46 protein-coding genes and 12 pseudogenes are annotated in these 47,791 nt (G+C 55.8%); 30 read left to right on the forward strand and 28 right to left on the reverse strand.

Annotated elements, in window-relative coordinates:
• Positions 1-24: 24 nt before the first annotated feature.
• Complete coding sequence (locus M5G17_RS23735) at positions 25-186, reverse strand: hypothetical protein (RefSeq protein WP_273895320.1); 162 nt, start codon at positions 184-186, stop codon at positions 25-27.
• Positions 187-941: 755 nt separating this feature from the next.
• Between M5G17_RS23735 and M5G17_RS23740 the strand changes: the two genes are divergently transcribed.
• The 3 genes and pseudogenes from M5G17_RS23740 to M5G17_RS23750 all read left to right on the forward strand — a co-directional run.
• Positions 942-2,102 carry a DUF3800 domain-containing protein gene (locus tag M5G17_RS23740; protein WP_273895321.1) on the forward strand — a complete coding sequence of 387 codons (1,161 nt, stop codon included), beginning with the start codon at positions 942-944 and terminating at the stop codon, positions 2,100-2,102.
• A gap of 243 nt (positions 2,103-2,345) precedes the next feature.
• Entirely contained in the window at positions 2,346-2,537 is a 192-nt protein-coding gene (locus tag M5G17_RS23745; protein WP_273895322.1) for an MbcA/ParS/Xre antitoxin family protein, read from the forward strand.
• Between the two features lie 392 nt (positions 2,538-2,929).
• Positions 2,930-3,178: pseudogene (locus M5G17_RS23750) on the forward strand (hypothetical protein); the annotation flags it as partial.
• Between the two features lie 89 nt (positions 3,179-3,267).
• Here the strand turns inward: M5G17_RS23750 and M5G17_RS23755 are convergent.
• Entirely contained in the window at positions 3,268-4,380 is a 1,113-nt protein-coding gene (locus M5G17_RS23755) for a site-specific integrase (RefSeq protein WP_273895323.1), read from the reverse strand.
• 87 nt (positions 4,381-4,467) lie between these two features.
• Between M5G17_RS23755 and M5G17_RS23760 the strand changes: the two are divergent.
• Positions 4,468-4,710, forward strand: a pseudogene (locus tag M5G17_RS23760) (DNA-binding protein); the annotation flags it as partial.
• Between the two features lie 2 nt (positions 4,711-4,712).
• Positions 4,713-5,795: pseudogene (locus M5G17_RS23765) on the forward strand (Fic family protein); the annotation flags it as partial.
• 1,740 nt (positions 5,796-7,535) lie between these two features.
• Here the strand turns inward: M5G17_RS23765 and M5G17_RS23770 are convergent.
• The 4 genes and pseudogenes from M5G17_RS23770 to M5G17_RS23780 all read right to left on the reverse strand — a co-directional run.
• A complete protein-coding gene (locus M5G17_RS23770) occupies positions 7,536-8,705 on the reverse strand; it encodes a Fic family protein (RefSeq protein WP_273895325.1) in 1,170 nt (389 codons plus the stop codon).
• Between the two features lie 798 nt (positions 8,706-9,503).
• Positions 9,504-9,785 (reverse strand): antitoxin Xre/MbcA/ParS toxin-binding domain-containing protein, encoded by a 282-nt coding sequence (locus M5G17_RS27745; protein ID WP_420793616.1) that lies wholly within the window; start codon positions 9,783-9,785, stop codon positions 9,504-9,506.
• Between the two features lie 399 nt (positions 9,786-10,184).
• Positions 10,185-10,460: a helix-turn-helix domain-containing protein gene (locus M5G17_RS23775; RefSeq protein ID WP_273895327.1), complete on the reverse strand. Its 276-nt coding sequence runs from the start codon at positions 10,458-10,460 to the stop codon at positions 10,185-10,187.
• A gap of 796 nt (positions 10,461-11,256) precedes the next feature.
• Positions 11,257-11,402, reverse strand: a pseudogene (locus tag M5G17_RS23780) (tyrosine-type recombinase/integrase); the annotation flags it as partial.
• Between M5G17_RS23780 and M5G17_RS23785 the strand changes: the two are divergent.
• The 3 genes and pseudogenes from M5G17_RS23785 to M5G17_RS23795 all read left to right on the forward strand — a co-directional run.
• A pseudogene (locus M5G17_RS23785) lies at positions 11,398-11,706 on the forward strand (HoxN/HupN/NixA family nickel/cobalt transporter); the annotation flags it as partial. The pseudogenes M5G17_RS23780 and M5G17_RS23785 sit on opposite strands and share 5 nt — an antisense overlap.
• A 12-nt stretch (positions 11,707-11,718) precedes the next feature.
• Positions 11,719-11,914, forward strand: a pseudogene (locus M5G17_RS23790) (YqaA family protein); the annotation flags it as partial.
• 174 nt (positions 11,915-12,088) lie between these two features.
• A complete protein-coding gene (locus tag M5G17_RS23795; protein ID WP_273895328.1) occupies positions 12,089-12,220 on the forward strand; it encodes a YHYH domain-containing protein in 132 nt (43 codons plus the stop codon).
• Positions 12,221-12,260: 40 nt separating this feature from the next.
• Here the strand turns inward: M5G17_RS23795 and M5G17_RS23800 are convergent.
• Positions 12,261-13,289 (reverse strand): annotated as a pseudogene (locus tag M5G17_RS23800) (chromate transporter); the annotation flags it as partial.
• A gap of 116 nt (positions 13,290-13,405) precedes the next feature.
• Positions 13,406-13,741, reverse strand: a complete 336-nt coding sequence (locus tag M5G17_RS23805; RefSeq protein ID WP_273895329.1) for a hypothetical protein — start codon at positions 13,739-13,741, stop codon at positions 13,406-13,408.
• 576 nt (positions 13,742-14,317) lie between these two features.
• On the opposite strand from M5G17_RS23805, the gene M5G17_RS23810 reads away from it, so the two are divergent.
• The 8 genes from M5G17_RS23810 (at position 14,318) to M5G17_RS23845 (ending at position 21,379) form a co-directional block, all read left to right on the forward strand.
• Positions 14,318-14,995, forward strand: a complete 678-nt coding sequence (locus tag M5G17_RS23810) for a thermostable hemolysin (RefSeq protein WP_115086625.1) — start codon at positions 14,318-14,320, stop codon at positions 14,993-14,995.
• Complete coding sequence (locus tag M5G17_RS23815) at positions 14,985-16,466, forward strand: AMP-binding protein (protein WP_273895330.1); 1,482 nt, start codon at positions 14,985-14,987, stop codon at positions 16,464-16,466. The genes M5G17_RS23810 and M5G17_RS23815 overlap by 11 nt, the downstream gene beginning before the upstream one ends.
• Entirely contained in the window at positions 16,463-17,137 is a 675-nt protein-coding gene (locus tag M5G17_RS23820) for an iron-containing redox enzyme family protein (protein WP_273895331.1), read from the forward strand. The genes M5G17_RS23815 and M5G17_RS23820 overlap by 4 nt, the downstream gene beginning before the upstream one ends.
• Positions 17,124-17,933 carry an SDR family oxidoreductase gene (locus M5G17_RS23825; RefSeq protein ID WP_273895332.1) on the forward strand — a complete coding sequence of 270 codons (810 nt, stop codon included), beginning with the start codon at positions 17,124-17,126 and terminating at the stop codon, positions 17,931-17,933. The genes M5G17_RS23820 and M5G17_RS23825 overlap by 14 nt, the downstream gene beginning before the upstream one ends.
• Positions 17,930-18,574: a tetratricopeptide repeat protein gene (locus M5G17_RS23830; protein WP_273895333.1), complete on the forward strand. Its 645-nt coding sequence runs from the start codon at positions 17,930-17,932 to the stop codon at positions 18,572-18,574. The genes M5G17_RS23825 and M5G17_RS23830 overlap by 4 nt, the downstream gene beginning before the upstream one ends.
• A gap of 11 nt (positions 18,575-18,585) precedes the next feature.
• Positions 18,586-19,248: a response regulator gene (locus M5G17_RS23835; RefSeq protein WP_273895334.1), complete on the forward strand. Its 663-nt coding sequence runs from the start codon at positions 18,586-18,588 to the stop codon at positions 19,246-19,248.
• Complete coding sequence (locus M5G17_RS23840; RefSeq protein WP_273895335.1) at positions 19,245-20,612, forward strand: sensor histidine kinase; 1,368 nt, start codon at positions 19,245-19,247, stop codon at positions 20,610-20,612. The genes M5G17_RS23835 and M5G17_RS23840 overlap by 4 nt, the downstream gene beginning before the upstream one ends.
• Positions 20,613-20,806: 194 nt before the next feature.
• Complete coding sequence (locus tag M5G17_RS23845) at positions 20,807-21,379, forward strand: GNAT family N-acetyltransferase (RefSeq protein ID WP_273895336.1); 573 nt, start codon at positions 20,807-20,809, stop codon at positions 21,377-21,379.
• Here the strand turns inward: M5G17_RS23845 and M5G17_RS23850 are convergent.
• From M5G17_RS23850 to M5G17_RS23860, 3 genes and pseudogenes are all read right to left on the reverse strand, one after another.
• Positions 21,368-22,021, reverse strand: coding sequence for a hypothetical protein (locus tag M5G17_RS23850; protein WP_273895337.1), 654 nt, complete (start codon positions 22,019-22,021; stop codon positions 21,368-21,370). The genes M5G17_RS23845 and M5G17_RS23850 overlap by 12 nt on opposite strands.
• A 54-nt stretch (positions 22,022-22,075) precedes the next feature.
• Positions 22,076-22,957: pseudogene (locus M5G17_RS23855) on the reverse strand (MBL fold metallo-hydrolase RNA specificity domain-containing protein); the annotation flags it as partial.
• 33 nt (positions 22,958-22,990) lie between these two features.
• Positions 22,991-23,878, reverse strand: a complete 888-nt coding sequence (locus tag M5G17_RS23860) for a universal stress protein (protein WP_273895338.1) — start codon at positions 23,876-23,878, stop codon at positions 22,991-22,993.
• 204 nt (positions 23,879-24,082) lie between these two features.
• Here M5G17_RS23860 and M5G17_RS23865 point away from each other — a divergent pair, with 204 nt between their 5' ends.
• Positions 24,083-24,631 carry a GNAT family N-acetyltransferase gene (locus M5G17_RS23865; protein ID WP_273895339.1) on the forward strand — a complete coding sequence of 183 codons (549 nt, stop codon included), beginning with the start codon at positions 24,083-24,085 and terminating at the stop codon, positions 24,629-24,631.
• A 59-nt stretch (positions 24,632-24,690) separates the two neighbouring features.
• On the opposite strand, the gene M5G17_RS23870 is transcribed toward M5G17_RS23865, so the two are convergent.
• Positions 24,691-25,617, reverse strand: a complete 927-nt coding sequence (locus M5G17_RS23870) for a universal stress protein (protein ID WP_273895340.1) — start codon at positions 25,615-25,617, stop codon at positions 24,691-24,693.
• Between the two features lie 268 nt (positions 25,618-25,885).
• On the opposite strand from M5G17_RS23870, the gene M5G17_RS23875 reads away from it, so the two are divergent.
• From M5G17_RS23875 to M5G17_RS23890, 4 genes are all read left to right on the forward strand, one after another.
• On the forward strand, positions 25,886-26,959 hold the full coding sequence (locus M5G17_RS23875; RefSeq protein WP_258610665.1) for an NAD(P)-dependent alcohol dehydrogenase: 1,074 nt from the start codon (positions 25,886-25,888) through the stop codon (positions 26,957-26,959).
• A gap of 79 nt (positions 26,960-27,038) precedes the next feature.
• Entirely contained in the window at positions 27,039-27,524 is a 486-nt protein-coding gene (locus tag M5G17_RS23880) for a hypothetical protein (protein ID WP_273895341.1), read from the forward strand.
• A 255-nt stretch (positions 27,525-27,779) separates the two neighbouring features.
• The gene (locus tag M5G17_RS23885; protein WP_273895342.1) at positions 27,780-28,580 is read left to right on the forward strand and encodes a helix-turn-helix domain-containing protein; all 801 of its coding nucleotides are present in this window, start codon (positions 27,780-27,782) and stop codon (positions 28,578-28,580) included.
• A 71-nt stretch (positions 28,581-28,651) separates the two neighbouring features.
• Complete coding sequence (locus M5G17_RS23890; protein ID WP_273895343.1) at positions 28,652-29,893, forward strand: MgtC/SapB family protein; 1,242 nt, start codon at positions 28,652-28,654, stop codon at positions 29,891-29,893.
• Positions 29,894-29,944: 51 nt separating this feature from the next.
• Here the strand turns inward: M5G17_RS23890 and M5G17_RS23895 are convergent, their stop codons facing one another.
• The 3 genes from M5G17_RS23895 to M5G17_RS23905 are packed head-to-tail and all read right to left on the reverse strand — an operon-like array spanning position 29,945 to position 31,103.
• On the reverse strand, positions 29,945-30,364 hold the full coding sequence (locus M5G17_RS23895; protein WP_115086608.1) for a DUF6691 family protein: 420 nt from the start codon (positions 30,362-30,364) through the stop codon (positions 29,945-29,947).
• A gap of 2 nt (positions 30,365-30,366) precedes the next feature.
• Positions 30,367-30,801, reverse strand: coding sequence for a YeeE/YedE family protein (locus tag M5G17_RS23900; RefSeq protein WP_115086607.1), 435 nt, complete (start codon positions 30,799-30,801; stop codon positions 30,367-30,369).
• A complete protein-coding gene (locus M5G17_RS23905) occupies positions 30,798-31,103 on the reverse strand; it encodes an ArsR/SmtB family transcription factor (protein ID WP_115086606.1) in 306 nt (101 codons plus the stop codon). The genes M5G17_RS23900 and M5G17_RS23905 overlap by 4 nt, the downstream gene beginning before the upstream one ends.
• A 211-nt stretch (positions 31,104-31,314) precedes the next feature.
• Between M5G17_RS23905 and M5G17_RS23910 the strand changes: the two are divergent.
• Positions 31,315-31,422: pseudogene (locus M5G17_RS23910) on the forward strand (chromate resistance protein ChrB domain-containing protein); the annotation flags it as partial.
• Here M5G17_RS23910 and M5G17_RS23915 read toward each other — a convergent pair.
• Together M5G17_RS23915 and M5G17_RS23920 are read right to left on the reverse strand one after the other, a co-directional pair.
• Positions 31,419-32,569 (reverse strand): IS3 family transposase gene (locus M5G17_RS23915; RefSeq protein ID WP_273895344.1). Its coding sequence is split into 2 segments (ribosomal slippage): positions 31,419-32,332 and positions 32,332-32,569, totalling 1,152 coding nucleotides; the frame shifts between segments, so codons are not numbered across the junction. The pseudogene M5G17_RS23910 and the gene M5G17_RS23915 overlap by 4 nt on opposite strands.
• 739 nt (positions 32,570-33,308) lie before the next feature.
• Positions 33,309-34,208, reverse strand: a complete 900-nt coding sequence (locus tag M5G17_RS23920) for a MerR family transcriptional regulator (RefSeq protein WP_203583947.1) — start codon at positions 34,206-34,208, stop codon at positions 33,309-33,311.
• A 156-nt stretch (positions 34,209-34,364) separates the two neighbouring features.
• On the opposite strand from M5G17_RS23920, the gene M5G17_RS23925 reads away from it, so the two are divergent.
• The 7 genes from M5G17_RS23925 (at position 34,365) to M5G17_RS23955 (ending at position 39,875) form a co-directional block, all read left to right on the forward strand.
• The gene (locus M5G17_RS23925) at positions 34,365-34,811 is read left to right on the forward strand and encodes a PAS domain-containing protein (RefSeq protein ID WP_115089621.1); all 447 of its coding nucleotides are present in this window, start codon (positions 34,365-34,367) and stop codon (positions 34,809-34,811) included.
• Between the two features lie 108 nt (positions 34,812-34,919).
• A complete protein-coding gene (locus M5G17_RS23930) occupies positions 34,920-35,342 on the forward strand; it encodes a nuclear transport factor 2 family protein (RefSeq protein WP_195884044.1) in 423 nt (140 codons plus the stop codon).
• Positions 35,339-36,091 (forward strand): SDR family NAD(P)-dependent oxidoreductase, encoded by a 753-nt coding sequence (locus M5G17_RS23935; RefSeq protein ID WP_195884043.1) that lies wholly within the window; start codon positions 35,339-35,341, stop codon positions 36,089-36,091. The genes M5G17_RS23930 and M5G17_RS23935 overlap by 4 nt, the downstream gene beginning before the upstream one ends.
• Before the next feature lie 5 nt (positions 36,092-36,096).
• On the forward strand, positions 36,097-37,344 hold the full coding sequence (locus M5G17_RS23940) for an NAD(P)/FAD-dependent oxidoreductase (RefSeq protein WP_203583945.1): 1,248 nt from the start codon (positions 36,097-36,099) through the stop codon (positions 37,342-37,344).
• The gene (locus tag M5G17_RS23945; protein ID WP_115089617.1) at positions 37,341-38,150 is read left to right on the forward strand and encodes a DUF1365 domain-containing protein; all 810 of its coding nucleotides are present in this window, start codon (positions 37,341-37,343) and stop codon (positions 38,148-38,150) included. Before M5G17_RS23940 ends, M5G17_RS23945 begins: the two co-directional genes overlap by 4 nt.
• Complete coding sequence (locus tag M5G17_RS23950; RefSeq protein WP_203583944.1) at positions 38,125-39,384, forward strand: SAM-dependent methyltransferase; 1,260 nt, start codon at positions 38,125-38,127, stop codon at positions 39,382-39,384. Before M5G17_RS23945 ends, M5G17_RS23950 begins: the two co-directional genes overlap by 26 nt.
• A gap of 17 nt (positions 39,385-39,401) precedes the next feature.
• Positions 39,402-39,875: a DUF2878 domain-containing protein gene (locus tag M5G17_RS23955; RefSeq protein ID WP_401293958.1), complete on the forward strand. Its 474-nt coding sequence runs from the start codon at positions 39,402-39,404 to the stop codon at positions 39,873-39,875.
• Here M5G17_RS23955 and M5G17_RS23960 read toward each other — a convergent pair.
• From M5G17_RS23960 to M5G17_RS23980, 5 genes are read right to left on the reverse strand one after another with little or no spacing between them, the layout of a single operon-like run.
• Positions 39,816-39,995, reverse strand: a complete 180-nt coding sequence (locus M5G17_RS23960) for a DUF2256 domain-containing protein (protein ID WP_115089615.1) — start codon at positions 39,993-39,995, stop codon at positions 39,816-39,818. The two genes, M5G17_RS23955 and M5G17_RS23960, sit on opposite strands and share 60 nt — an antisense overlap.
• Positions 39,992-41,506 carry a cryptochrome/photolyase family protein gene (locus M5G17_RS23965; protein WP_236042856.1) on the reverse strand — a complete coding sequence of 505 codons (1,515 nt, stop codon included), beginning with the start codon at positions 41,504-41,506 and terminating at the stop codon, positions 39,992-39,994. The genes M5G17_RS23960 and M5G17_RS23965 overlap by 4 nt, the downstream gene beginning before the upstream one ends.
• Before the next feature lie 20 nt (positions 41,507-41,526).
• Positions 41,527-41,832: a DUF6482 family protein gene (locus M5G17_RS23970; RefSeq protein WP_195884039.1), complete on the reverse strand. Its 306-nt coding sequence runs from the start codon at positions 41,830-41,832 to the stop codon at positions 41,527-41,529.
• Positions 41,829-42,365, reverse strand: a complete 537-nt coding sequence (locus M5G17_RS23975) for a DUF3833 domain-containing protein (protein WP_203583942.1) — start codon at positions 42,363-42,365, stop codon at positions 41,829-41,831. The genes M5G17_RS23970 and M5G17_RS23975 overlap by 4 nt, the downstream gene beginning before the upstream one ends.
• Positions 42,366-42,368: 3 nt before the next feature.
• The gene (locus tag M5G17_RS23980; RefSeq protein WP_115089612.1) at positions 42,369-42,917 is read right to left on the reverse strand and encodes a chalcone isomerase family protein; all 549 of its coding nucleotides are present in this window, start codon (positions 42,915-42,917) and stop codon (positions 42,369-42,371) included.
• 137 nt (positions 42,918-43,054) lie between these two features.
• Here M5G17_RS23980 and M5G17_RS23985 point away from each other — a divergent pair.
• Positions 43,055-43,824: pseudogene (locus M5G17_RS23985) on the forward strand (SDR family NAD(P)-dependent oxidoreductase).
• 184 nt (positions 43,825-44,008) lie between these two features.
• Here the strand turns inward: M5G17_RS23985 and M5G17_RS23990 are convergent.
• The 6 genes and pseudogenes from M5G17_RS23990 to M5G17_RS27455 form a co-directional block, all read right to left on the reverse strand.
• The gene (locus tag M5G17_RS23990; protein ID WP_203583941.1) at positions 44,009-44,740 is read right to left on the reverse strand and encodes an anti-sigma factor; all 732 of its coding nucleotides are present in this window, start codon (positions 44,738-44,740) and stop codon (positions 44,009-44,011) included.
• Positions 44,737-45,297 carry a sigma-70 family RNA polymerase sigma factor gene (locus tag M5G17_RS23995; protein ID WP_195885995.1) on the reverse strand — a complete coding sequence of 187 codons (561 nt, stop codon included), beginning with the start codon at positions 45,295-45,297 and terminating at the stop codon, positions 44,737-44,739. Before M5G17_RS23995 ends, M5G17_RS23990 begins: the two co-directional genes overlap by 4 nt.
• Before the next feature lie 110 nt (positions 45,298-45,407).
• Positions 45,408-45,950, reverse strand: coding sequence for a DUF3455 domain-containing protein (locus M5G17_RS24000; protein WP_203583940.1), 543 nt, complete (start codon positions 45,948-45,950; stop codon positions 45,408-45,410).
• A gap of 203 nt (positions 45,951-46,153) precedes the next feature.
• A pseudogene (locus M5G17_RS27750) lies at positions 46,154-46,291 on the reverse strand (hypothetical protein); the annotation flags it as partial.
• Positions 46,292-46,420: 129 nt separating this feature from the next.
• Positions 46,421-47,512 (reverse strand): flavin-containing monooxygenase, encoded by a 1,092-nt coding sequence (locus tag M5G17_RS24005; protein ID WP_273895345.1) that lies wholly within the window; start codon positions 47,510-47,512, stop codon positions 46,421-46,423.
• 41 nt (positions 47,513-47,553) lie between these two features.
• Positions 47,554-47,769 (reverse strand): annotated as a pseudogene (locus tag M5G17_RS27455) (ArsR/SmtB family transcription factor); the annotation flags it as partial.
• Positions 47,770-47,791: the final 22 nt, after the last annotated feature.

Consider the following 47,791-nt stretch of genomic DNA (forward strand, 5'->3'; position numbering starts at 1 on the left):
GAATGAGTTGACCACTACACTGTTTCAACGGGAGGTGTTGGCTTCCTGCAGCGCTTCCTCTAAAGCCTGCAGTGCATCCGACAAGCGCTGGTTTTCACGAGCATCATCGCTATCAGGCTCATACGCTTTGCAGTGGCGAAGCAAGGCCTCTAAATCGTTTTGATTAAGATCGAGCTGGATGTGCATGGGCATGTCCGTTTGGGGGAGTGGGGCGATTGTGTCGAGTTTCGCTTTGGGACACGATGCGGTTGCTGTGAGGGTACCGTTGGGCGACGAACTAGAAAAGCTTGTGCGGGCTCAGCCCTGGCTGATGCATTGAGATTCGCTGTACGCGATCATCAGAGAATCATTGACCACCCACCACCCACCACCCACCACCCACCGTCGATGATCTGACGATCGAATGTAGCCACTCCCTATATCATTCTTCGGAGCTGCCATGAAGCAAGACGCCGTCGCCAACGCCCTCACTGACCAAGAGTACGAGACCATGATGAGCCAACTCGACTCTGCGCAAGACTGGATGGTTGAGCAGTTGGCTTCGAAGCCCCTAACCTCAATCTGTGTTGGGCAGGGGCTGGCTAGCCTGGATACTTCGTCATCCGAGCAGTGACTGGAAGAAAATCGCAAGGCTGCGGCTCTATGTAAACGAACCTGTCAATCCGCACGGGGGGGGGTAGCGGTGGCACCAGGTGTTTCTGTAGCAAATGACACCCAGTGAAGTCTCAAGCCAGGCGGACAGCGGTGACCGGCTCCGAGTAGGGTTCTGAGCGGAAAATGGCTGGGACTGCAGTCCAGCAGTTCTCGCGCCATCCCCGATGATGTGGCATAAAGCTATCTCATAAAAGAGGACAGGGTTGAGGGCGCCGCCTTCAGATGCTGGCCCAGAATCAACAATCGGCTATGGCGTCGCCATACGCTCAGGCTGTGGGAGTGAGTGCGTGGGAAGGACATTCGCATTTGTAGACGAGTCGGGTAATCACGATCTCGATACCTCGAAGTCGGGTAGCTCCGACTTCTTTGTGATCTGCTCCGTCATCGTCACTGAAACGGATTTGCCGAAAGCTTACGAGCTTGCTGGCCTAGCCAGGGCGAGGCATTTCCAGTCAGGGGAGATCAAGTCCAGCAAACTCAGAGCCAAGGACGCGGATCGGCGCCGGCGGATTCTCGTTGATCTCGCAGAGCTACCGCTCAAACTCTTTTTCACAGTGGTAGACAAGCGTCGGGTCTACCAGGACGGGGGGCTTCAGTTCAAGCAGTCTTTCATCAAGCACGTGAACAACCTTCTGTATTCGCGGCTCTTTGATCACTGTCCCGACCTGCACATGACCGTGGACGAGCATGGCGGCCCCGAGTTTCAGGCCAGCCTGAGGGACTACGTATCGGAACGCTATTCGGGAGATCTCTTCGGTGACACCGCGTTTCAGACCAAGAGCAGTAAAGACGACGTTCTGATCCAGGTAGCGGACTTCTTCGCAGGCAGTGTCGCGCACATCTACGAAGGTAAGGCTAGCGCCGAAGTTGTCGAGGCTTACAGGAACATCCTGCGTAGCCGGACGCTGGGGATTTTGGAATGGCCACCGCGCTACCAGTCGTTGATTCCGCCTCCTATGGACGAATCAGCGCTGGCCGATCACCGCGTCCATCAACAGGCCCTTAAGCAAGCCGATAAATTCCTATCCAAGGTCGGACAGCACCTGGATGAGGATGAGCGTCTTCAGGTATGCATCCTGGACTACCTACGCTTCAGGAGCGATTTCGTCGCCGATGAGTATGTCTCCACGGGTGACATAGCCAAGCACCTCGCGGACAGGGGGTTCCATGGTCTTTCGGATCAGAAGATCAGATCCAGTGGGATTGCGAAGCTGCGGGACGCTGAAGTCATCATTGCCAGTGCTGCCAAGGGCTACAAGATCCCCCGAACACGGGCTGACATAAACGATTTCCTGGAACTGGCCTCAAGCCAGATTCTGCCGCTGCTTGAACGAATCAAGAAAGCCCGGGATGTCTACCGCCTCAGCAGCATCGGAGACTATGACATCTTGGGCGCGGATCAGTACTCGGAAATCAGAAAGCTGCTCCAGTCGTTGGAGCCGCTGTGAACGACGACCTGACCTGGACGACGTTTGCGCGTCATTCCACCTCCATCATTTTGGGCGGCACCGGCATTATCGCAGTCTGCCGAGGTCGCTTCAGGGAAGGTGGCTTGATACTCTAATGAAATAAACGCTCAGGTATGAGGCTGACCAGCCCAGAGATCATGGATCTCCTGAGCGCAACCTCACCATGATTGACGTCTGGCCAGGCTCACACGGTGATGGCGAATTCGCTGGTGCGGAGGGGTTGTGCAAAATTTCGATCTTGTTTGGCAAAAAGCTGAAACGGTGTTCGGCGACAAAGCCCGAGCAGCTGTGTGGCTGTCGACGCCCAGGAACCTCTTCGATGGCATGACACCGCTGGAGTTTGTGAAAGATCAGGAAAGCTTAGATCGGGTTATTGAAGTGCTGACGCAGATCGATCATGGGTATGCCAGCTGATAAATAACGGGCTACGGCTCGGGCCAAGAAATCCTCGGCCGAGTGGGCGAGGGTGACGCCGAATCCTTCTGCGGCGTAACCTTGCCCTGTGACGCTATTCAACTTGGCCTCTCAGAATAGATAAAGGGTGTGATGTCGGCGGGGTAAACGAGAACAGTGCACCGTGGCCTGGCGAATACGTGATTCAACGATTGCGTTGGAGCGGTGCGATCAACAGGCTCCAAAGAGTTTCGGCACCACCTTCTTGAGAAAGCTTCTGGTCTTGCCGAGTATGAAACGACATACCGAATGTCTTCAGGTATAGAGATTGATCGTCCGTATCAACCGTTAACGCCTCGTTGTACGAGCCCCCGCCAAACGAATCCCCATGGCTGTAGTAGATCCCCGCGCCTAGCCGCCCTGACTTACGCCACGAGGCCATCAGCTTGCCCGATCAAGTGGCTGCTCAATGTCGAGAGTTGGTACACCGTCTGAACCTGCGATATGGCGCTATTGATCTGGTGTGCGACACAGACGGAAAGCTGTGGTTTTTGGAAATCAATCCAAACGGTCAGTGGGCCTGGATCGAAAATCAAACCGGATACCCAATTGCTGCGGCAATCGTTGATGAGCTGGAGATGATCCGAAATGGCCCGCTTTGATAGAGAGTTGTTTTGGCCGACCCTGGCTCCTCCTACCCCTGAACAGGTTGTGGCAAATGACCAAATGCGCGCCGGGTGGAAAGCATCCGTCAACAACGGCAATTGGGATCTGCAGAGCGAAATAGCGTTGGAAGAGGCGCGCCGGATGTACGACGCCGAACAGGAGCGTCGTAGGGGTGCTGACACGAAAGCAGGGGTCTATCTTGCGGCAGTACGGTCATGGCCATCACCTCACCCAGTGGCACGCCTTGGCGCCCGGCCTCGGTGATAAAGCCAGAACGCAGACTGTGCGCTGCCCAGTCGCCCTCCAGGCCGGCGAGTTGCGCACGGCGCTTAACGATGCGCGCGACCTGATCGCCGGACAGCCCGGCGCTACCGACTCGCCCTCCTTTAAACAGGCGACGAAACAGCGGCCCGCTGCTTGCGGGTGCCGCAGTCAGCCAGGCGCTCAGTGCCTGCGCCGCCGGCCCTTGCAGCGGTTTCTCTCGACGCACTCCGCCGGTATCGGTCTTGGTGGCACCGAGGGCGTACAGCCAGGTGTCCGCATCCAGTCGACGCAAATCCTCGACCTGCAGACCCACCACCTCCGAACGGCGCCGACTGCCACCGCTCCAGGCCAGCAGGAGCAGGGCGCGATCGCGCACGCCGCGCACGCCATCACTGCAGGTGGCGAGCATCGCCTGCAGCGGCTCGAGCACTACCGCGGTTTTCTTGCGCAGCGCCACGCCTTGACGGGCCTGGGCCTTGCGCGCTTCACGCAAAAGGGTCTTTACCGCTGAGGCCTCGCAAGGATTGTCCCACGCGTTGAGGCGGTGCCACTTAGCTAGCACTGCCAGGCGGTGGCTGACCGTGTTGAACGCCAGGGCGCCGAGTTTGCCCTTGACCCCGGCAGCGACCAGGGCCGCATCCAGCTGCGGCGGCAGCAACTGGCTCCAGTTGCCATCGCCATCCGGACGGGCCAGGTGATCGACGATGAATTGCACCGCGACATCAGGCGGTAGCGCGCCGTCGCCAAGCGACCGGTGATAGCGCAATCGAAGCCAGGCGGACCAGTAGCTGAGGGCGCTTTGGTAGCTGCGCACGGTATTGGCTGCCGTGCCTGCCGAGATGAAAGCCTCAGCGGCGGCGCGGGTGCTGTCGGCCAAGCTGTGCAGCGCCAGCGGGGTATTCGGCAGGCCGTCGAGCGGAAGTGTATTATTCATTACGTTCAACGTATTATTTATTGATTTTTCAATTTATAAGGTCGGATAAGATTGCATTATCAGACCTAATATAGCGGAGGGCAGGCCATGGCGGTAGGTGTACCGGAAAACGACGTGTTCGCCGCGGCGGACGCGGTATTGGCCCGCGGCGAGCGGCCGACGGTCGAGCGGGTGCGTCTGGAGCTGGGCCGCGGCAGCCCGGCGCGGGTCGGCGCCTTGCTCGATCAGTGGTGGGAGCAGTTGGCCGGGCGCCTGCGCGGGGAAACGCGTCTACCGGGGCTGCCGGCAGAAGTGGCGCAGGCTTTTGTCGCCCTTTGGCAGCAGGCGATGAGTTGCACGGGAAGATCCCTGCGCCGCTTCGCTTGCCAATGTTGAATCTGCTGCGACAGGTAAACTCGTACTATAGCAACAAGATTGAGGGCAACGCGACGGATCCGGAAGACGTCCTGCGCTCCCAGGAGAAGAACTTCGACGAGGACCTACAGGAGATCAAGCGTCACATAGAGGCTCAAAAGCGTCTTGCCGATGACCCCATTCACAAGGTGGAAGTCTGCTCCCGTAACGCGATTGCCCGGATGCATCGCGAGATTTATACGAGCATGTCTGACCAGTACTTAGATCCCAAGCTTAATGATGGCGGCGCTACAGTTCGACTGGTACCAGGTGAATTTCGGCAGAAGGACGTAGTCGTGGGTAAGCACATTCCTCCAAGCGTCGAGGAAATGCGTTCCCACATGAACTGGTTCGAAAACGCGTACCGGCTTGACAGGATTCACGGGCTTTCCCGCTTCTTTGCGGCTGCAGGAGCGCATCACCGCCTGATGTGGATTCACCCATTCCTGGACGGCAATGGCCGGATCGGCCGGCTATTCACGGACCAGTATCTCAAAGCAGCCGGTATGGGTGGGTACGGGCTGTGGTCGATGAGTCGTGGCTTCGGTCGGGACGTCGAGGCGTACTATGCCGCACTGCGTGCTGCGGACCACCCCAGGAAAGGCGATCTTGACGGCCGTTGTGAACTGTCTGACTCGGGCCTGCTGGTCTTCACTCGATACTTCCTCGAAACTGCGTTGGGCCAAGTGCAGTACTTCAGTTCGGTGCTCGAGCCACAACTGCTCGGCGTCCGTATCGATGCGTACTTCGAATTGCGACAGCGCGGGGTATACACCAATCGCAAGGCCCAAAAGTTATCACCACTACGAATCGAGTCACGCGATATCTACAAAACGTTGCTCTATCAAGGCGACCAGCAACGTGCTGACATCTACGCCCGCCTACGCGTAGGCGAACGAACCACTCAGAGCATTCTCGCGCAGATGGCCAGCGAGGGCCTGATCTATCTGGACGATCGTAAACCTGTATCGCTGAACCTTTCACCAGACTCGATTGAGGTTCTATTCCCCCATCTTTGGTAACTCTGCAGAACCGTGTCGTACCCACAAAGGAAGAGGGTGGCGATCTCTCAGACTCGAAAAATGCTGGCACTGTACCTTGGCTGCCTGGTCTCAATTGTCACATTCCAGCGAGCTCGTAACTTTAAGCAATTCGGACCGCTCCTTGATGAGCCAGGCACTAGACTTGGGAATGCACGGTTTCTCTGAATTTTTCAAATAACCGTTGATGAGTATGGTGGGGTTGGGTTGCATTTCTGAAAAGTCTAAAGGTCTGCGCACAGGATCGATACGTCGATGATTTTTGCGCTAACACAGGTCACTGAATTCCCGAGTCAGACATGCAACCGATAGGCGAGGAAATTTCGAAATTGAGCAGCTTGACGCGATTTTGTTTCAAGCTCGCCCCAGTAAAACGGGCGCGTGACAAATTCCGAAGAGGAAGTCTCGATTTTTTCAGTCGCAGGGAGATGTACGAAGGCACAATGCGTCAGGAAGTAAATATCCGAATCCGGGGAGGCTCTACGGATTCGGATATTTACAGGCCAGAAATTTGGAGATTTACTTCCGTGTAGTGCTATTGGTGGAGGGCTAATGAACACCTCTGACATGGCACACTATTTAACATAATATACATTATGCGAAGCACAATATAGAAGCTTGGGGGCCGGTGGTGGTCAGATTTGAAGCTGTCGCGTCTAGCTAATCGCAGTAATGGTCCATTTCATCGCAGGAATCTATTGAAATCATGAGGTTAACCATTACGTAGTGACACGATCTTATGAATAAATGGAAAGCAATCGTTCAAATCGAGCAATTAGCCTCCAATTTTCACAGACTACCTGTCCTGCATACAGTTCAACGTTCCAAACTCTGCGTGGCCTTCAGTGCTTTTACTCCGTGTACAACGAGCACGTTGCCGATGGTTGACGTACTCGTTCCCGAAAAGACTGAAATTCGGCAAAAATTATTAACCCTGGCTGATTTTTTAGAAACCACGCAGGTAACGACTACCGGTACGACCAGAAAGGTATCGGCGTTTTTACGGTCACCTAATACCATACGGATTGACCTGCCTAGAGAGGCTCCTCGAGAGGCTTGTATTTCAACGTTTCAATTTTCCAGTCGATCACCGTTCGCGTTGATACGTCAACAGTTACCTTGAGTGCAGGACTCGGCAGGCGATTACTCTCCTTATCTACCAATAGTACGTCTAAGTCTAGTTTGTAATTCTCAACGGGTTTATTCATTTTATTGATTCCTCGCAAGGTGTCTATGCCCTATAGAATAGGGTGTGTAGCAAATTTCACCTAACAACTCTACGGAGAATAGGTTAGCTCAACTAAATGACTATTTGGTTGAGTTATATTCACTCCAGTCGCTATTGCAATGTCCTGGCCTACTCCGACCGATATCATGATAGCACTGACCCTAAACATCGCCGGCGCCCGCCTCATGGCTCGAGCCAAATCCAGTTTATGTGCTGAATAATGCATTTGATGCTGCACCGACCGAAACTCAGCGAGTATTTAGTACAGAGAGATGGCTTTCACCCAAAACCATTCGCGCACCCTTGTCCGTGCATTTTAAGGCTCACATGCTCAAATGCTGACACGAAATCTTGAGGCAGCTACGGTCCAGTTCGGAGATTCAGCGCACCGATTGCCACCCTCCCCGTTGGCGGCTCCGACACGGTAGCGCAGACAAACTTCGTCAGTATCAGCGTTAGCACTACAATGTAAGTGCACAAGGGTATCTGCAGAATTACCAAAGGTGGGGGAATAGAAACTCAATCGAGTCTGGTGAGAGGTTCAGCGTTACAGGCTTACATCCGTCTAGGTTGATCAAGTCCTCGCCGGCCATCTGCGCAAGAATGCTCCAAGTGATTCGCTCGCCGACGCCTAGGCGGGCCTGGATGTCAGCACGCTGCTGCTCGCCCTGGTAGAGCAACGTTTTGTAGATATCGCGTGCCTCGATCCGTAGTGGCGATAGTATTTGAGCCTTGCGGTTGGTATATGCCCCGCGCTTTCGCAATTCGAAGTACACATCGATACGATCACCGAGCATTTGAGGCTCGAGCAGCGAGCTGAAGTATTGCACTTGGTCCAATGCAGTTTCGACGAAGTATCGAGTGAAGACCAGCAGGCCCGAGTCAGACAGCTCGCAACGGCCATCAAGATCGCCTTTCCTAGGCTGGTCCGCAGCACGCAGTGCGGCATAGTACGCCTCGACGTCCCGACCGAAGCCACGACTCATCGACCACAGCCCGTACCCACCCATACCGGCGGCTTTGAGATACTGGTCCGTGAATAGCCGGCCGATCCGGCCATTGCCGTCCAGGAATGGGTGAATCCACATCAGGCGGTGATGCGCTCCTGCAGCCGCAAAGAGGCGGGAAAGCCCGTGAATCCTGTCAAGCCGGTAGGCGTTTTCGAACCAGTTCATGTGGGAACGCATTTCCTCGACGCTTGGAGGAATGTGCTTACCCACGATTACGTCCTTCTGCCGAAATTCGCCTGGTACCAGTCGAGCTGTAGCGCCGCCATCATTAAGTTTGGGATCTAAGTACTGGTCAGACATGCCCGTATAAATCTTGCGATGCATCCGGGCAATCGCGTTACGGGAACAGACTTCCAACTTGTGAATGGGCTCATCGGCAAGACGCTTTTGAGCCTCTATGTGACGCCTGATCTCCTGTAGGTCCTCATCGAAGTTGTCCTCCTGGGAGCGCAGGACGTCTTCCGGATCCGTGACGTTGCCCTCAATTTTGTTGCTGTAATACGAGTTTACCTGTCGCAACAGGTTCATCATTGGCAAGCGAAGCGGCGCAGGAATCTTCCCGTGCAACTCAATGTCTTGTTGGATAAGCCTGTCCACTGCATCCTGTAGGTCTGCTGGGGCTTTGTCTTGTGGAATGAAGGGAGTGAGTGCCATTTGCCGGTTCTATAATTTATCGGTTGCCTGATAAATTCAGGCTTAAAACAGTCTTCAGCGATGAAGGGTGTCCCCCTCCTCCTCCAGCCGAATTTCCGCCTATGCGAATTGTCGGAAATTCTGAGGGTGGCTGAGGCCGCATCGTATTCTCAAACCAGCAGGTCCCTACCTCACCGAAGTACCGATCATTAACCCGGCCGCGCGAACCTGCTGAGGCTATCGCGAAGTGCGGATGAAAAATACCTGTGGGCCTTTACTGGACATCTCAGCCCCCCTCTGCGGTGAGATCGTCAATTGCGTTCCGACTTTGCTTTTTCTGCGTGTATTTCAAAATGAGGGAACTGTTTGCGATCCTTCCTGGCGCTGGCCACAAAGGCAGGCTTCTTCTGGAAAACAGAGAACTGCCATAGCCTTTCAGTTCGTTTCGGGAAGCGGATCTCTATGCTTGCTCAAGTAAGAACGCCTTTGGCCTTGGCGACAGCAATCGCCTGGATGCGGCGAGTGACACCCAGTTCGCCGTGCCATCGCTGACCGCTCATGAATCGATTCACAGTCCAAGTTGTTGCTCAAGACGCTGTTAACACTTGATGGTGAACCCAAGTCTTGAAACGCGGGGCGAGTAAACGGGTAGCCTTTGCGCATTCGTAGCAATTTTTTGTGATTGAGAGCGTTAAGCTCATGATTTCCAGTGATCCCGAAATCAAACCATTGGCTGACGAAAATCTAGAATGTCGGGCCTTGCCCCGTTACATTTTCTTTAATCCGCTTTCTCTGCGCGAGCCAACGCCGGTCGCGCCTCTACGTATACACGCCGTACTGCAGGCGCACCAAGTAATCATGTACAGCCTCAAATCCCGTTGGAGTCGATAACAGCACGCACGGCGTAACATGACCAAGCCCCAACGCTGGTTCGATGAGCCAACGCTGAGCGATACTGTATTGGCCAAAAACACTCATAGCCTGTTTCAGAATTATTCCGCGCCTGGCTAGAAAATGCCCGTATTGAACACTCCAGAAATCAACGCGGGTCCTTTCAGAAAGTCGCAAAAGCATCGTAGTGTTCCCCCCTCCCGCCGTCATTTCCAACTCCTACTGGCCTCAAAACGGCGCTGAGACAGGGCGTTTTAGTCTCTCATGATCACTGCCGGACCGGCCAAAGCAGGGAGGACAAGCACCTCCACATTAATGACACCCAGTGAGCTATCGCTGTTGCCAGCTAGCCTGCATCTGAAACCCGCGCAACACCTTGCCAAGTGAACTGCATGGAAAACGGGGAGCAGCGGCGGTGCCCATAGGCATTTCGGTGTAGAAAGGGGAGCCACCTTAGACATGTTATCTATTGCACATGTCTACGCTGCTCCCCGAAGATTGTCACAAGAGAGCGATGCGATGGTAAACGAGAATGCACTCAATGAACACTATAGGGCTCATTCTGCGCGTTTGACCTGCCGGATTCAGCGTCAGTCTCTAATCAACACCTCAAGGCTCGATGACCTCCTCTCTCATCCGGCTGATGAGTCCGTCGATACCGATTTCAGGGTCTTGCATCAAATAAGCGGTCACGATGAGACTCAGTGGGTGGACACCGATCCTGCCGGCCAGGTCGTCAATCTTTTGCAGGGTTGGCGCCTTTATCCCTCGTTCGAGCGCGCTCACATAGGTTCGACTGCTCACCAAGCCGAAATCCTCCTGGGTCAGACCGTGTAAATTTCGCATTCGCCGCAGCGCTTCACCCAGGGCCTCACGGATTTCCATCGTCATTCCTCGCAAAAGGAATGATGAAGCGCTAACGAACACAATAGGGCTACAACCTATAGTGTTCATTGTGGGATAATTTGAGGTTTCCAGCCCTTGCGACGAGTCGCCTAAGGGTTATCAAGTGCTCAGTGGAGCCCGTTTTGATCTATTTGTCTGAATCTCACACCCGCACTGTTCATACAGGCTCTTACTGTGAAATTGAGGGGTTGTGCTTCTGGGTGACCTTACGGTCGGTTACCTCAGGACAGAGGGAACGTGCTGCTGTCGTTGAGAATGCTTACGAGCTCAACCTGTTTCTCACCCAAGCCACTGGCGTCGATATCGAAACAGTGCAAATGCTATGTCCTCCATCAATCACTGGACGTCCGCATTGGAGCTTGGAGGAGCTTCACAAGGTTGTAATTCATCGCGGGATTGAATCCTCAAAAAGCGCGGTGGTCTACGAGACCACGGTGGCCACTTATAAATTGGGAGACCTAGACTTACGCATGCGTAAGCGCTCGCACGTGTTGTACTCTGCAAAAATCCTAAAAGCGCGTGTTCCCGATACGGTCATACCTCCAAAATCTGGCGAGGCCCCGCAACTGTACGCGCGCTATTAATGCAGGGGCGCCCCCGTTAAAGTCCATTTGCCAGAGGTTGTTGGGTGCCTCATGTTTGAGGCGAGTCCACCCTTGGGGCAATGCACTGGCTTCGGTTGAAATCAGGCGTGCCTAGTAGAGCCCACTTTTGATCTATTTGTCTGAATCTCACACCCGTACTGTCCGTACACAATCACGGACGATTAAGCGGCTGTATGAGTTCCATACAGCGTAGGGTCGAGACCGATGGTCGCTACCCAAGCTTTCACAATGCGCGCGTATTGCCGTGTTGCGATGTGGGCCGAGCGACGAGCACGAAGGGAAATAGGAAATCATCATTGCGGCGGCGAGCTGCACGGGACGTGACAACAGGTCAGATCATCATGTTTGGCCTAACCGGCGGCCTTATTCCATGCCCGGCAGCTATCACGGTATTGCTGCTCTGCCTCCAGGTTAAAGAGGTCGCACTAGGTGGAACATTGGCTTGGCACTTACCCTCGTTGCAGTAGGGTGCGCAGCAGCAATCGGTGCAAGACAAGCGTCCAATCGCTGCCCATGGCTGGGTACCGTGGCACGGCGTGCACCCTTACCTCTCCAGCGTCCTAATTATCGGTGTGGGCCTCTACGTGGGCTTTCATGGCTGGATCGGGTTGAACACCTAAGGGAGCTGTTCAGTGTTCGAACTGACCAGCTACATCGGCCTATTTCTGGCGGCACTCGGTGCCGCCAGAAATAGGCTGCCCCATACAATCAGAGGCAGTGCTCGCCGGCATGCTGGCCTCCAATAAATGTCTGCTACTGGTGGCCACAACCGGCAACGTTCTGGGCTCGTTGGTCAACCTGTTCGCCAGTGCGGGTATTGGTTCTTTCCTGGGTACTTGGTCGCGTTGCAAGCACTTCGCTTGTGTCTGTGATGCACAAAAATACCGTTCATCAGCTGTTCTGCAACCGGACCCGTAAGCTCTTGTCGAGTGAAGGCAACTGGCCATATCCTGCGCATGGTGGAAGATTCGACCTATAAAAAATTCGCATGGAGTTAGCCAGATGAAAGTCGTTTCTCTCGTTATTGCCGCTGTTCTTTCGTTCGCTTCGGTTGCTGCGTTCGCGCACAGTGGTGGTACCGATGCGAAGGGTTGCCACACCAACCACAAAACTGGCGGCTACCACTGCCACTAAGCAGCACAGCCCAGCAGCGGCTGGGCCTCCCCCATGGTGGTCACCAGTACCACATTTGAAAAAATGCTCCCCAGTGCCCGTTGCGTACTATGTACACCAGCAAGCCGACCACACCGCAGCTAAGCAGCACCTGAATAACGCCGCGCTTGAATTGAAACAACGCAATGGCAGCGGCTATCGCAATCACTAGTGATGGCCAGTCCAGGCCTGCACCAAACCCATTGGGCCACAAAACGTGGTACCCGAAAAACATTGCTAGGTTCAGGATCACACCCACCACGGCAGCTGTGATGCCAATGAGCGGCGCGGTGAGCTTCAGTTCGTTGTGAGTCGACTCGACCAAAGGGCCACCTGCGAGAATGAACAGGAACGAAGGCAGGAAAGTGAACCACGTTACCAAACTCGCTGCTACCGCACCTGCTAGAAACACCTGCTCAGGGCCAAAAACCTGCTGAACGTAAGCACCAACGAAGCCTACGAACGCCACGACCATGATCAACGGACCTGGTGTGGTTTCGCCTAGAGCCAGGCCATCGATCATTTGGGTTGGGGTCAACCAGCCGTAGTGTCCCACGGCGCCCTGATAGACATAGGGCAGCACCGCATAAGCACCACCAAATGTCAGTAGCGTTGCCTTGGTAAAGAACCAACTCATTTGAGTGAGCGTACCGTTCCAGCCATACAGCGCCGTCAGGATTCCCATGGGTAACAACCAAAGAAGGGCCCCAATAAGAATCAGCAGCACCAGGCGGGACCAACGAAATCGAGCGTGTACAGGCGTTGGGGTTTCATCATCGATCAGGGCTGCGCCGTAGGTTTTCTTCGCAGCGCCATGACCACCGGTCCGAAATTTCTCCGGGGTAAGCCGGCCGCCCAGATAACCCAGCGATGCCGCAACCAGGACAATGATAGGGAAAGGCGCATTCAAGGCGAAAATTGCGACGAACGATGCCGCGGCAATGGCCCACAACCACCCGCTTTTGAGTGCTCTTGAGCCAATCCGATGAGCCGCATGGACCACGATGGCGGTTACCGCAGGCTTGATGCCATAGAACAACCCGTCAACCATGTGTTCGGTCTCTACACATAGCCGCATTGAGTGACAACGTAGAACCCAGCTGTCGAACCGGCCTGTTGATACCTAAAGAACGTTCAATAATATGGACAACTGCCCCGGCGATTACATCAGGGCTTAGAGCGCTGCTCTTGAAGTCTGCTGGGAGGATTCATTCTGACGGGGAAATCACCAAACTCGTCGATGATGCACAAGTAGTCTGGATGTAAGGCCTTTAGGCCGAGGCGGTTATCTAACCAAGCATTCAACTCAAACATCTTTACTGGAGCGGCGCAAAAAAAATCGCGAAGCGCTGCGGTCACTTCGTTGGAAAATCCGGCATCGGATTGCAGGCCCCTGCTTTCGACATACTGATTGATGAAGCAACCAATTGAGCAATGTTCGGAGCTTGAGATGATGATTTGACCTGCGCTACTCGTATAAGGCCTTGCGGGGTGAGGTGACACCGTGAACTCCTGTGCTGAACGTCCGTAAGATGGGGCGGCTTCCAAATCGTCGACCCAAAATAGATCAGAAAAGCGCGGCGAACATTTTACTTAATTCCCTATAAAAAGCATGACAAAGCAGGCTCTTCCGATAGACGGCATCTCAAACACCACTTCCAAGACTTAATTGCTGACCTTTTGCTTTTCATTCCTACGCTCCAAAACAGAGGAGCTCGAGCTGGCCCATATGCATGTGAAAGACCCTGGGCCTTGGGCAACCGTATTCACTTGGAGCTAGCCCACCAGCTGCAGAAATTGAGGTCTGTAAGCGACATGAAACGGTCACTCGAACCCAGTAACGCTGTGTTGCCGGAGCTCCAACGCATACCTGTCGTTGCTCTCAGCGATGGATTGCCCCCCGCAGAAGCTCCACTACCGGAGACTGCAGCACTCAATTGCCACAGTTTACCTGAGCCGTTCTCCGAAGGCATTCGCTACACAGAAAACGACCGAACTTTCAGTGGGCCTCACCTTCAGACTTCGTTAAGAAATACCCTGGATACTCCTCCCCAATCTATACAGGGAGGCGATCTGCCCATGCCCCATTTCGACTGGAACACCCCCCTGCCCCTGCGCTTCGGCCAAGCCGAGACGCCGCAGCTGACATTGACCGGTGCCATTCCAGGCGACAGCCTGCGACCCGCATTCGAAGCGTTTATTCAGCAACGCTTTCGCAAGGCTCACGGCGCCGACATCCGTCATTTCATGCCACAGCTGTTTGGCATGAGCAAAGCTTATGGCGAGTTATGTGCGGTCGCCGGGGTGCGCCTTGCACATGACGAACCACTGTTCCTGGAACGTTACCTGGACGAGCCCATCGATCCGCTGATCAGTGCTACTGCCGGATACCCGGTGGGTCGGGCCAGCATTGTCGAGGTCGGTAACCTGGCTGCCTGCGATACCGGCAGTGCAAGACTGAGCATCATCGCCATCACCTGGCTACTGGCCATGGGCGGCCTGGAATGGGTGGCATTTACCGGCAACATCGGCTTGGTCAATAGCTTCCATCGCCTCGGTCTGAAACCGGTGACGTTGTGTGCAGCCGACCCGGGCCGACTGGGTGACGATCGCTACAGTTGGGGCAGCTATTACGAGAGCAAACCCTGGGTACACGTCGGTAACATTCGCGCGGGATTCATCCATTTGCGCAACAGTGGTCTGTTCACTCGGCTGGGTCTGCCGTCATCCATTGAGGGCACTAGCCATGTCGCTTGAGTTACAACGTTTCCAGAAGATCCTGCATAGCCATATGGAGCGCAACCCACACGCGATTGCACTTTGGGATGATCGGGTGAGACTCGATTACGCCACTCTTTACGCCGAAGTGTCGTACCGCCAGCAACGACTACGCGACGAACACGTTCAGGTTATAGCCCTGGCACTGGATAACGGCGTTGAAGCAATACTCTGGGATCTTGCCGCGCTGTTCGAGGGCTTGACTTGCGTAACCTTGCCGCCCTTCTTTAGCCCTACACAGCGCGCCCATTGCCTGGAGCAAAGTCAGGCGACAAGGGTGATTTCGGAACCGGAGCTGGATGCTGAATTGCTTGCCTTGGGCTATGAAAAAAGCGGCGAGTTCTGGCGCCGTACATTCGCCGGCCCGAACCGGATGCCCCCAGGCACGGCCAAACTGACCTTCACCTCCGGTACCACCGGTACCCCTAAAGGCGTGTGCCTCAGTGCTGAAAACCTACTACAAGTAGCAAGAGAGCTGGATCAAGCCAGTAAACCTGCTGACCCGCAGCATCACTTGGCATTGTTGCCACTAGCAATCCTGCTGGAAAACCTCGGTTGCTACGCCGCACTGTACGATGGCGCAACCTTGAGCTTACCGAGTCAGAAAGCTTTGGGCATTCAAGGCGCCAGCGGCGTCAACTTACCCCGGCTACTCGAGCACCTTACCAAGCGCGCACCCGAGAGTCTGATTTTGGTGCCGCAGTTGCTGCAGATGTTGGTCAGCGCCACTGAGCAGAAAGCCTTCGACCCACAGAAATTGCGCTTTGCTGCTGTAGGAGGAGCGCGCGTCTCTGAGGACTTGTTGCTCCGAGCTGAGCGCGTCGGTCTGCCTGTTTACGAAGGTTACGGATTATCTGAGTGCGCCTCGGTGGTGTGCCTCAATCGTCCCGGTGCACAGCGCCCGGGAAGCGTTGGTAGACCCTTGCCTCACATCCAGGTGAAGCTGGCAGACGATGGTGAAGTACTGATCAAGGGCTCGGCACTGCTCGGCTATCTGGGCGATGCACCTTACGCCGAGGATTGGTGGCCCAGCGGCGACCTCGGAGAGCTAGATCCGGAAGGCTTCCTTTACCTCAAAGGTCGCAAGAAGCATCAATTTGTCACTAGTTTCGGACGCAACGTCAACCCGGAATGGGTAGAGGCCGAACTCACCCAACGCTGCCACATTGCCCAAGCCTTTGTGTACGGGGAATCGCTTCCACGCAATCACGCCCTGTTGTGGCCCCATCGTACCGATTGTACGGATGCAGAACTTGCTGGGGCTGTAGCGGAAGCAAATGACGCATTGCCCGACTACGCCCAAGTTCATAGCTGGACGCGCCTGCCCTATCCCTTCACGGCTGCCAACGGCTTGCTGACTGCCAATGGCCGACCGCGCCGCGACGCTATTGTCGAGACGTTTCACGCGCAACTTACCGAATCTGCCGTATCTGAGGAGTCTGCATCATGAGTTTTTTCGACACGCTTCAAGAAGCTACACATCAAGAGCGCCACGAACTGTTCAACCTGCCGATAATCCTCGACGCACTTGAAGGTAAGGTCAGCCTTGAGAGCTATCGGGCATTTCTTGCGCAAGCCTACTACCACGTCCGCCACACTGTGCCACTGATGATGGCCTGCGGCGCGCGACTGCCAAGCCACCTCGAATGGCTACGCAAAGCGGTATGCGAGTACATCGAAGAAGAATACGGCCATGAGCAGTGGGTGCTTAACGATATAGCGGCCTGCGGTGGCGACCGTGACGCCGTGCGCGACGGCCAACCCTCAATGCCGATTGAACTTATGGTCAGCTTTCTGTACGACTTGATTGCCCGAGGCAACCCGGTAGGCCTGTTCGGCATGGTCAATGTGCTGGAAGGCACAAGCATTGCCCTGGCCACCCATGCAGCGGGCAGCATCCGCCAGCATCTGGGTCTTCCAGAAAGCGCCTTCAGCTATCTCAGTTCCCACGGTTCACTGGATATCGAGCATATGCAGACCTACCGCCGCCTGATGAACAGGCTGGAAGACCCCGCAGACCAGGCGGCTGTCATCCATGCGTCAAAAGTGGTGTATCGGCTGTACATCGATATGTTTCGTGGCTTGCCCCGGGCTGCGGAGATTCATCATGCAGCTGCATGATGCCCGGGTAGTTTTGACTGGCGCCAGCGGTGGGATCGGCCAGGAAATTGCCAGGGCTCTGTGCGCCGCCGGCGCCCAGGTGCTGGCGGTAGCTCGACATCAGGAATCCCTGATGCCGTTGCTTGAGCGCTATCCGCAAAACTTGTTCTGGGTAGCCGCCGACCTCACGCTCCTCAATGATCGTCGCAAAGTACTGGCCGCCGCCGAAGCCATTGATGGCATCAACATGTTGATCAATGCTGCCGGCGTCAACCACTTCGCCATGCTCGAACAGCTGGATGACAATGAAATCAACACGATGTTGAGCGTGAACGTCAGCGCCCCAATTTGCCTGACCAAACTGCTTCTACCGTTGCTCAAGCAGGCCGACAGCGCCATGGTGGTCAACGTCGGTTCAACCTATGGCTCGATTGGCTACCCTGGATATGCCAGTTACTGTGCCAGCAAGTTTGCACTTCGCGGCTTTTCCGAAGCCCTGCGCCGGGAGCTTGCCGACACCCGGGTCGGCGTCCTCTATGTCGCACCACGCGCCACCCGTACCTCGATGAACAGCTCTGCCGCCCAAGCGCTCAACGATGCACTCAAGGCAAGCGTCGATGATCCACAGGCGGTGGCAGCGGCGGTGATCCACGCCATTGCTGGTGACCGTCGCGATCTCTATCTGGGGTGGCCGGAGCGATTTTTTGTGCGGTTGAACAGCCTGTTGCCCAACTTGGTGGATCGTGGCCTGCGCAAGCAATTGCCGCTGATCCGGCGCCTTAGTCACACCCACGAAAATGAGCACCTCAAACCATGAAAAAGACCGTTGCCTGCCTGCTGCTCGGCATGTTGAGCCAAGGCGTCTGGGCGCTCGACAACGCGGATCAGCAACGCCTTAATGGCATTCAGCAAAGCTGGGCGCACATACAATATGAACTGCCAGAGCAACAGCGCGTAGCGGCGTTCGCGCAATTGGCGGCACAAACATCGTCGTTCACGCGAGATCGCCCAGTGTTAGCCGAAGCGTGGATCTGGTCAGGAATCGTTACCAGCAGTTGGGCGGGTGCTCAAGGCGGGCTGGGTGCCCTAGGCAAGGTCAAAGATGCCAAGACCGATCTGGAAAAAGCCCTAACTCTAGACGCCGATGCCTTACAAGGCTCGGCCTATACCAGCCTTGCTGCACTCTACGACAGAGTACCCGGCTGGCCGATCGGTTTCGGTGATGCTGACAAGGCAGAGCAACTGCTTCAGAAAGCGTTGCAACTCAATCCTGCCGGCATCGATAGCCTATATTTCTGGGGCGATCACCTCTACCGCCAGAAGCGCTACGCTGAAGCCAAGGTTGCCCTGCAAAAGGCACTACAAGCGCCTCCACGGCAGGGCCGGGAAAGTGCTGACGTTGGACGGCGCAAAGAAATCGCCGCGCTACTGGAAGACGTTAACAAGAAACTCGACTGACTGGAGTTTGCGTGCGTTTATTGCTGATCGAAGATGATGTCGCCCTGGGCGAGGGTATTCATCAAGCGCTAGGGCGTGAAGGTTACACTGTCGATTGGCTCAAGGACGGGAGTAGTGCTCTGCACGCCATGCTCAGTGAGACCTTCGACTTGGCAGTGCTTGACCTTGGTTTGCCACGTATGGACGGACTAGAAGTACTCAGGCGCCTGCGCGATAGCGGTTCCAACCTGCCGGTGCTGATCCTCACGGCCCGTGATGCAACAGAAGACCGTATCGCCGGGCTGGACGCAGGCGCCGACGACTATCTGATCAAACCGTTCGACCTGGCCGAACTGAAGGCCCGTCTACGTGCGTTGTTACGCCGCAGTGCCGGACGAGCACAGATGTTGATCGAGCATGCGGGCATCTGTCTGAACCCTGGCACCCAGCAAGTCAGCTACCAGGGCCTGCCTGTAGCCCTGACACCCAAGGAATATCAGTTGCTGCATGAATTGCTGTCACCTCCTGGTCGCGTGATGACCCGAGATCAACTGATGCAATTGTTGTACGGCTGGAGCGAAGAAGCCGAAAGCAACACGCTGGAAGTACACATCCATCACCTGCGCAAGAAGTTCTCGACTGATCTGATTCGCACAGTTCGCGGCGTGGGATATCTGGTGGAGGAGCGTCGATGACGTCAATCCGACGTCGCACACTCACCCTGATAATCGGCTTGATGCTCTTGGGGTTTGCGGTGATCAGTGCGCTTAATTTTCACGACAGTAATCACGAAATCACGGAAGTCTACGACGCTCAGCTCGCACAAAACGCACGGCTTCTACAGGGTGTCATGCGCATGCCGCTACAGAGAAAGGAGTACGCCGAGCTCTATCAGGCCTTCAATACAGCATTAGGCGAAGCCGTACCCAGAGTCGACGGACATCCTTACGAAAGCAAAATCGCGTTCCAAGTCTGGAACAGCCAAGGTGAGCTCCTTGTGCATACGGCGAGCGCCCCCTCTTTTCACACCCTGCCTGGCAAGCCCGGTTTCAGCGATGTCGTGGATCTGAACAATCGGAATTGGCGCGCTTTCATGTTGGAAGACAAACGCAACGGTATGCGGATTTGGGTGGGCGAGCGCGATGATGTGCGAGCTGACCTCGTTGAGCGTATTGTGCGCCACACCTTGTGGCCTAACGTTTTGGGCAGCTTGATTCTTGCGGCAATAGTTTGGCTTGCCATTGGATGGGGTCTCAGGCCGCTCGCGAATATGGCTTCTACCCTTCGTGCTAGACACAGCGGGTCACTGGAGCCACTTCAATTGACCCCCCTTCCGAGCGAGCTGGAGCCAATGCAGGCAGCGCTCAACCGTATGCTGGCGCAAATTCAGGAAGTGCTTGGGCGTGAGCGACGTTTCATTGCCGACGCTGCGCATGAAATGCGCACCCCCCTGGCGGTGCTAAAGGTACATGCCCAGAACTTGTTGGAAACACAGAGTGAAGAAAGTCGGCGCGAGTCACTAGAGCATTTGATTGCGGGTGTGGATCGTACCAGTCGATTGGTCAACCAGTTGCTTACGATGGCTCGCATCGAGCCGCAATCAGTATCCACTACGCCATCAACCATTGATCTTGCAGCCACCGTCCGCGACAGCCTGGTTCAATTGACGCCTTGGCTGCTGAGCCAGGGACTTGAACTGGTATTCGATGTCAGCGACGACACCTACAACGTCAGAGTTGATCCGACTGCCATCAATATTGCGATAAACAATCTGGTAACCAATGCGGCAAATTTTTCTCCGGCACACGGCCTGATCACGGTGCGTCTTGGAAGAAAAGGCGACCACTACGAACTGTCTGTCGAAGACGACGGCCCGGGTATCGATGAGTCCGAGTATGGCCGGCTCCTTGAACGTTTCTATAGTCGAGGTAATGACCAGGGAGCAGGACTGGGGCTCGCTATCGTGAAAACAATTGCAGATCGTATGGGAGGGCAGATAACGCTAGAAAATCGTAGTCAGGGAGGTATGCGTGCAACGTTAGACCTACCCTTCAAGTAATACTCTCGGATTCGCAATCAGTCTCCCGTCGGTGGGCCCAGTGGCTGGGCGCACGTCGGACAAAGCCTTGAAAGTAGCCACCCGTAAATTGGTTGGGAAGACTCATGTTTGACATACATCAAACGGGGGCGCCCCGACAGGTGTAGATAAGAATGGTGATTTACGAACCTCTCCATCCCTTCGGAGTAAATCCCATGGCACCTGTTCAATCTAACGCGCAAACACCATCTACTCCCGCCTTTCCTCCTGAAAAAGGCGAACACTGGATCGAGCCGCTAAAGGATGGCGGGCACGTCCTCATCAGACCTCTGCGTGCAGAGGATCGCGAGCGAGAAAAGGCCTTCATCATGCGCCTTTCACCAGAGTCGCGACACTTTCGCTTTTTGTGCCAAATCAAAGAGCCAGGTGAAGCCATGCTTGATCAGTTGATGACCGTCGATCAGCGGGAGAAAATGGCATATGTGGCTTTAGCACATGTAAAAGGCGAGCTCATAGAGGTCGGTATTAGTCGTTACGCAGCCGGCGTCCAACCAGATGAATGTGAGTGTGCGGTTACCGTTGATGATCAATGGAAGCATCGCGGCCTAGGAGCGCTGTTACTTAGCCACCTGATCGATAAGGCTCGGGCGAATGGGTACCAAGAGATGTACTCAATCGACTCGGCGGCCAATACGGCGATGCATGACCTAGCTCGTGATTTCGGCTTTTCGACTGCGCGTGATCCCAGCGATGCCTGCCAGGTTATCCATCGCCTTTCATTGACTTGATGAGCGCTGCGAAGCTGCAGACTGCTCACCAGAAATCACACGGTTCAAACATTGCTGCTCGTCCTCCTCAGTGATGCCTTGGAAATCACTTACTTCAAAGACTGAAGTGTTGAACAGGGCGAGCCGCAATACACCATTTCTGTCCAGAAATACCTCAGACAAACACAAGCAGATGGGCGAAGAAATAGATACCGACCTCCCATCCTCCCCCGGGAACGCAAGCTGATCGTTGAGGTTCGTTTCACAGGCAGCAACGATGGTACGAATTGATCGAGCCGCGTAGTACAACGTTGTGGGATACCCCACCCCTATGGTTATCAGAAAACACAAAACCAAGTTCGATTCTTTAGCGTAGGTCGAGATACGATCAACCTTATGCCGCCACCCTGTTGAGCCAGGATTGAAAATAACTTTACCAACAAATAGGGTGTAACGATGTTGCACAATGGCCCCAACGCACAGACTGATCGCAACAAAGCCCAGTAAGATCCAGGGCTTGGCCGAAAGCAACTCGACAGTACCATCGAACCAGCCTGCAATAGATACCAACACTACGAAGCTCACCACTCCAGCAATTATGCCGAAGCTAGCTCGTGGCCTTTTCAACCAGGCTTTAAGCTTCTCTTTACTGGTTGCGTTCATGGTCAATACCCTCACATTAGTCCGTGCCAAAGTAGGCTATACGGTGCTGGGCAACTAAAGCTCTACGGTTTCAAGGTGCTCTGGCACTGACACCGACCAACCAAGCTCAAGGCTGATTCGGCGCCGCAGCGTATCAGCTGCGTGGGGTTCACCATGCACCACAAAGGTATGCCGAGGGGGCCTCTTGAAGCCCCGCAACCACTGCATGATTTCATCAGCATCGGCATGCGCCGACAGACTCTCCATGGCAGAAACCTGAGCGCGTATCGGGACATTCTCACCGTGCATACGGATTGTCCTAACTCCAGCAATGATGTCCGCTCCGCGAGTACCACCGGCCTGAAACCCAGAAAACAACAACGTATTGCGGGGGGTGGGAGCCAGCGCCTTCAGGTGATGCAGTACCCTGCCCCCGGTTGTCATGCCACTGGCTGCGATGATCACCGCAGGGTCGCGAAGCTGGTCAAGGTGTTTTGATTCGTCGACTGTACGAATGATATGGGTGCTACGGCACATCGCTGCGCACTCCTCGGCAGATAGGCGATGCTCTTGGTGAAAGCGCTGATACAGCGCGGTGGTATCTGATGCCATTGGACTATTGAGGTAAACCGGAATGTCTGGGATTCGATGCTCTCTTTTGAGCGCATACAGGTAGTACATCAATAATTGCGCACGCCCAACGGCAAATGACGGCACCAGGGTGATGCCGTGCCTTAGCAGTGTTTGATTAATGACATTGGCGAGATACGTCTCTGGAGCCTCCTTCGGGTGCTGTCGGTCACCATACGTAGATTCGACCAAAAGAATGTCTGCGTTCTGGATCAGCTCCGGGGTTCGCATGATAGGGTCGTTGGGGCGCCCTAGGTCACCAGAAAACACTATGGTTTGGCCTCCTGCATTTATTTCGACAGTCGCGGCACCTAAAATGTGACCTGCATGATTCTGACCTCGAAAGCTGGTCGGAGGGCTCTAGTTGCCGGAATTAACAGCCAGTACGCTGCAATGTGCCGAGTTCACTATCCGGTCTGTCGTATCACCGAGCAGTTTGCCCAAGCCTTTAGGTTGCACTATCCCCATAACCACAACATCAACAGCCAAATCGCGCACCAGATCGCTGATAGCGTTCACTGGCGGCCCTTGGACAAAATGTCGACATTCAGTAGCGACGCCGTAGAAGTCGGCCAGTTCCTCATAAGGTTCACGTAATACAGCAATTAGCTCCTCAACCCAGTCCAAAGCCGCATTCGAATCGGCAACAAATATTGGTGAAATGTCATAGGCAGAAAGTAGGTGCAACTGAGCATTGCATTGCAGCGCCATGGCCGTGGCTGCGCGGATTATTTTGTGATTGAAGTCGTTTCCTTGCTCCGAATTGGCCGTATCGACGGCTGCAAGGATTACGTTGGGAAGAGGCACATTGCCATGCTGGACAAAATGTACAGGTACCGGACTGGCGCGCATCAGCTCGCTATCGAAAGAGACCCCAAACACCCGCTTGAGCGCTGAAACCTCATCAATGTCCTTGATGACCATGTCGGGACGAAGCGTTTGAATGCAGTCAACCACGTCCTTGACGGGATCGTCGGTCAATGCTGCCTGGCTGGTAGCGCACGCTTCGTCTATATGTATTGCCCCAACCGTTTCCGTCAATCGATCACGATATTGTGAGAACTGCTCGGCGATTTGCTGTTCAACCTCTACTTCTTCTCGCCAGTTGCTAAGCCCATGAGGTTCAAATAAACCCAAGACATGCAACCCTGCCCCCGTCGTTTTAGCCAAAGCCTTGGCGCGTTGTGCCGCTGGCGAGGTCAAATCGGCATCCAGGGCAAGCAGCAACAATTGTTGGTACTGACTCATCGCAAACCTCCAATCATGTCATCGCCTACCGGGAATCGAAGCTCAGGTACTAAATTCTGTGCCTTGACCCCGCTTCAGACTTGATTCAGATCAGAAAGGCTGCGACACGCAACGAACTTGATTCAAGTCAGAACGAGGATGCTGGTGAGCAGTACAACAGTAATCGGCAAGCTCCCTTTGATGACTGTAAGCCCGGAGAGCGCGATGAATAACGATATCGATTTTGGCGATCTGTCCAAGGAGCACTGGATAGAGTCGTTGAACGACGGTACTCCTGTACTGATTCGACCACTGCGTGAGCCCGACCGTGAGAGGGATCATGAGTTTGTAGGGCATGTGTCTTACGAGTTGAGACGCTTTCGCTTCCTAGCAGGGTTTAGCGGGGAGGCATCATCGTTTTTCGAACGGTTGATGGATGTGGACTACCAACACCGCATGGCTTACGTCGCGTTGATGTATGACGGTGGCCAACTGCGTGAAATCGGCGAAAGCCGCTATGCGGCAGTCCCCGACAGCAAGAACTGCGAGTGTGCGGTTGCCGTAAGCGAGCCATGGCAGCGCAAAGGCTTGGGTAGACTGTTAATGAATCACCTGATCAGCGCCGCACGCAGCAATGGCTATGAGCGCATGATTTCACGTGATCTCTCAAACAACTACGGGATGCATCGACTTGCGAAAACACTCGGTTTTTCCTCACGCTACCTGGCTGGAGATGTAACTGAAATCATCCATGAGCTCGACCTACATGGATGATCATTTACCTCAGCGCGGTATTATACGAGCTCCGAAACCGCGCTGAGGCAGGTTCTTTGTCAGACCACTGGAGTTTCCGGGGTGATTACCAGGACACTGCTAGGCATTTTGTAAAGTACCCTTTCAACCGTGCTGCCGATGTACTTGGCCAAACCACGGTGGTGCACCCGCCCCATCACTACGATATCGGTACCTTGAGCTTCGCAGAAGATGCTCAAGACTTTTGCTGGGTCGCCCATGATCATATGGCAACTCTCCGGATCAATACCGTTGCGCTCAGCTAGCTCGCGAAAGGCGTCGCTTTGGGCTTCATGCAAACTTTCGGCAACATTTGAGCCAAACAAAAATGATTTACGCCCGAGGTTCTCCGCATCCGTTTGCATAGAGGTCAAATCATAGGCATACAAGATCTCCACCTGCGCCTTACATTGCATGGCCAATTTCAACGCTTCATTGATGATGCGGTCATTGAACCCTTGGTACTGATCCTCGGGACGCGATAGGTCAACGGCAGCAAGGACTTTGCGAGGCATAGCATGGCTGGCCTTGTCGACAAAGTGCAATGGAACCGAGCACTCCCTTAACAGCCGTATATCGAGTGTGGTGAACATCGCCCGCATCAGGCGCGACTCATGCTCTATGTCCTTGACCACCATCGCAAACGGCTGCTCTTTCAGGTGAGTCAGGATTTCGTCCAGGACGTTGTTGACCCAGACTACTTCTGTGGTGACAGTCAGCCCGTTCCTACGCAGGGGTACAGCCTGGGTTTCCAGCCACTGGCGGTGCTTTTCGACATAGGCCTGGCGCATCACTGCCAGCGCCTGTTCATTGACCAGCCCTGCGGTGGCAAGCCCCTCAAGGTAATCGAAAGCCACTATATGTAATGCAATGCCTTTGGCTTTTGCCAAAGCAGCAGCACGGTCAAAGGCGTCAGTGCGCTGCATCAAAGGGGGGGCGATGAACAACAAGCGTTGATAGTCGGACATGACACACCTCGCACTAAGCGATGAGTAGGTACGCACCATCCTGCATCCGTCCAAGGCTGTGTGTTTGACTTGCATCAAAATCGGATGCACACCACCTCAAAAGGACACGGCGATTGGGTGTAGCACACGACCATCGGCGCAGTCCGACGCACGGTAACCTAACTACAAAAAATGGATTTGATTCCTTGATCCCAGTCAATTGATTCGATGATTTTCAGCGCACGCTAAGCAGAAGTGAATGCCACGATCCCAAAGAGGAACCGCTGCCATGGCTACCATGAAAGCTGCAATTTTTGTGGAGAAAAACCGGATAGTACTGGACGACAAGCCAATTCCGGACATTGGCCCCGCCGATGCGTTGGTGCGGCTCACAACCACGACGATCTGCGGAACCGACATCCACATCCTTCGTGGTGAATACCCTGTCGCCAAAGGGCTGACCATAGGTCATGAACCCGTTGGTATCATTGAAAAGCTCGGCGCCCAGGTTCAAGGCTTTAGCGAAGGACAGCGGGTCATTGCTGGCGCAATAACCCCAAGCGGCCACAGTAATGCGTGCCTGTGTGGATGCTCATCTCAGGATGGGCCGGGCACCCTTCATGGATTCAAAGCTATTGGTGGTTGGAAGTTCGGCAACACGATTGATGGCTGCCAGGCCGAGTATGTTCGGGTGCCTGACGCCATGGCCAACCTTTCACTGATCCCCGATAATCTTAGTGACGAACAAGTTTTGATGTGCCCAGACATCATGTCTACCGGGTTCAGCGGTGCAGAACGGGGTGATGTAAAAATCGGTGATACGGTCGCCGTATTTGCGCTAGGGCCTATTGGTCTTTGCGCGGTGGCCGGTGCCCGCTTGAAAGGTGCAGGCACGATCATCGGTGTCGACACCGTAAATGCGCGTATGACCGTTGCCCGTCAGCTAGGTGCTACTCACGTAATCGACTTCACACAAGGCAACATCGTCGAGCAGATCATGGCGATTACCATAGGCCGTGGGGTCGATGTTGCGATTGAAGCACTCGGAACCCAATCGACATTTGAATCAGCGCTGCGGGTGCTACGTCCCGGAGGAACCTTATCCAGCCTTGGCGTTTACTCTTCAGACTTGCGCATTCCACTTGATGCCTTTGCTGCTGGCCTAGGCGACTACAACATCGTGACCACACTGTGCCCCGGTGGCAAAGAGCGTATGCGACGCTTGATGGAAGTCATCGCCAGCGGGCGCATTGATCTGGCGCCACTGGTGACGCACCGGTTCAAGTTGGACGACATTGAAGCCGCCTACGAACTATTTGGACATCAACGGGACGGTGTCATGAAAGTAGCCATTACGCCCTGAATTAGACGTGCTTTTAGCAGCTTGAACACCTGATGGCATGGACGCCGTTCCTGATTCGATCGAATGTGGAGCGCGTCAAATGTTCAAATCACTCTTTCTGTCCATCCTGCCGCGACTAGCCCCTGGTTTAATGCTTAACCAGACTAGAAAACGCTTGCTTGGTCTCGTCGGTGGCAAGCGGAGCTACCGCGCCCCAGACTTAGAACTCATGTTGCGCCGCGAAGTGGGATTGCCCTACCAACCTGTCCTGTTCGCCAGGAACATCGGGGATCAGTTCATCGTCACCGCGGACTTGCAGTCTGTAGGTATCGACAGCTTGCAGATTGGGATTACAACGCAGCAATTCACCTTAAGCGGTTGGGTGATGCCGGATGCTGCCGACGCCTCGACGACAGCTATCTCATCTGAGTGTGGATGGTTTAGTTCTTCACGAACCATTCCGCCGTCAATGGATCTTGACCATTTCACTCTCAATTACCATCAGGGTTTGTTGGTATTCAGCGTACCTAGAAAGCACTCACTAAACCGGCGTCCTTTGCATTCCACTGCATCGATTACGGAGTAGCATCAATGAACGTCTACATTGAAAATCATCCGCGTCAAAACCGTTGGTGGGTTCACCTGGACGTATGGATGGTGAGTTTTCGCAGTATTGACGAAGCGACAGCCTTCGTTGATCGACTTAATACTCGATTGAACGCCCCACACTCCCTGGCGATGATTGCTAGCTATCCTCTGGTACCTGGCAAGCTCATAAATCGCGACCTGCATGACCCTATTGCCCCATCAGGATCTGCTACCCCGGTATCGGAGGTGAGAAATGCATAGCCTCCTGAACGTTGCCACTGACCTAGAGGAACGTAATCCCATAGGGGTGGTACCCCCCATCAATGTAAACCCATACAGGGCGGCTTGCGTGGATTGCAGGGTCAGTTCGTTGTGTCTTCCAACTGGCTTGTGCAAACACGGAAACGACCGTTTCAGTGAGCTGATCAGACAGCGCATACGGATCAAGAAAGGTTACGGCTTGTATCACGCCAACGACCCGTTGGAATACCTCTATGCAGTACGCCTCGGAAGTTTTAAGACCTGCTTTGCAAATGCGGAAGGACAAGGGCTGGTAACCAACTTCTGGATGCCAGGAGACACAATGGGGTGCGATGCGATCAGCACCAACCGGCATGTATGCAGTGCGTTTGCTCTTGAGGACAGTGAAGTTTGCCTTATTCCTTATCAACGCCTGGAGTCGTTAGCCCATGAGTTCCCGTTCCTACAACAAAGCCTCAATAGGCTACTCAGCAGTGAAATTGTTCGAGAGCATAAGCGGCTGTTAATGATGTGCAACCTCACCGCAGAAGAACGAATGGCCAGCTTTCTACTAGGCTTGTCCAAACGATACGTAGAACGCGGGTTTTCCGCCCATAGCTTTGTTCTGCGCATGTCGAGAGATGACATTGCGTCCTATCTGGGGTTGAGACTTGAAACCGTCTGTAGATGCATAGCACACCTGCGCCACCTGGACATAGTGCAGTTCAGCGGACGTACAGTGGAAATTTTGAATTTGCCTGGCTTGAAGGCTCTAGAACATGGCTACAGTAAAGGCTCAGCGGCAAATCAATAAGCTGGGATGTATTTCAGCCCGTCCCAAGCAGCCTCGACAACTGCCCTCCCCCGCGCATCGATGCGGCAGTCATGCTTGAAACCCTGGACATTACCCATCTCGCTGCTGCCTTGGGTATAGGTATGCTCGTAGGCCTGGAGCGTGAACGCAAAAAAGGTACCGGGGAGCATCGTGAGTTTGCCGGACTTAGAACCTTTGCCATCACGTCTGTACTGGGTTACGTATGCATGGCCGTAGCGGGTACGATGTTGGTCGCCATCATGAGTATTGCCTTGGCAATCATCGTTGCAGTCGCCTACTGGAAACACTCTGGCAAGGATCCAGGCATCACCAGTGAAATTGCTCTGCTTTTCGTCTTGCTACTCGGCGCCTTGAGTTTTGACCAGCCCGAACTGGCTGTCGCTGTCGGGGTCGTGATTACGGTTGTTCTCGCATTCAGGCAAGAACTGCATCGATTTGTCCGCAATCAACTGACTGAAAGCGAAGTCCGCGATGGGTTGGTACTGCTGATAGCCGTGTTGGTCATTCTCCCCTTGGCACCCGATCGCTTCGTCGGCCCATTTGGTGCCATCAATCCCCGCACAATCTGTACCCTGACCGTACTGCTGATGGGGGCTGGGGCATTGGGTCATATTGCCTTACGTGTGGTAGGCAAGCGCTATGGCTATACCCTCAGTGCCATCGCATCTGGGTTTGCTTCAGGCTCGGCGACCATCGCCCTGATGGGACATCTGGCCCGAAGTGAACAGTCGTCTGTCAAAGCGTTCAGCGCCGCAGCGATATTCTCTAACCTAGCGACTATCGCGATGTTGGGTCTGGTGCTGGGTACAGTCGATCCGGCTTTTTTGGGGGAATTATGGGCTTCTATTTTGCTGGCTGCGTTCACAACAGTGGCATATGGTTCGCTGCTCCTCGCCCCATGGAACCCTGCGCTTGTGCAGGCCGCAGCCCAAGTCGGCGACAGTGCTTTCAATCTCAAGGTCGCCCTCGTTGTGACTGTGGCCGTAACGGGCATCACGTTGCTGTCCTCGGCACTGCTGCATGCCTTTGGACACAATGGTGTACTGATTGCGTCGGTATTTAGCGGCCTGGCTGATGCTCACGCAACGGCAGCATCTATCGCGTCGGTGGTAAAGTCCGGGCAACTATCAATGGCCGACATTGCGGTGCCCGCGCTGACCGCAATGAGCAGCAATACACTTACCAAATGTGTTCTAGCCTGGATCAGCGGGGGCGCAAAATTTGCCGCTTATGTCATAGTCGGTCAGTTGGCGATCATTACTTCGATGTGGGCTGGATTGCTGCTCCAGTAAAGGATCCGCCCCCTTCTCTCAAGGCTGAGACACGATGGCACTCATGGATCTTTAACGAGCACGCCAGCTTTCAAGCAGGCTGAAGAGCGCCATTCCCACCAACATCGCAAGTACGAATACTAGTATTTGCCAGTGGCCACTTAACACCAGGGCGAGTGCAGGCCCCGGGCAGATACCGGCAATACCCCAACCGACACCAAATACCAGGCTGCCCACCACCAACTGCCGATCTAGTGCCCGCATCCGAGGCATTTGCATCGGCAAACCAAGCATCGAGCGTGTTTGTTTGCTGCTCCACTGCATGGGCAAAAGTGCCACCCCGATAGCACCCACCATTACCAACCCGAGTGATGGATCCCAGCTTCCTGCCAGATCCAGAAAGCCGATTACCTTGGCTGGATTAACCATGCCCGCCAACAACAAGCCAAGGCCAAACACCACACCGCAGATAAAAGCCATTACCCATCGCATGCTCATACTCCTGCCAGGTGACGGCTAACGAATACAACTGCAAATCCCGCGCACATAAAGCACAGTGTTGCGACAAGTGAACGAGGCGACAGACGCGCCAGTCCACAGACACCATGCCCACTGGTGCAACCTGCCGCGTAACGTGTTCCCAGGCCAACCAGCAAACCGGCCACAAGCAACCCTACCCAGTCTGTCTGAAACTGTACGACCGGCCGACCCGCAAATAACCACCACACTAGGGGGGCGACCAACACCCCCAGGAGAAACAGTGCTTTCTCGCCTCTGCCCTCGCCCTTCTTTTGCAGCAAACTGCCCAGCAGCCCGCTAATACCGGCAATACGGCCATTCACAAGTGCAAACAGGCTCACGGCAAGCCCGATCAACGCACCGCCGAGCAAGGCCGACCAAGGTGTGAAATTGACCCAGTCGATAGTCATTTCGGCTCCTTCGCACAGAACCATTGATACAAGGTTTTAATCACCGCCAGGGCAGCTGGACTATCGATGCGATAGAAAATCTGCTTACCTTCACGCCTTGTCGCCACCAGATCTTCGCGCCTCAAAACCCCTAATTGCTGAGACAAGGTGGGCTGCTGAATGCCAAGCAGGGACTCCAGCTCACTTACACTGCGCTCACCTTCAGACAACTGGCATAGCAACAGCAGTCGCTCTGGATTTCCCAGGGTTTTAAGCAACTGAGCTGCTGCTTCGGTGTTGCCGCGTAACTGCTGAACATCCATCGCCAGTCCTTCTATGACTGTAATCTCGCTCACATGATACATCTAAATATATTATATAAAATAATATAATATAATACAAAACCTGCAAGTACCACGACCGATCAGGTTCCGACGATATGCCCCGGCGACGTTGGTGCCGAAGGTCTCAAAGGGCCTGCCCATGCCTTGGAAGGCCAATAGAAATTAGCGCAGCCAACAGCACGAATGCCGAGGAAACCAACCTTCCGAGGCACCGGGTATCGAGCGTGTCCTCGCCGGCTTGAGAGAGTGCATCGGCGATGACGATCAACTGACAACTGAATCGCCCCGGGTTTTCTAGACACCTTGCAAGCTCTTTGCGTAACGCTTTTCAAACTCTATCGGTGACAGCTGATTGTTGAAGCCATGCCTGCGTTTTGCGTTGTAGAACATCTCGATGTAATCGAACACATCACTACGAGCGTCTTCCCGCGTGGTGTAGATTTTCCGCTTGATTCGCTCCCGTTTTAGAAGCTGGAAAAAGCTCTCGGCCACAGCATTGTCATGACAGTTGCCTCGGCGACTCATACTGGCAACCAAATTGTTTGCCCTCAAAAAACTGCGCCAATCGGAGCTACTGTACTGGCTGCCTTGGTCGGAGTGAACCATCACCTCCTGCTTCGGTTTTCGTCTCCACACCGCCATTAATAACGCATCAATGGCCAAATCACTGGTCATCTGCGGCTTCATTGACCAGCCAACGACCTGACGCGAAAACAGATCCAGCACCACAGCCAAATACAACCAGCCCTCATACGTACGAATGTAGGTGATGTCAGTGACCCAAACTTTGTTGGGCTCTACGACATCGAACTGGCGCCTCAGCAAATTGGGTGAGGCGACCGCTGGCTTACCGCCGTGCTTTCCAGGGCGTCGTCGATATCCTGTCTGAGAGCGCAGACCTTCGAGACGCATCAGCCTCGCCACACGATGCCGACCACAATCCTCACCGACCTCGCGCAGATCATCATGGATTTTGCGATAGCCATAAACTCCGCCGCTCTCAAACCATGAATGCTTGATCAAACCCAGCAATCGCTGGTCGTCTTTGGCGCGTGCAGATTGCGGCTCAGACAACCAGGCGTAATAACCACTAGGATGGACCTTCAGCGTCTGGCAAAGCCGTCGTATGGAATAGTCGCCCGCTCGCTGCTTGATAAAGGCGTACTTCAGCCGCACTCCTTGGCAAAGTACGCGGCGGCCTTTTTTAATATGTCTCGCTCTTCGGTGACCCGTTTGAGCTCCGCTCGCAGGCGACGCAGTTCAGCGTGCTGATCATCGTCCTGCTGCCGCTCTTCTTGAGGTTTGCTGTAGCGCTTTATCCAGGCATAGAGGCTATGTGTCGACACACCAAGACGTGCTGCCACATCAGCGACAGGCAGCTTCTTTTCAGTCACTTGATTGACCGCTTGGATTTTGAATTCTTCGGGGTAACGCGGGTTGCTCATGGAACCTCCTAATTGGCCTCAGTTTAAGGCAAAGAGGTGTCTACGAAACCCGGGGGGATTCAGACCGATGGATGGCTTAATAGCAAATCAGGAGCCCTGAGGGCATTTTTTAGTACCCCGGAATTCAGTCCTTGGCACCCTAGATGCACTGCAGTTACGTTAAAAATGGCTTATCTACGGACAGTCCCCAACGCACCCAAGACGTTTGTCAAGACCCATCAGACCCGCTGGGAGCAGGTTCCTGCCCATGACCTCCTACTCGCCTCGCCCTGCAGCCGGGGCCACTCTAACGCCCGCGGCAAAAAGTCGAGAACACTGAGCACGATGCCTCGCGCTCGACGGCCTGGGCCCCGGCGTCGTAGCTGGAGTTCCACCGGCCACATGCGGCACTAATTGACGACGTGTCGGAGTTCACCGACTGAGTGCTGTACCTGGGATGGTGCAGGCTGCACAGGCATTGGGATATCAAGCCTCGCCGCACATTGTGGACTGCGCCGTCCTCGACGTACCGGAGAACCAGGTACGCATGGTCATGGTGCTGACGCGCGCCAAGGCACCGCTGATGCAGCAATTCTCGCAGATACCAGATCAATAGACCGAAGATGAGCGACTCTTTCCCCGCTCACACTACACTCCGACAATCCGCTATGTTCAACGCGCGAGCACTAAACAGTCGAACGGGTTGAAGAACATAGTCAGGCAACAGGCAGCGCAACGTCTAAGGCCCTTGAGCGCTCAGTCAAAGCTCCAAAGCGCCCCTGAGCAATGCATCCAGTTTCAAACTAGCTCCAACGTTTCGCTGATCCAGAAGCGCGATCGGAATATCGTGCAGAACTGCAATCGAGTCAGGCAACCCGTCCCCAATCAATGCAAGTGGACAGGCAATGTCCATCTGTAAGGAACATAGCTTCTTCGCCAGTGCCGTGTTTACGGGCCCCTGGAGTGCGAGCACAAGTGCTGCAGGCTGGAGGGTCGCGCACAACAATGGCAGTTCCTCGAGCGGCTGCCCACTGCCTAACACCTCGATACGCCACCGCTCACTACTGAGAAGTAAGCCGTTGCTCAGCAAATCCAGCTCAGCGCTTCCTTCAATGCCGGCCAGTAACACACATGGGGCACCGAGTTGATTTAGTTGCAGACGTAGCAATAGGCGAGCTCGCAGAAAAGTATCGAGGAACAGCCATTGGCTACGCTGACCGAAAGCGCTGCCAGACAACAGACTGCGCCAGACCGGCATCAGCACATCGAGCAACACCGTAGCCTTGGGGTACAAGGTGAAAAGCTGACCATGAATGCCCTCGAGCGCCTGCCGGTCGAATGCTTTCGTCGCTCGTAGTACAGCAGCGCGCCAATGCTCAATGGAATCGGTCTGCGGCCCGGGCGGGCGGGCGACTTCGTCGTGCTGGCGTGCGAGCAACTCACCCACCTTGCTGATCGGCAAGCCACTACCGGTCCAGTGCAGTATGTCGCGTATGCGCTGTACATCCTGGGCCGTGTACAGGCGGTGCCCGCCTTCGGTGCGTTGTGGGCGAATCAAACCATGACGACGTTCCCAGGCGCGCAGGGTCACTGGATTTATGCCAGTCAAGTTGACGACATCGCGCATGGGCAGCAAATCGGTGGAGGTCGCTTCAGTCATCGCAAGTGATCATCAGGGCGGTTGCACATTCTAAACCCATACCAACCTTCTACGGCGATCGTTCTTCCATCATGATATCGACAACCGCACCTTAGCCTTCCAGCACAAAGGTCTACGCTGCGCATACCGAAAACGCTACTTGAGTGGGTGGGCCACATGATCGACGCAAAACTCTTGCAATTAATGGTCGAGAGCTCCAACGATGGCATCGTCGTCGCCGAGCAGGAAGGCGACGACAGCATCCTGATCTACACCAACCCTGCCTTCGAGCGCCTCACCGGCTACGCCACGGACGACATCCTCTATCAGGATTGCCGCTTCCTCCAGGGCCAGGACCACAACCAACCAGGTATCGCAGCCATCCGCGAGGCAATTCGCGAAGGGCGCCCGTGTTGCCAAGTGCTGCGCAACTATCGCAAGGATGGCAGCCTGTTCTGGAATGAGCTGTCTATCACCCCCGTACACAACGATGCCGATGAACTGACTTACTACATCGGCATCCAGCGTGATGTTACGGCACAGGTCTTCGCCGAAGAGCGGGTCCGCGAACTGGAGGCAGAGATAGTCGATTTGCGTCGACAACTCGCATCAGGCAACGGCTGACCTTGCAACAAATCTATACAGGGCCGTTGACTTGTATAGATTTAGACGTAAGCTCCTCTTATATCTGTACAGAATTTCACTGTTGTACAGGATTTTCGGGAGCCTTGCATGTCCACTTATCTGCAGTATTTCGCGGAGCGCTTCTCCAGCCTTGATGGGCGGAGCCTCGATAGCCTCGAAAAACTGTATAGCGATAACGTAACGTTCCGTGATCCGTTGCATCAGATCGATGGCCTGGCAGCGCTTCGTCGCTACTTCACCGAGCTTTACGCCAACGCACAGGACATTCGTTACGTTATCGCCGGCGCGGACGAAGTTCAGCCGGGCCAGGGCTACCTGCGCTGGACGCTAGAGTTCCGCCACCCCCGACTCGCCAATGGCAGGCTGATCAGTCTGCAGGGCTGCAGTTTTCTCAAGTGGCAAGAGCGTGTTCACTTCCACCAGGACTACTTTGACGCAGGTGCACTGCTTTACGAGCACGTACCAGTCATGGGCGGCGCTATCCGCTTGCTCAAGGGCCGGCTGGTATGAGCCGTTGCTGGCTGACGGGGGCAAGTAGCGGAATCGGCGCTGCCCTTGCCGTCCAATTGCTGGACCAAGGGCACCGGGTTGCCTTGGGTACACGTGATGCCAACCGCTTATTGCACTTGATGCAACGATATCCGGGGCAGGTATTGGCGGCCGTCGGCGATGTCGATTGCGCTGAGCAGGTCTCCAGGATCACCGCACAGATCGAGCACACCTGGGGGGCGCTAGACCTGGTCATCCTCAATGCCGGAACGTGCGAATACCTCGAACCAGGACTCTTCGACCCGGCACTGGTCGAACGTGTGGTGCGCACCAACCTGTTTGGTGTAAGCCACTGTATTGCAGCGGCCCTCCCTTTGCTGCATCGCGGTGAGCGCCCGCACCTGGTCGTAATGGGCAGTGCGGTGACCTGGTTGTCGCTCCCTCGTGCCGGAGCCTATGGCGCCTCCAAGGCGGCCGTGCGCTACCTGGTGGAATCGCTTCGCTTCGACCTGATCAATGAAGGTATTGCCGTAACGCTGGTCAGCCCTGGATTCGTCGATACGCCGTTGACCCGTCGCAACGACTTCCCCATGCCTCAGTTGTGGACCACCGAGCGTGCCGCCGCACATATCACTGCACGCCTGCCGCGACGCCCGCTGGAAATTAACTTCCCCACTGCATTTACGCTGGGCCTGCGCGTGATCGGCGCCCTGCCGGTGCGCTGGCGACTGAAGCTTTGCCAGCGCCTGGTGCGTGCCCCAAAGGACTAAAACTCATGCGTATCGCCATCATCGGCACCGGCATCGCTGGACTAACCTGCAGCTACCTGCTGTCCCGCCGGCACGAGGTGACGGTATTTGAGGCCGCCGATTGGATCGGCGGCCATACCCATACAGTCGATGTGCAATGGCAAGGCCAGCGGTACGCGGTGGATACCGGGTTCATCGTGTTCAACGACTGGACCTACCCAAACTTCATCCGCTTGCTCGACCATCTAAAGGTTGCCTCGCAGCCCACGCAGATGAGCTTTTCAGTGCATGACCCACGTAGAGGTTTCGAATACAACGGCCATGGCTTGGACACGTTGTTCGCGCAGCGTCGTAACCTGGTGTCCCCCGGATTCTGGGGCATGCTGAAGGATATCCTGCGTTTTAACCGCGAGGTTCTGGCCGATCTGGACAACCAGCGCATTGATAGTGAAACGACCCTCGGTATCTACCTTAAGACACAGGGCTATGGGCAACGCTTCATCGACCATTACATCGTGCCCATGGGCTCGGCAATCTGGTCTATGTCACTTGCCGACATGCTCGCTTTTCCCTTGAAGTTCTTTGTGCGCTTCTGCCGAAATCACGGCCTGTTATCGGTGAGCCACCGTCCGCAGTGGCGGGTGATCGAGGGCGGCTCACGCAGCTATGTGGCGCCGTTGTGCCGGCCCTTTGCCGAGCGCATCCGCTTGAACTGTCCGGTCAAGCGGGTCGAGCGTGACGAAGGCGGCGTAACCCTCTTCAGCGCGGCGGGCATGGAGCGTTTCGACAGCATTGTGTTTGCCTGCCATAGCGACCAGGCCCTGGCCCTGCTGGGAAGACCCAGCGTGGCCGAACGCTCGGTGTTGAGCGCCATCACCTATGCCAGCAATGACGTAGTGCTTCACACCGACACCCGACTGCTGCCGCGCCGGCGCAAGGCCTGGGCCAGTTGGAACTACCGCCTGGGCGGCGAGGAACAGGCACCCGCGGCTCTGACCTACAACATGAGCATCCTTCAAGCAATCGAAGCGCCGGTAACGTTCTGCGTGAGCCTCAATCAGACCGCGCTGGTGGATCCCGCGCAGATTCTGGCCCGCTTCAAATACGCCCACCCCCAATACAGCCTCGCAGCATTGATAGCCCAGGCCCGCCACGGCGAACTACAGGGCAGGCAAAACAGTTACTACTGCGGAGCCTACTGGGGCAATGGCTTTCACGAGGACGGGGTGCTCAGCGCACTTAAAGTGGCCGAGCACTTTGGAGAGCGCCTGTGAACAGCAGTTTGTGCCAGGGCTGGGTCAGCCACCGCCGGATGGCCCCGCACCACCATGCATTCCGCTACCGGATCGGCTTGTTCTACCTCGATCTGGATGAGCAGGCCTGGCTAACAGGTCTCTCTCCCTGGCTGGGCCGGTCGCGGTTTGCGCCCCTGAGCTGGCGCGAAACCGATTACCTGCCGGGGCTGACCCGTGATGGAGAATCATTGGCGCAGGCCGCGCGTCTATTAGTGGAGCAAGCCACCGGACAGCGCCCCGAAGGTGCCGTGCAATTGCTCGCCCAACCACGCTGCTGGGGGTTGTCGTTCAACCCTGTGAGCTTCTATTTTTGCCATGACGTTGACGGGCACCTGGCAGCAATCCTGCTGGAGGTGCGTAACACACCTTGGCGCGAACGCTTTCACTACGTGCTGCCGGTACAGGAGGGTCAGGGACGCTCATTCGCCATGGCCAAAGCGTTCCACGTCTCGCCGTTCATGCCGCTGGATATGGATTATCGCCTGCATTTCTTCCTCGATGAGCAACGCGTGCGCATCCATATGGAGAACTGGCGTGCGGGGCACAAAGTGTTCGAGGCCGATCTGGCATTGCAACGCCAGCCGCTCAATCGCGCCACCTTGCATCGGCACATTTTGGCTTTTCCGTGGATGAGCCTACGCACTGTTTCATCCATCTATTGGCAAGCCTTGCGCCTCTTGCTCAAGCGCACCCCCATTCACGACCACACTGCCGGCCAGGGCAACCTAGTGCTCGGTAAACCTTGCAAGGACCCCGATCATGTCCAATCCCACTCTGAGCGTTAGCAAGTCAACAGGCATCACCCCATTCCTGGGCGGTCTCACCCGAAACACCGTGCTCGCTCAGTTACGGCGGTTGAGCCAAGGACATCTACGCGTGCTCAGCAAGGGTCAGCAGTGGAGCTTCGGCGACCCGGCGAGTCAGTTGCAAGCCGAGGTGGAGATCCTCGAAGACGCGACCTGGAACCTGATCGCCGGTAATGGCTCGATTGGTGCTGGGGAAGCGTATATCCACGGCTATTGGCGCAGTCCTGACCTAGCGGCTGTGACCCGTCTGTTCGTTGCCAACCTCGATGTCCTCGACGCCATGGAGGCAGGCCTGGCTCGACTCGGGCGCCCGGTCCTGCGCTTGCTGCACCGGCTCAACCGGAACAGCCGACGAGGCGCTCGACGCAACATTCTCGCCCATTACGACATGGGCAACGCCCTGTTCGAGCGATTGCTCGACCCGACTATGATGTACTCCGCCGCACAGTTCGACAGTGCCGAACAGACCCTTGAAGCGGCCCAGCTGAATAAGCTGGAACGCATCTGCAAGAAGCTTGAGCTCAAACCCCACGAGCATCTTCTGGAGATTGGCAGCGGCTGGGGCAGCCTGGCCATCCATGCCGCTACCCGCCACGGCTGCCGCGTTACCACCACGACACTCTCCGACGCGCAGTACGCTTATACGTGCCAACGTGTGAAGGCGCTGGGCCTGGAGCAACGTATTACGGTGTTGCGCGAGGATTACCGTGATCTGCGCGGACGTTTCGATAAACTGGTATCGATCGAGATGATCGAGGCCGTCGGACACCGCTATCTACCCACCTATTTTCGCCAGTGTGAGTCGTTGCTCAAAGACGATGGCCTGATGCTGTTACAGGCAATCACCATTCGCGACCAGCGCTATGCACTGGCCCGCCGCTCGGTGGACTTCATCCAACGTTACATCTTCCCCGGAGGCGCGCTACCTTCGCTGAGCGTGATGCTCGAAACCGCTAGCCGCCAGACCGCGCTGAACCTGGTACACCTCGAAGACTTCGGTCTGGACTACGCGCGTACCCTACGTCATTGGCATGACAACTTGCGTCAAGCGCGGACGGTGCTGACGGAACTGGGCTACGACGACACCTTCCAGCGCTTGTGGGAGTTCTACCTGTGCTACTGCCAAGGCGGCTTTGAAGAGCGCGCGATCGGCGTGGCGCAGTTACTGTGGGCTACGCCGCGGGCTCGCCGGGCGCCATTGCCGGGCACGTAAAATTGGGCCGCGGGTGGATGATCGGCAATGCCCTTTGGCTTCAGGTCGGCTGGTGGGCATGCGTCTTGGGTGCACACGTTCAATGGCTTCTGCTCATTGTGCCGATCGGACTAGCTTTACACCTGCGCCTTTGTCAGGAGCGTAGCGCCGAAGTGCGTGCGCTTTTGCGCGTGGCACTTGCAGGGTGCTTGCTGGACACTCTGTTGGGCTCTGTGGGGGTGTTCAGCTTTGACCAGCGGCCCTTGCCTGTGTGGCTGGCATTACTGTGGCTGGTGTTAGCCAGCGGCTTGCGCCATAGCCTGGCTTGGACAGGACGCCCCTACTGGCGGGCGGCTCTGGTGGGCATGTTCAGTGGCCCGCTGGCATATCTGGCCGGTGCCAGGCTCACAGGTGTTGATCTGCCGATGGGGCACGTCGGCACAGGCCTGCTGCTAGCGCCGATCTGGGCGCTGGTCTTGCCCCTCGCCGTGCGGGTCGCGTCGTGGCGCTGAGCGGCGACAGCGCTCAGAACAGTAGCGAACGTGCTCCCAGCAGCGTGCCCAACGCTTGCGCCAGGTGAACGGCAAGCCACACACGACGCAGAACTTGCTCGGCAACAATCGCTTGTTCATATCGACTCCCCCGCATCCAGGTGTGCCAACAGCCTCTGGCCACGTAGCCACACCGCATCGCGCCGGGTCGACGACATGCCATCCAGACTGCGATAGACCAATGCCAGTCGAGGGTTTTTCGACAGTAACTGGCGATGACGGATGAGGAAATGCCAATAGAGTGCATTAAACGGACAAGCGTCCTCCTCCACGGCGTGTTCGACTTTGTAGCTGCAAGATTTGCAATGGTCGGACATGCGCTGAATATAACGGCCGCTGGCGCAATAGGGCTTCGAGCCAAGGTAACCACCATCTGCATGCATCACCATGCCCAGTGTATTGGGCAGCTCGACCCAGTCGAAGGCATCCATGTACACGGCCAGGTACCATTCGCATATCGCGGGCGGCGCGATGCCGGCCAGTAACGCGAAATTACCGGTGACCATCAGTCGCTGGATATGATGCGCGTAGCCCAACTCCAGGGTCTGATCAATCACCTGGGCCATGCAGCGCATGCGGGTCTGCCCCGTCCAATAAAATTCGGGCAGCGATCGGTCGTTGCCCAAGTAATTCAGCGCCGCGTATTCGGGCATGCGTAGCCAGTAGATACCCCGCACAAACTCGCGCCAACCGATCAACTGGCGGATAAAGCCTTCGGCGGCGTTGAGCGGTACCCTCCCCTCGCGCCAGGCTCGGTCGACATCGTCACACAGCCGGCGCACATCCAGCAGGCCGATATTCAGTGCTGCACTGATGCGTGCATGAAAAAGGTATGGTTCGCCCTCAGCCATCGCATCCTGATAGTCACCGAAGGCCGCAAGACTGAACTCAAGAAAGTGCTCCCAGAGCTGCTGTGCTTGGTCATGAGTGACCGGGTAGTCAAAGGTATCGACTGCACCATAATGGTCGGCAAAACGCTCACGTACTAATGTCACCACCGCCGCTGTGATCGCATCATGAGCAAATTGTGCGGGAATTGGCCCGCGCAGACCACGCGGCAGTGGCTTACGGTTGTCGCCATCAAAATTCCAGGCACCTCCGGCAGGGCTTCCTTCAGGTTCCAGCAGCAGGCCACAACGCTTGCGCATTCCCCGATAGAAGTGCTCCATTCGCAAGTGCTTGCGGCCAGCGGACCAACGCGCGAAGGCTTCGCGCGAACATAGAAAGCGGGTGTCACGATGCCACACAAGCGGCAACCCGGCATCACGTAACGCCTGTTCTAGCCGCCACTCGCCACATTCGGTTACATGCACCTCGTCTGCATGCAGTAACGCCTGCCACCGCTGTAGCTCCCCGGCGATACTACCGCTGTTGCCCGGCGTATCCAGTTGCTGGTAGTGCACATTCCAGCCTCGCTCGCGCAGGGCCTGAGCGAAATGGCGCATTGCGCTGAGTATCAGCACAATCTTCTGCGGATGATGCGGCACATAGCGTGCTTCACCCTCGACCTCAGCCATCAGCAGAACGTCGCGTGCCGGGTCCAGGGCGCGCAGCACCGCCAGGTCAAAAGACAGCTGATCGCCCAGCACCAAACCCAGGCGCCTCCCCTGCGCTACCACTGGCTGGTTAGCGTAAACGGCACCCGCAGCGGGGCAACAGGACCGCCGCGCTGGCCGCATATTTCCTCGTGCACCAAATACTGCACCAGCATGCACGGCACTGGAGGCACATCGGCCAGAAATTGCCGCAGCTCGGTGGTCGAGCGCAGGCGCAAAACTTCGCCGTTCGCGTCGCACAAGGAATAGGGCCCGGTGTCGGTCAACACGCGCAACACGTTAAAGCCCCCTTCAAGTAACAGAACTTCAAGCTCATTGATATCGCGAGCGCTCGCCGACTTGATCAGCTGCTTCAGGTTCATGGTGTGCCCTCCGGCAAGCGGCGGAAGAACAAGGTTATCTGCCCAATCTCCACACCGAGTTTGCTCATGCTCGAGCGGTTTAGGAGGGTGTCATCGTCCATCAGGTACATCCAGTCATCCAGGTCCACCTCCCAGTGCCGCCCATCAACAGGCAGGTCCAGGCGGTAGCGCCAGCGCAACGTATTACCCGCTACTTCACCGATGGCCTCGCCAATCACGTCACCAGCGGTGCCGCGCCAGCGACTGGGGCCGTCCGGGGTTAGGGTCCAGGTTCTCTGCTGGCGCGTACCGTCGCTGTACAGAAAATGCTCGTCGAGGATCAGTCGTTCGCCCTCGCGGCGGCTGTCGATACGCACATGGAAGCGCTTGACTACCTCCCCCGAGCGCTTTTGGAACATGCCCCAGGCCTGCACCGGCCGCGAGAAAAACTCCACCAGGTTGAGGCGTGGATGCTCCCCAGCGTAGCGCTCAACGCCGACGTTTCCGCAACTACCTAGTAGCAAGCAGCCGATCAACAGAAGCACTTTGTACATATTTCAGTCTCCTCGGTCGCTCCCGGCCAGCCCGAGCAGGCGCTGGCGCAATTGTGGATCACGGGCCCGCGGATCAACCCAAATGGCGAAGAAAGCACGGGCGAAGGCCGGGTCGGTCACTTCAAGGCTGAGTTGGCCATCGACATAGAATCGGCAACCTTGCCCCGGTAGGTACAGACCGGTGATGCGCATGCCCGGGCGCACATCCACAAACGCTTCCTGCATCGCTTTTGACCATCGCTTCACGGTTTCCCTCGCCATTGGACGGTCAGCTAGGCGCTGCATTTCATCAATGCTGGCCTGCACCAACGTTTCCCGGGTCAATGCCCGGTGGTAGATCAGCTCGAGGGCGAACGGCTCATTCCAGCTCCATGCAGCACCGGCGCTCCACAGGCGGGCGGTGTAAAGACGCAGGCCGAACCAGGTGAATTCGCCGCTGCCGACCACGCGCGCCTCTGAAAGCGAAGGCCTCCAGTCTGACAATGCAGGCTGTGTGATCGTCATAAGAAAGGCCAAGGCGAATAGGCTGAGTGCTGAGGTTCTGCTTGCCATGTGCGGGACACCGGGAAGAGGAAATACTGTACAAGTATATTTTAATGTACAGTTTTGAGTACAGATATCGAAGGTGATGATCAATTTCGTATGACCCGGGGGTTAATACCGCGGCAACATCTTGCCGGGAGAGCAATATGACGCTGATCACCAATCTAGCTGTGGCAGCAAACACTCTTGTCTGCGGCGCCAGCGAAGGCATCGGTCTTGCGCTTTGCTCACAATTGCTAGCGCGTGATGACGTTAGGCAGGTGTTTGCTGTCTCGCGTCAGGCTAACCACTGCGCGGGTCTGGAGGCGTTGGCCCGGCAACATGGCCGGCGTTTGATACGCATCAATTGCGACGCCCGCTACGAAAAGTCGCTGGAGAAACTGACTCGTCATATCGGCGCAACTTGCGAGTGTTTGCATCTAGTGATCAGCACACTGGGCGTGCTGCACGACGCTCCAGCACGGGCGGAAAAAAACTTGCGCAGTTAGACTTAGCAAGCCTGCAGGCCAGTTTCGTCACCAACAGCTTTGCCCCCATCTTACTGCTTAAACACCTCTTCCCGCTGCTGCTGCATCAGCCTACGACCTTCGCCGCGCTTTCGGCGAGAGTCGGCTCAATCAGCGACAACCGTCTGGGTGGCTGGTACAGCTACCGGGCCAGCAAGGCGGCGCTCAACCAACTGTTGCGCACCGCCAGTATCGAACTGAAGCGGCTGAACCCCGCGTCGACGGTGCTGGCGCTACACCCCGGCACGACGGCTACCCGCCTTTCTCAACCGTTCCAGGCCAATGTACCGCCAGACAAACTGTTCGCGCCTGCGTTTGCCGCGCAGTGCATCCTCGAACTAATCGCTCGGCACGGGCCAGCTCACAGCGGCACTTTCTGGGCATGGGACCATCAGCCGGTCGCCTGGTGAACCTCCCTGCCTTTGTCACAGCAGAAAGCGTTGCATGAAACCTACCAGCATCCAGTTTGCCAACAGGGCCTGAAATTAGAGTAGGAGCGCGATTTAGGTTGCAGTTATGACTATCAATCTCGCTCTAACGTTTCATCCAGCTTGGACCCGGAGCAGACAACTACAACCAAGCCTGGAGGGACCATCAGATTACTTTCACGGCACGGCCGATGAATTGCACCGGTCCTGTGGGTTTGCCAGTCTTCGATCCAGTGGGACTTTCCAGCGTCAGTTCAAAGAGCTGGTTGGGCTCCAGCGGTGGCAGTTTATCTAGAGGGACAGAAAGTGTTTGTCCAGGTGTGACCAATCCAAGAGATACCGGTCCTTGCCAGCCGTCGGCTTTGGTCCAGAACTCAAGTGCTTTGTCGGCAGGGACTTGCGTGCCCCCCAAAGGTATCAGTTGGATTTCCCGTGGACTGCTCGCCTGAATCACCCAGCCGGGCGTCTGATTTTGTGGCGCCACCAGAACGACCAGGTAGGTGATCGGTTTCATCTGAGCGGTTTGGGTCAGGAGTGCGGTTGCGAGCAACAGCGATGCGACAAGACCTGTCGCCGCCAGCCCACGCCATAGTGCAAGACGGTTCCACCATGAGTTCGGCTGTGCGGCGGCCGTTGCTCGTGGTGCTTGTCGCTCAATGCTGTTCACGCTGCGCTCGATACGCTCCCAGAGGCGTGGCGTAGGCGATTGCGCTTCAACCAGTTCAGTCAACGGGTATAAGCGCTGCTCCCAAGCATCTACAGCGGATCGTAGTTCAGTGTCTTGGGCCAGACGCTTTTGTACTTCGATGCGCTGCTCGGCCTGCAGCGTGCCCAGAACATACTCACTGGCCAGCGCGTCGATGTCGTCCGGGCTTTCATCTTGAGGGGTCTCGGTCATCCCATGCACTCCCGCAATGCCACCAGACTGCGTTTGATCCAGGCTTTGACCGTCCCCAGTGGTGTACCCAGTTTCTGTGCGATTTGTGCATGCGAATAGCCGTCGACATACGCATGAAGTATGCAGGTGCGCCGCGCCGGCTCCAGTTGCTCAAGGCAGGTATAAATGCGCCCTGAATGGCCGTGATAATCGAAGGTTTGCGCAGTCTCTAGCGATGCCTCCATGGAGGCTGAAGCGTGCAACGCCGTTTCGCTCTGCTCACTGACCTGTACTTCCCTGGCGCCATTACGCATGAAATTAAGCGCCAGGTGCCGCGTCACGCTGAAAATCCAGCCACGTGCTGAGCCTCTTGCCGGGTTGAAACTGGCGGCACGGGTCCAGATCCTGATAAAGGCATCGTGCACGATGTCTTCGGCCAGTACGTTGTCACGCGCAATGCGCCTGGCGACACCCAAAAGTCGAGGACTTTCCTGCTCATATAAATCCCGTAGTGCCTGCTGGTCGCCTCTGGCGCAGGCAATCAGGCAGGATTCATAGTCAAAACCGGGCTCGGGCAAGGACAATTTTTCCGCTGTCAGCAAGGGGTAGCCCCCAGCCGTATAGCTGGAGTTCGATCAGAGCAGCGTAGACGACTTTGTGCGCTGTCAGGCTGCTCTGAATCGCTGGCTTAATTGGCTGTCCAGAAAATATAGTCAGCCTGATATTTGACCATCTCTTGTTTGCCCTTGTTTGCGGCGGAGCATTCGCTACTGGGGGCTACGCCGCCTTTGACGGCCACCCGCTGGATATAGCTGACACCGTTCATCGCGCCTTTGCCTTCAGCTGGGTTGGCCTTGACCAACTGATAAGGGAGGTCACCGGTGCTTGAAGGGGCAACAGACAGTTGCGTCCCGGTGACTTTGGAGCCGTCTTTGGCTTGCCAGGTGGCAGGCGGTCCAAAGTAGGTGCCGATCTGTTTGCCGCTACGATCATTGAGCACCGCCTTGGGCCCGACAAACACCCATTCGGTCTGGCCGGCGGCGTTGGCTTTGTCGCGGCATTCATAAGTGATTTCGCCCACGCCTACGGCTTCCAGTACGGTCTTGTGGCCGTCCGGAACCTTGATGCTGTCGGGCAGATTTGCCTGTCCATAGGCCGCAGGGATCATGAGTGACAAACAGGTGACAGCGAGCGTAGTACTGGTCATGCAGAGGAATCGTATGGCGTTCATGTAAGCCTCTCCAGAAGGATAATCAGCTCAGCAGCGCGATGGCTACTACCTGTACTACCCGCTGGAGGTCGATCTGGATGCAGTTACATTAGAAATATCAGTACAACTAACGCCGTAGAGCAAGTCCTTGATCGCTTGCCGGTGTGAGTGTCAGCTCTTGGATTGGGGGCAGCAGATTCTGACCGGATACAGGATCGCGTGGTCTTCACGTTTGCCCTCTCCAGTACCCCAATTTCCCGCTGCTGCAAAGCGGGCTTGAATATCTTGCCCACGGCAGTCAGTGGCAACGCTTCGAGGAATTCAATTCGTTTGGGAACTGCTGCCCGCTCGCTGATGTTGACCCAGACACCGCCAGCAATCAAAGCGCCGGCTTTAAGCAGGTCCCGCCGGCCAAACCGGGTTGAGGTGTACGACATGGCGGCAGCTCTAGGGGCACATTGCAATACGTCTCGCCGTCGCCCAGCCAGAGTTCAGATCTGGCGGGGCGACGCTGACAGGTGAGTCGAGCGGCCCTTGCTCAGGTGACTAAGCAATCGGGGCATCAGGTAACAGGCGTCTGCACCCACGCCCCTGAGTGTTGCCGAAGCGAAGTTCCTTTGTTTAGGCAAGCCCACGAAGTACAGGCCTGGCACCTGGCTGGCCACACCGTTATGCTGCAGCACACGCCCACTCCGGTCTGCGACCGGGAGGCCCGTCAGGAAATCTAGGTTTGGCTGGAAGCCCGTCGCAAAAATCAGCGCATCGACCTGAGTAGTGCTTCTGTCCGGCCAGACAACAGAATCGGGTAGCACTTGCTGGAACATGGCCCTGCGCTGGAATAGACCGGCGTTGAGAGCCTTCCGGTACTTACCGGTATCGAGCACGGGCCTGCTCTGGTCACTCAACCATCGTGTTTGCTCCAGCTTGGTGAATTTCAGCCAGGTATGAAAATCGAGTCCGAGGATTCGCTGCGGGAAGAAACGGATTTTCTCGCGGGTTGCCAGCACTACCTCGGCGACGCCTGCAAGCTCATAAGCGATCTGGACAGCTGAGTTCGCGGCTCCAACCACTACGACGCGCTGGCCAGTAAAGGGCTCTGGCGTTCGATATGCTGAGCTATGCAGACATGTCCCTGAGAAGCCCTCCAACCCAGGAACGCTGGGCGTGAACGGCCGGCTAAATCCTCCCGATGCTACGACCACAGAACGTGCGGTGAGGATCGCTCCGGTGTCGCAGCGAACCTCAAACACCTTTTCCTTCTGCGCTACGCCCACCACTCGGATGCCGCCCTGAAAAGGCAGTCGAAACTCGGCAGCATAGGCTTCCAGGTACTGCACCACCTCGTCTCGTAGCGGATAGCTCTTGGGGTCACCAGGAAACGGCAGCCCTGGCAACGCCGAGTATTCCGCCGGGGAGAACAGCTGCAGGCTGTCGTAGTAGTTCCGCCAGTTCCCGCCAGGAGATGCCTGCTCATCCAAGATGAGGAATTCCAAGCCGCGCTGCTGCAAGTGCCAGCCAGTCGCCAAACCTGCTTGCCCACCACCGATGACAACCACATCCAAAGTACGACTCAATTCATTCATATGTGCACACTCATGCATATATCAGGAGAAAAAAAGCCACGCTACGGGCAGCACAGCGAAACCAGACCCTTGGTTCGCTGGAGGAGGCCCTCCAAACGCTCGACGATCGCCCCGCCATTCACTTCATAGAAAACCTGTCTGCCCACTTTGGTGGCTTTCACGATGTGAGCGTCGTGCAGCACCTGTAAGTGCCTTGAGATCACAGAGCGCTCCTGCGGCAAAGCTTTGGCGATTTCGCCGACATCCGCCCTCCCTAACTGGGGTTATGCCGAGATAAAG

This window comes from Pseudomonas rubra (genome assembly GCF_028656935.1).
Lineage (GTDB): Bacteria > Pseudomonadota > Gammaproteobacteria > Pseudomonadales > Pseudomonadaceae > Aquipseudomonas > Aquipseudomonas rubra.

What these genes read in the sequence shown, in the direction of transcription:
- M5G17_RS23735 (WP_273895320.1), bottom strand. Translation starts at nt 186, where the DNA reads ATGCACATCCAGCTCGATCTTAATCAAAACGATTTAGAGGCCTTGCTT.
- M5G17_RS23755 (WP_273895323.1), bottom strand. Translation starts at nt 4,380, where the DNA reads ATGAATAATACACTTCCGCTCGACGGCCTGCCGAATACCCCGCTGGCG.
- M5G17_RS23770 (WP_273895325.1), bottom strand. Translation starts at nt 8,705, where the DNA reads ATGGCACTCACTCCCTTCATTCCACAAGACAAAGCCCCAGCAGACCTA.
- M5G17_RS27745 (WP_420793616.1), bottom strand. Translation starts at nt 9,785, where the DNA reads ATGACGGCGGGAGGGGGGAACACTACGATGCTTTTGCGACTTTCTGAA.
- M5G17_RS23775 (WP_273895327.1), bottom strand. Translation starts at nt 10,460, where the DNA reads ATGGAAATCCGTGAGGCCCTGGGTGAAGCGCTGCGGCGAATGCGAAAT.
- M5G17_RS23795 (WP_273895328.1), top strand. Translation starts at nt 12,089, where the DNA reads ATGAAAGTCGTTTCTCTCGTTATTGCCGCTGTTCTTTCGTTCGCTTCG.
- M5G17_RS23810 (WP_115086625.1), top strand. Translation starts at nt 14,318, where the DNA reads ATGCCCCATTTCGACTGGAACACCCCCCTGCCCCTGCGCTTCGGCCAA.
- M5G17_RS23815 (WP_273895330.1), top strand. Translation starts at nt 14,985, where the DNA reads ATGTCGCTTGAGTTACAACGTTTCCAGAAGATCCTGCATAGCCATATG.
- M5G17_RS23820 (WP_273895331.1), top strand. Translation starts at nt 16,463, where the DNA reads ATGAGTTTTTTCGACACGCTTCAAGAAGCTACACATCAAGAGCGCCAC.
- M5G17_RS23825 (WP_273895332.1), top strand. Translation starts at nt 17,124, where the DNA reads ATGCAGCTGCATGATGCCCGGGTAGTTTTGACTGGCGCCAGCGGTGGG.
- M5G17_RS23830 (WP_273895333.1), top strand. Translation starts at nt 17,930, where the DNA reads ATGAAAAAGACCGTTGCCTGCCTGCTGCTCGGCATGTTGAGCCAAGGC.
- M5G17_RS23840 (WP_273895335.1), top strand. Translation starts at nt 19,245, where the DNA reads ATGACGTCAATCCGACGTCGCACACTCACCCTGATAATCGGCTTGATG.
- M5G17_RS23845 (WP_273895336.1), top strand. Translation starts at nt 20,807, where the DNA reads ATGGCACCTGTTCAATCTAACGCGCAAACACCATCTACTCCCGCCTTT.
- M5G17_RS23850 (WP_273895337.1), bottom strand. Translation starts at nt 22,021, where the DNA reads ATGAACGCAACCAGTAAAGAGAAGCTTAAAGCCTGGTTGAAAAGGCCA.
- M5G17_RS23860 (WP_273895338.1), bottom strand. Translation starts at nt 23,878, where the DNA reads ATGAGTCAGTACCAACAATTGTTGCTGCTTGCCCTGGATGCCGATTTG.
- M5G17_RS23865 (WP_273895339.1), top strand. Translation starts at nt 24,083, where the DNA reads ATGAATAACGATATCGATTTTGGCGATCTGTCCAAGGAGCACTGGATA.
- M5G17_RS23870 (WP_273895340.1), bottom strand. Translation starts at nt 25,617, where the DNA reads ATGTCCGACTATCAACGCTTGTTGTTCATCGCCCCCCCTTTGATGCAG.
- M5G17_RS23875 (WP_258610665.1), top strand. Translation starts at nt 25,886, where the DNA reads ATGGCTACCATGAAAGCTGCAATTTTTGTGGAGAAAAACCGGATAGTA.
- M5G17_RS23880 (WP_273895341.1), top strand. Translation starts at nt 27,039, where the DNA reads ATGTTCAAATCACTCTTTCTGTCCATCCTGCCGCGACTAGCCCCTGGT.
- M5G17_RS23885 (WP_273895342.1), top strand. Translation starts at nt 27,780, where the DNA reads ATGCATAGCCTCCTGAACGTTGCCACTGACCTAGAGGAACGTAATCCC.
- M5G17_RS23890 (WP_273895343.1), top strand. Translation starts at nt 28,652, where the DNA reads ATGCTTGAAACCCTGGACATTACCCATCTCGCTGCTGCCTTGGGTATA.
- M5G17_RS23895 (WP_115086608.1), bottom strand. Translation starts at nt 30,364, where the DNA reads ATGCGATGGGTAATGGCTTTTATCTGCGGTGTGGTGTTTGGCCTTGGC.
- M5G17_RS23900 (WP_115086607.1), bottom strand. Translation starts at nt 30,801, where the DNA reads ATGACTATCGACTGGGTCAATTTCACACCTTGGTCGGCCTTGCTCGGC.
- M5G17_RS23905 (WP_115086606.1), bottom strand. Translation starts at nt 31,103, where the DNA reads ATGGATGTTCAGCAGTTACGCGGCAACACCGAAGCAGCAGCTCAGTTG.
- M5G17_RS23920 (WP_203583947.1), bottom strand. Translation starts at nt 34,208, where the DNA reads ATGACTGAAGCGACCTCCACCGATTTGCTGCCCATGCGCGATGTCGTC.
- M5G17_RS23925 (WP_115089621.1), top strand. Translation starts at nt 34,365, where the DNA reads ATGATCGACGCAAAACTCTTGCAATTAATGGTCGAGAGCTCCAACGAT.
- M5G17_RS23930 (WP_195884044.1), top strand. Translation starts at nt 34,920, where the DNA reads ATGTCCACTTATCTGCAGTATTTCGCGGAGCGCTTCTCCAGCCTTGAT.
- M5G17_RS23935 (WP_195884043.1), top strand. Translation starts at nt 35,339, where the DNA reads ATGAGCCGTTGCTGGCTGACGGGGGCAAGTAGCGGAATCGGCGCTGCC.
- M5G17_RS23940 (WP_203583945.1), top strand. Translation starts at nt 36,097, where the DNA reads ATGCGTATCGCCATCATCGGCACCGGCATCGCTGGACTAACCTGCAGC.
- M5G17_RS23950 (WP_203583944.1), top strand. Translation starts at nt 38,125, where the DNA reads ATGTCCAATCCCACTCTGAGCGTTAGCAAGTCAACAGGCATCACCCCA.
- M5G17_RS23955 (WP_401293958.1), top strand. Translation starts at nt 39,402, where the DNA reads ATGATCGGCAATGCCCTTTGGCTTCAGGTCGGCTGGTGGGCATGCGTC.
- M5G17_RS23960 (WP_115089615.1), bottom strand. Translation starts at nt 39,995, where the DNA reads ATGAACAAGCGATTGTTGCCGAGCAAGTTCTGCGTCGTGTGTGGCTTG.
- M5G17_RS23970 (WP_195884039.1), bottom strand. Translation starts at nt 41,832, where the DNA reads ATGAACCTGAAGCAGCTGATCAAGTCGGCGAGCGCTCGCGATATCAAT.
- M5G17_RS23975 (WP_203583942.1), bottom strand. Translation starts at nt 42,365, where the DNA reads ATGTACAAAGTGCTTCTGTTGATCGGCTGCTTGCTACTAGGTAGTTGC.
- M5G17_RS23980 (WP_115089612.1), bottom strand. Translation starts at nt 42,917, where the DNA reads ATGGCAAGCAGAACCTCAGCACTCAGCCTATTCGCCTTGGCCTTTCTT.
- M5G17_RS23990 (WP_203583941.1), bottom strand. Translation starts at nt 44,740, where the DNA reads ATGACCGAGACCCCTCAAGATGAAAGCCCGGACGACATCGACGCGCTG.
- M5G17_RS24000 (WP_203583940.1), bottom strand. Translation starts at nt 45,950, where the DNA reads ATGAACGCCATACGATTCCTCTGCATGACCAGTACTACGCTCGCTGTC.
- M5G17_RS24005 (WP_273895345.1), bottom strand. Translation starts at nt 47,512, where the DNA reads ATGAATGAATTGAGTCGTACTTTGGATGTGGTTGTCATCGGTGGTGGG.